This window comes from Psychrobacter sp. C 20.9 (assembly GCF_001921765.1).
Taxonomy (GTDB): domain Bacteria; phylum Pseudomonadota; class Gammaproteobacteria; order Pseudomonadales; family Moraxellaceae; genus Psychrobacter; species Psychrobacter piscatorii_B.
Genome location: NZ_MRYC01000006.1, coordinates 54,537 through 112,207, shown reverse-complemented (window position 1 = coordinate 112,207; position 57,671 = coordinate 54,537). Strand labels below are relative to the sequence as shown.

Sequence of the window (57,671 nt, the reverse complement as noted above, 5' to 3'; positions counted from 1 at the left end):
ATTGCTAAAGAAGTCGTTCAATCTTGGGCTGACGCAGAATGGTTCTTGAATCGCCCTGAAGTACCAAAGAAAACCACTTACACGACGTTTAAAGTCACTGGCGAAACCAACACGGATGACTTGTCACCTGCGCAAGATGCGTGGAGCCGTCCTGATATTCCACTGCATTCACTAGCCATGCACAAAAACTCTCGCGACGGCATCACTGCTGACGAAGAGGGTGTGCGTGGTCCAATGAAGCAAATCGAAGAATTAAAAGAAAAAGGCCATCCGCTAGCTTATGTTGGTGACGTGGTTGGTACGGGTTCTAGCCGTAAGTCTGCCACCAACTCAGTATTGTGGCTGATGGGTGAAGACATTCCTAACGTGCCAAACAAACGTGGTGGCGGTCTAGTACTAGGTAACAACATCGCTCCGATTTTCTTCAACACGATGGAAGATTCTGGCGCATTGCCAATCGAAAAAGTCGCGGTTGATAACCTAAATATGGGTGATGTATTTGACATCTACCCACATGACGGCAAAATCACCAAGCATGACTCTGATGAAGTGCTATCAACGTTTACGCTAAGCTCACCAACGCTACTTGACGAAGTGCGTGCTGGTGGCCGTATTCCATTGATCGTTGGTCGTGGTTTGACCAACCGTGCGCGTGAATACATGGGTCTTGGTCACTCAGACGTGTTTGCTAAGCCAGAAGAGCCAGCCGATACGGGTAAAGGCTTTACACTAGCGCAGAAAATGGTTGGTAAAGCGTGTGGCCTGACAGGCGTACGTCCAGGTATGTACTGTGAGCCTAAGATGACTACGGTCGGCTCTCAGGATACGACTGGCCCAATGACACGTGACGAGCTAAAAGACTTGGCATGTTTGGGTTTCCAAGCGGATCTCGTGATGCAGTCATTCTGTCATACTGCGGCTTATCCAAAACCAGTTGACGTTGAGACTCAGCACACACTACCTGACTTTATCATGAACCGTGGTGGCGTCAGCTTACGTCCAGGTGATGGTATCATCCACTCATGGTTGAACCGTATGCTACTGCCAGATACCGTTGGTACTGGTGGTGACTCACATACTCGTTTCCCAATGGGTATCTCGTTCCCAGCGGGTTCTGGTCTAGTTGCTTTCGCAGCGGCGACTGGTGTGATGCCACTTGATATGCCTGAATCTGTCCGTGTTCGTTTTGTTGGTGAGCGTCAGCCTGGTATCACCTTGCGTGACCTCGTACATGCGATTCCTTATCAAGCGATCAAAGAAGGCTACTTGACCGTTGATAAGAAAGGTAAAATCAACGAGTTCAACGGTCGTATCCTTGAGATCGAAGGTCTAGAAGATTTGACTGCTGAGCAAGCGTTTGAATTGTCTGATGCCTCAGCTGAGCGTAGTGCGGCTGGTTGTACTATCACCTTGTCTGAAGCATCAGTGACTGAGTACCTAAACTCAAACATCACGCTGCTTAAGTGGATGATCTCAGAAGGCTATGGCGATGCGCGTACGATCAGCCGCCGTGTTGAGCAAATGCAAGAGTGGTTGGCTAATCCAAGCCTCATGCGTGCTGATGACGACGCGGAATACGCCATTGACATCACCATCGATATGTCTGACATCAAAGAACCAATCCTTTGCTGCCCGAATGATCCAGATGATGCCAAAACCTTGGCTGATGTGGCTGGCGATACCATTGATGAAGTATTCATTGGCTCATGTATGACTAACATCGGTCATTTCCGTGCTGCTGGTAAATTGCTACAAGACGTACCAGCAGGTAGCCTGAAAACTCGTCTATGGATTGCACCACCGACTAAGATGGATGCACGTCAGTTGATGGAAGAAGGTTACTACAATATCTATGCACAAGCCGGCGCTCGTACTGAAATGCCAGGTTGTTCACTATGTATGGGTAACCAAGCACGTATCGCACCGAAGTCTACTGCCGTTTCGACGTCGACTCGTAACTTCCCGAACCGTTTGGGTCAAGGCGCTAACGTATACCTAGCATCTGCAGAGCTTGCAGCAGTCGCTGCCGTACTGGGCAAACTGCCAACCAATGATGAGTATCAGCAGTATGCTGGCATGCTAAACAGCATGGGTGATGAAGTCTATCAATACATGAACTTTGATCGTATGGAAGACTATACGGAAGAAGCAGATAAGATCAACGTTGCTCAGTTGAGCTAAACTTGGTTGACACTTAAGTTAAACGTTTTTGAATAAATAAAAACCCCGTATCGTCATGATGCGGGGTTTTTGCATGTTCATTACATGGGCTGATTTTTTATGCCATCTTATGTATAATATAGGGGCAGGCGGAAACCGTGGCTCTGCACTTAATTTATCTTTTCTAACTCGGGACGGACCGATACTTTGATACGCACTTTGCTGTTTAAGAACAGGTGCTTTGGAGTCTTGGTTGATGACCTTATCACCGCTTAAACGTCGCTTAATTTATGTGACCGCTTTCGAAATTATCGCGATTATCTTATCTACGCTTATATTGATGAAACTCAGTCACAGTGATGCATCAGAATCTTTACCAATCGCTGTAATGATGTCGGTAGCAGCCGTCGTTTGGAACTTTGTATACAACACCGCTTTTGAGACTTGGGAGGAGCGCAGGCAAATAGCAGAGCGCACGCTGCTTATTCGTAGTGTTCATGCCTTTATATTTGAAGTCGGTTTGGTTTTGATTTGCTTACCGCTATATATGATTTGGTATCACGTTGGCTTGCTCCAAGCGTTTATGATGGAAGCTGCCTTGCTAGTGTTTTTCTTAATTTATAATTTCGTATTCACCTTTATTTTTGACAAGATATTTACCTTACCGTATCACTATAAGTCAGTATCTGCTTCTTAACCGCAGACATAGACGAAAAGAGGGCTACCATATTGGCAGCCCTTTTTTTGATACTATAAATAGCGAGTTATTTGGTTATGAATAAATTTAGCCGTCAAATCAACCCGCCTACTACTCAATCATTTACCTTGATAAACTGGTGTACGCTTTTCAATAAAGGCGCTGACGCCTTCGATAAAGTCATCGGTTTTTGCCATCATGGTCTGCTGCTCCACTTCCATATCTAATGCCTCGTTCAAACCCATAAACGCGTGTACGTTGAACATATGTTTCATAGAGGCTAGGGCTTTACCTGGCAGCTGGCTCAATCTTAGAGCCAATGCTTGAACGGTGGCGTCTAGCTCTTCTGCACTAACCACTTGATTGACCAGATTTAAGCGTGCCATATCTTCCGCTTTCAGCTTATCACCCAGCATCACAAGCTCAGTGGCTTTTGCTGTACCAACCAATTGATTCAATAAATAAATACCGCCTGCATCTGGCACTAAACCAATATTGACAAAGGCTTGGACAAACTTTGCATTATCCGCTGCGATACGAAAATCACAGGTAAGCGCTAAGTTCATGCCAGCCCCTGCTACGGCACCTTCTAATTTGGCAATGATGGGTTTATGGACATTACGTAACTTTAAGCTGACTTCGCCTGCGCCTTCTACCATGCCTCTCAACTTGGTTGAGATAACATCCTTGTCCAATCCTTCAGATAACATCTCTTTGATATCACCGCCACTTGAAAAATTACCACCAGCGCCTTGCAAGATAATGACTCGTACTTGATCATCAGCCGCTGCTTTATCTAGCGCTATTAACACGTTGTTTTTTAGTGGCGTGCCAAACGCATTTAAGCTTTTTGGATCGTTAAACGTAATGGTGGCAATGTGATTATTCACTTGATAATCAACGATAGACTGTGACATTTGAGATTTCCTTATTTTCAGTGACTGTGTTAAGCAGCGATTTTTGGTACCCGTATAAAAGACAGCGGGACAAATTGATGGTAATAAATAACGCAATGCTGATTACTATAGCAGCTTGCGCGCATTATAAAAGCAGGTTTTGTGGGCGCTTAAGACACATCTACATGGCGGTTGGCTCTTTGAGTTGCTCGTATAAACTGCCATGCCTGTATGAACAAAAAGAGTGTATGAATAAGATACAGATAATACGCATGGTTCATAAAAAGGTGAGTTCCTGACTTATTAATAGATTATGCTACTATGCAGGTAGCGCGTTAGGTCATGCGCAGCCCAACTGATTAATCAAAGTTTTCACCAAACAAGGAAGTGATTATGCCAACAATAAAAGTCAACGATGTCGATATCTATTATGAAGACAGCGCGCCAAATGACACGCAAAAACCCGTTATCGTATTTGCCCATGGTCTGCTGTGGAGCTCGCAGATGTATGACAAGCAAGTGGCGTATTTTCAAACCGATTATCGCTGCATTGCGTTTGATTTTCGAGGGCAGGGTCAGTCACAGATTACCAAGTCTGGCTACGATATGGAGACCTTGACCGAGGATACGCTAGGGTTACTTGACGCACTCGCTATTGCTAAATGTCACTTTGTTGGGTTATCCATGGGCGGGTTTGTCGCTCAACGTATTGCGCTTAAGCGACCGGATTTGCTGTTATCACTCACGCTGCTTGAGACGTCAGCCGACCCTGAAGATCCAAAAAATATTCCTGAGTACCGCAAACTGGTCAAAGCCATTCGATGGCTTGGGATGAAGCGCGTGAGCAATAAAGTCATGCCGATTATGTTTGGCAGTACCTTTTTGGCCGATAAGCTGCGCAAATCTGATCGCAAACAGTGGCTCACGATGCTGCAAAGCAATCGCAAGGATGGTGTCGTTAAGGCAACAATGGGTGTCATCGATCGCACTGGCACTTATGAGCAACTGGGTGATATCACGACACCGACATTGATTGTGGTCGGTGATGAGGATGCAGCGACGCCTTACGCAAAGTCTGAGCGCATGCATTTTGCTATCGCTGGGTCGAAGCTTGCTATTATTAAAGGCGCTGGCCATACGTCGACAGTGGAAGAGCCTGATCAAGTGAACCGAGTGCTCAGTCAGTTTTTGGAAAACTGCGTTTAATGTTTAGCGGTTAAAGGAAGGTTTTGTATTGTTAGGTTGTTTAAGCAGTAGTCTATAAAGATGTACAAAAAAAAGCCGCTATTAATAAAAGGTAGCGGCTTTTTGCATCGTATTGAAGTATCACATAGTTAACGATTACATCCGTGAGCTATATTGGCTGTGGCCATCATCGATAGTGCCAAATGCTTCTGCACGATTGACGATTTCGGTTGCCCATGCCCGGTGGGTCGCAGGTTCTAGCATGGTATTGTTGTACTTAAATACGGCCTTGGCCTCACTATGTAGAATCGCTTGTGCTTCATCTAATGTACTGAGTGGCACGCAGTAGGCTTGCTGCACCAGTGCAATTTGGCTCGGATGAATGACCGTTTTACCGACCAGCCCCAAACTGACATCATGATTTAGCTCCTGCATAAAGAGGGTTGGCTGGTCCAAGTACTCAAATACTGGCGCTGTCAGATAAAAACCATGCGGTACGAAGCAGCCAAGCAGCTGATAGGCAAGGGTGCCGATAGGCGTGTCATAGACAATGCTATTCTTTGGACGACGCAGGCGCAATGCGGCAAATAAGTCATTACCCCCGATACGTAGCGCAAATACTGGCTGACTAAACGCTTCTTTAAAAGCAATCGCCAGCTCTTGATTATGATGCGGATTGAATAATGCAGCCGTTTCGAGCGTCGGCATCAGCAGATGGTCAACGCTAAGATTCTGACAAGTCATGCGCCAATTGGATAAGCTATACATATCGACTTTTGGCATGACAAAACCATCAATAAGATCAATATGCGCATAATCAGCTAATTGCTGTAGCATCATCGGGCTACGCGGACGTATAAAAACCAGTGGACGCGTTGGATGCTGTGCGTGAATAGCAGCGGCTCGCGATGGATCATTGATGCTATTGACATGTTCAGCCCACGTACCCAGTAGCGTGCGCAAACGCTCAAGTGCCAACTCCACATCCTCATGACTAACGGCATCTTCTAAACAGATAATAATACTATTGATCGTTGGTAGCTTGTCGCGCTTAATCACTTGCCAGATGTCTTGGCGAGTGGCAGGCATATAGAGGCTCGCCCCTAGTTGGTAGGGGTGATGCGTGTGCGGTCTGACCATCGCATGACGCTCAGTGATCAGATGCACATAAGACTGGGTATCATAGGACTGAGTGTCAAGGTAAGTCGCTGACTCGTTGTTTGTTATATCTGACATAGTTGGCATCATAAATAGAGGGATAAAGGGCAAGCGTTCAATCGCGCTAGAGGTATTCATGACAAAAACATTAACTGTCTTTGGCTCGTTGCTTGATAAGGGTGATGGCTTGATAAGGGTGTATTTTATCACCTAATACCTCAATAGTGATGCCTCGCTGCGCACATAAATGACGCAGTAGTACGGTGTCGGGATGCGCCGCGGTCGCGAGCAATATACGCTCTGGATCGCGGCGCAAGATAGCGCGCGTCGCCTCGGCGATAGTTGGCTTAATACGGTTATGATTGGTAATGTCATAGTCCGTGGCGAGCGCATCTATTAATGCTGCCGTCTGGTAGCGCGGCTGCTGATATGTTGGCAAACGCTTTGGAAGTGTGCTCAGTGAGCGTCTCGCTGCATCAACATGATCGATAAATGCCACGCTATGATCTGCTTCAATCAAATCCTCATAAAAGACACTGCGGTGTAGCCCTGATTGTGGCTCGGTGTATAAGCTGCGCGAAATCAGTCCTGATACGGTACTATTTAACAAACCCGATGGAATTAACCAATCTTCCGCGCTCGCGGCGAGCCAAGCAACGCCAGCCGGATCGGCAAGGGTCAGTAGCGGAATGACATCAGCACCTTGATGAAAAATATTGGCAAAGTTGGCATGAGCCGTGTCGCTAAATACGTCTAAGCTGCGAGCAAGCTCTTTATAAATCGCGCCTTTACCTGTCCAGCCATCGACAAATACAATCGGACTGTTTGGGTAAGCGTCCAGCAGCATTTGTAGCGCCACAGTATCTAGCCCGCGATCACGAATGATACTGATGCCATAATGTATACTTGGCAAATGGTAGCTGCTATCTGTGTCAGATAACGCACGCTGCAATAGCACACCAATCGGTAGACCTGCCCGTACCAAGCTAATCAAGACTAGCGGATGCTCGTCACTGATATCATGACAAAAGACATCACATAGGGTATGCGCTAAGCGTGCGATATCAGTTGCGGCTCTCTTACCACCTTGCGCTAGTGCCTGTTGGTATAGCTCTTCATGCATCGCGGTAGGCGCTTGCTCCAAGGTCAACATATCAGAGTAGTGACGCTGCCCACTTTGAATAAGTGCCTCTTTTTGACTGACGGGCACATCAGCAACAGCGTCTTTATCGACGATATCGAGCAGGACGGTCACATCGCTGGCAAGGTAGCTACCTGAGCCGTAATTGTTTAGATTGGCTCTGTTGGTCTGTATGTTAGGTAAAGTCATAGTATGAATAATAGCACTCGTGATGATAAAAGAGAGGTTCTGTGTCTGTTTTTTGGCTAATTATTTGGGCTGATGTTCTAGCCCAAATAATTAGACAGATGGCTGAGACGGATACTGCTCATGCATCTGACCGCGGCTTGGCATACCGTACCAGTCAAGCAGCTTCAAAAAAGGCAAGTCTGCCAAGCTATCACCAAAACCAAAACTGGGACGCTGATGGTCTAAATGATTGTCTAATAAAAACTGTACAGCATGGCGCTTGTGTACCGCGTGCGGTAATATCGCTAGATTATTGGCATTCACATGCACATAAAAATCTTGCTCAAAATCGCGTATTAACGTGGGCAGTTTTTTGGCCAGTTCAACTAATGCTTGATGGTCTTTTTGCGCGTGTTTGATCGCTAGATAAATCGTTAATTCTTCATTTACAGACCCATTATTAAAGCTATCGACATGCGGCGTAAATACCAAATGACTCTGCTCACTTTTGCTATGACTAGCAAACAGCTCGCTTAGTTGGTTTAATTTATCTTGCAACGGTGCAAGCTTGCTAGTCATATGCTGCTGCCACGCGCTTAGTAACTGCCCATCAGCCGTTAAAATAATGGCACCATGGGTCAATACTTGCCAACTGTCGAACGGTAATTTCACGCGTTTGATCTCACTGCGGTCACGTGCTGTTACTACGATTAATTCAGTGCTATTGAGTAGCCAATTAAAGAAGCTCGCTTGGCGCTGACTCATAAAGCTTAGTGGCTCGTTTTGCTTGTTGACCGTCGCACAAACCAAGTGTTCTGGCTCTGCAGTCGGGACTTGCCAAGCATCAATCTTGCGCTGGGTTTGAAAAAGTGTATCGTCCAAATCCATTAAGGCATAGGGTTTGATAATATCGGCGCTGGGCTTGAAAAATGGGATAGTCATTGCGTCGTCCATAAACAGTAAGTATGAAAGTTAAAGAATGGTTTAAATTGTCGGACTGACCACCAACACATTATTCAAACCGCGCCACATCGCATCGACGCTATCAGCTGATGTCTCCACACACAACACAATCAAGTCCCACTCGTCAGGGTCAACATTATAAGCAAAGTTGGTCATGCCCAGCCCATAATTATCATGAAAGCTCAGCATCGTAGTAATGGCGCCGCCAAGCGCAATTGGTGAGCGAGTTAATGCACTAAATTTAACGATAGCATTTGTGTCAGCTTTGAGGTTTTGAGATGTTGTCTCAAGCCATTCCGCCAACAAAAACGGCAACCAAACAAACTCATTGCTACCCAACACCAATATTTTTTTGGGCAATTGAGTGACATCAAAGCTGTCCTGATTATGGAAGCTTGCAAATGCAGCCTGAAAGCTCGAAAGATAGTTGTCAAACCCATCTGTGCTATTTAATGTGGGAAAACGTCCCCAGTTACCTGTAAATCCAAGCGCTTGACTACCAGCGGCAGTGGTATCAACCGATGGCATGGTGATAGGCTCTGGGTTGGGCGCGTCTGTCCATTGCCAAGCGCCAGACAGTAAGTGATGGCGATGAAACTCAATACCAGTTAAGCGATCTGCCATACGGACAGGCATAATGTCATCTGTCTGCTGGTTTGTATTTTCTTGATCCAATGACCAATCAACCAAAGTCGTTAGATGTACTTGCTCTAACTGAGTCAGCCCTGCATCACGTAAGGCCGTGACGACATTGACACAAGTATTGCCTGTTGATGCTTCATCATCGACCATAATCAGCGTTTTGCTAGCGAGTAGCTGCTCTTGCGTGATGCTATCTGTACTTTGATAAATTAAATGCTGGCTGGCATGACTGTGATCTTCATTAAACGTTGTTAGTAACGCTTCGGAGTTATTGTCACTATGCTGCGTGTGACGCGTAGAGTTTAGCAATAACGCACTTGGATAACGTGTTTGTAGCGCTTGATGCACGCCAGCGGATAAACCCACTGCTGTCTCTGCCATACCAATAACTAAAATTGGCTTGGGCAAATCGCTAGGAACTAAATTGGCCAAGTCAGTAAACGCATCTCGCATCGTGCTGGGTACCACGGGGATATGACGACCCAATACTTTGGATACAAACAAAAACGCCCGTTTTGGATTAATACGCTGAGCAAAACCAAGCAGATCTTCTAATTGATAACTGTCGTTTTGTTTCAGGCTATTTTTGTTAGCCATTGAGTTGGTCTGATAGGTCAGATCAAGGGTGCCGCGAGGTAGGGTGATGCTGCGTTTATAGGTTTTGTTAGAAGTTATATCTTGATTTGTATCATTCATTATTTCTTGTTGTCCTATGTATTATCAGATTTTGTTTGTTGCTAGTGTTTACTTAGCTTTATGACGTACATAGAGCGTAGAGTTTACCGTTTTGGTTTCAAATATTCCGATATTTCTAATCATGCTAGAGAGTCTGGCATAACCGTAATTTTTAGGATCGAAATTTGGGTAGTGTGTTTTTATGGCGTTGCCAATCAAACCGAAATTCACCCAGCGCTCATTATCGGCTTTCGGGTGATCGATAATGGAAGCACGCAGACTAGTTAATAATTTTGTATCACGTTTTAGGCGACCCTCATCCCATACTGATGTGGCCTTGTCGTTTGGCTCCACACTTGAAGTTGGCAATACATCGTTGTTGAGTTTAATAGAAATTACTTTGTTCACAGTACGGATGTCATATAACGCCATTGCTATAATTAATTCTGAAAACTTTGCATAGCCGTATCTATCTAACTTGATATTTGTATGGTGTTGTTTAATCTGGCTAGCAAGATAAGATAAATTTGACCAGCCTTTGGCAGAATTTGGGTCTTCTTTTATCAGCTTGTTTAATATGCTAATAAGATGTGTCTGCTTTTGAAGTGCTTTGGTTGTCCATTTTTCGGGTGATGTTTTGGATTCGGCGACAGGCAGCAATGGTTTTGTCTTAATATCAAAGCTAGGCGTGTCTTTGTGCTCGCTAATGGGCAGTGCTTTTGGTAAAGGTACTAGATCCTCCACGTAGTAAAAACTGTCACAGGCTTGTGTGAATGCTTTAACGGTCTGCTTTTTACCGAAACCAAAGACTTTGATACCATTTTTTCGTATGCGTAACGCCAAAGCAGTGAAGTCACTATCACTAGATACTAAGCAAAAGCCGTCATAATGACCACTATGTAATAAGTCCATAGCTTCAATAACTAGACCAATATCAGTCGTATTTTTACCTTTAGCATAGGCGAAATGTTGTATTGGGTCGATAGCATGTTTTAAGAGTGCTTCTTGCCAACCTTGAATATGTACATTGCCCCAGTCACCATAGACTTTTTTGCAAGTAACATTACCGATACTCTCTATCTTACGTAAAATATAATTAATGTTATTAGCTGAAGCATTATCGGCATCGATAAGAACGGCTATGTTGTTGAGTTTCATTGATATAACAGTCCTTGATTAATGCCGTTTTTCTTTTGATCTTATCATTGTAGTATGTCGTTAACCCTGACAGCCAACCAGCCATAATGCACTGCGACTTTGCTTGCTCAGTTGCGGTGTGGTCAGAGGCGTGGCGCTTGTCAAATCAGCCTTACTCTCCAAACTGATACCAGCGCTCGCAAGCAGCGCAGATAATAACTGAAATTTCACCGCATAGTTCATGTTTTGGGCGTGTTCATGAACGAGACTGGCAGTCACCATGCCGACGACCTCACCAGTTGGTAGCAATAAAGGACTACCACTAGAACCAGGCTGAATGGGCGCGGTAAACTGAAGGTAACGAATATCATCGTTTAAGCCCGTTAGCCCTGAGATACAGCCTTGTGTGACTTGTAGTTGACTGCTTAGCCCTGATAATGGAAATCCTAATGTAGTAATGGTCTCACCCAATATGTCACTGCATTGCTGTGCCAATGGTATATGGCTGGGCAGGGGGTCACTGACTCTGATAATAGCGGAGTCGCTACCGATATCACTGAGCACGACTTGTGCCTCGCGATCAGGCTGACCTTGCTGACGTATGCCAATCATTTGAGCTGACTCAATCACATGATAGCAGGTGAGCAAGTGGAGCGGATCAATGGCAAACGCCGTCCCTGTCCATGTCTCACCTGCCTGCACGTGACGAGGTGGCCTTATGTCATTCTGCGCATCATGAGAACCCGCTTGCTGTTGCTGTGCTGCTTGGATACGTGCATGTGAGTTGGGTGGACGAACATCAAGACTGACTTGTACTCGCTGTTCAAGACTCGTCAAACCTTGGGTCGAAGCTTCGCCAAGCGCCCGACATTTAAACTGTCCATTGCGCTGATATATCTCTAATATAATCGCAGCTTTGACGTGGCGTTCGCGCGCTGTAAAGTCGTAGCGAAGTTCACCATCATTCAGTGTTAAGCAAACATTGCTTAGCTCAACCGCAGGCAAGTTCAGGCTAGGCTCATCGTAAGCATAAGCAATCAGCTGTAAAAAATGCACACCTTGTTGCTCAAACAATTTGGGTAGATTAAGCTGCCATTTGCTTGGGTTATTGGTATCATCTATCGTTGCCCAGTCTTTGGGCTCATGTAAATAAGCAGAGCTACAAACAGCCTGACGATTGGCATCTAATGGCAACCAAAGTAGTCCAAGATCCTGTCCAAACTTAAGCGGAGAAGTGCTAGAAAATGCGACCGAGCAGCGCACGTCTGCGATAACAGCATTGGCGCCTAACACGAGTGTGGTCTGTGCTGTCATCGTCTACCTCTTATTGGATATATACTCGGTTGTCAGTCGTTCTTTATGTTGCCTGCTTATTTTTACTTATTCAGCAGTATCTTCAATTTTTACGCCTACCATAATGGAGCGTACTTGACAGGGTGTTATTTGTTGCATGAAATCAGCCAGTGTTGGTTTATCAGTTAGACCAAGCCAATAGCCAAAGCCGACCTGTGTCAAATCCACACCGCTATGTGTCGTATAGCCGATACCACCAGAGGGGCGACTATTGATCTCAAGCACACGGTGCTGACCGTCATCATCAGCTTTGGTCTGCACACTGACGATACCATCACAGCCAAAGGCTTTAATCAATGGAATCACCACATCCATGACGGATTGCTCATAGCCGATATGCTGGATTTTGCCTGTTTTATAACGCGTGACGGCTGCCAAGACCTCACCGTATTCGCAGACCACATCGATAGAGTATTCCTGCCCTGATAGATAAGGCATAAGCAGCATAGGAATAGGGCGCTCACGTACCATTAGACTGTTGGTATACGCATTGATAAACTGCGCGGTATTGATTTTTTTCTCTTCGGTAAAGTACAAATGCTCAAAACTATCGTAGTGTTCATCAGGTTCTTTACCTGAGTCCAAGCGCCAAAATCCTTGTGCAAAAATACCAACAACTGGTTTGACACATAGGGGCTGATGACCGTGTTCGGTAAGTAATGCTTCCAGCTCTGTCACATTATCAAAGCGCCAAGCATCAGCGACAGGGATATTGTGTTGGTGACACTGCTGCATAAAGGAAAATTTATCTTCGATCGACTCTAGTGCTGCTACGCTGGTTGCGCCTGTAAGTAAACGAATACCAGCGGCCTCAAACGCCGCACGATGCGCTTCATAATCGACCCCATTGCGGCCCGTTAATAATACTTTGACGTTATTCTCTTTGGCGTGTTCCAAGACGAATTGCCAGCGAGGTATAACAGGCTCAGTTGTCTCTTGTGCCTCATCCTCTATGGCTGCTTTTTCTGGATATGGTTCGCGATAGACCCTATCAGCAAATTCAAAAATCTCAGGTCGGTTATGACGGTGTGAGGCAATAATATTAAAGGGGTTGTTCGATTTGCTTTTTAAGTTCTGCAAACTCTCTAACATATCGCGCTGGCTGGATTGACCCTCAGCTAACCAAGCAGCTATTGATGTGGAGTGGATGCTATCGTTAGCAAGGTTAGTCATAATTCTCTCAGCGTTATTATCATATGTAGGGAGTTGGATGAGTGGATACGGTTATTGAAAACTGGCGGCAGTATAGTCAAAATTTGATCATTCAGCAGCATATATTATATACAAATGGCACAGGTTATAAATGCTCCTGATGAAATAGGCAAAAGGATTTGTAAGAGTGATCTTGTAGCTAGTAGCGCGATTGCTCGGTTTAAAATGTTCATAATATTCATGCTACTATATGACGATAGTGAGCATGCCAATGACAACAACGATAACATAATAAAGAATCTAAAGGACGTATGATGAATCAACCTCAACAACTGATCGCAGGTGCCAATGCGCCATTACCAACTGATAATATTAGTGTTCGCATCTTAAGCCAAAACGCCATTGATTGCGCCGCTTATCGTCTGACGACTGATGGCAAAGTACGCGGCGATGGTGACATGATATTTTATGGTCAGAAACGTAGCGATGACGGCAATGTTAGTTTTCGTGGTCATGACAGCGACGGATTTTTTGATATCAATTTGCCCGCGCAGCCTGCCAATATCGACAAGATTGCTTTGGCATTCTCTAGCGAGCAAACGCTGGCACAAGTCGGCGATGTCGATATTCAGGTACTACAAGGCAGTCAAGTGTTGATGACTTGTCAGCTGAGCAGTACTGGACGTAACGAAAAAGCCATTATTTTGGCTGAGTGCTATCGTCGGCAGGGAAGCTGGAAGTTCCGTTTTATCGCGCAAGGATTTAATGGCGGCCTAAAACCGTTGTCGGAGCACTTTGGCGTTGAGATTGCTGATGATGCGCCAGCACCTCAAAATACAACGCAAAATCAGGCTCAGCCGATTAATACACAGCGACCCATTAATACGCAAAAAGCAGGCAATACCTCTCAAGCGAGTACTCCGCCACCGATTCCTGCTACTCCTTCGATTAATCTAAACAAAATCACTTTAACCAAGAACCAATCAAGCATCAATCTGAAAAAGCGCGATGATTTTGGCAAAATCTCAGTGAACTTAGATTGGAACCAACGTTCAGATGGTAATAAGGCCGCTCCCAAAAAAGGCCTATTGGGTGATCTGTTCAAACAGCATCAATCAAGCGGTATCGATCTAGATGTTGGCGCGATGATTCATCTAAAAAACGGCGAAAAAACCTTGGTTCAAGCACTGGGTAATCGCTTCGGTAGCCTGCAATCAGCGCCTTATGTATGCTTGCGAGCCGATGATAGAACGGGGCAGGTGAGTGGCGGTGAGTGGCTCGATATCAATGGTAAGCAGTGGTCACAGATTGAAGAAGTATTTATCTTTGCCTTTATTTATGAGGGCGCGCCAAACTGGGAAAAAACCGATGGGGTCGTGACTATTCATGTACCCGATCAGTCACCGATTGAGACCCGTTTAACAGAAGGGGCGGGTAACTTGCCAATGTGTGCCATCGCGCGTTTGGTCAATCAGCAAGGCAGTATCAATGTCGAGCGTATCAATCAATATTTCAAAGGACATCAAGAGATGGATAAGGCCTTTAACTGGGGGTTTAGCTGGAAGCGTGGTCGTAAATAACAGCGTTAATAATAATCTTTTATAGTGAATTCAGTATAAAAACGATACAGCGGGACTGGGATAAATTTTTCGCAGCCTCTGTCTGCGTAGGCACAGCACGCAAGGAAAATTTAGACCAGTTCCACCTTGATATATAATGTATCTGTTTTATTTAGGATTGACTATAGTGTAAAAACCCATTGATAAAAAGAGCGGACCATCTATTGATAGATGGGCCGCTCTTTTTTGAAATAAATTAGGGCGTGTTGAACATTCGCAAATAGGCACTGCTGATCGCTAAAATTGTTCCAGACAAGGCACAAAGCGACGATAATGCAGATGCCTTAGCGAGATTTGTAACGCAGTATGGGGCAATTTTAGCATCAGCCCGCAGGGACAGGACTCTTTTTTGCCGCTTCATCGTTAAAAATAAGCGCTTAGAATGACTAAACTTATTATTTTTAACATCGAATCGCCTAAAAAATAGTCGCTGTCAGTGCCATGGTCGAATGTTCAACACGCCCTATTCAACTGGATTAGTAATACTCCAGTTAAAATCCCAATCAATTATGCGTGCGGCGTAATTGCAGGCATTAAGTCATGGAAGGTGCGACCAGACGCAGTCTCGCCAATAGCGTGCATTTTCCATTCATTGTTATGCCGATAAACTTTTGCCATCACCATAGCAGTATGTCCACCTTGTGCCGATAAGTTGTAGCGAGCTACTTCGCTGTTGTTATTGGCATTAACAATACGGCAAAACGCGTTTTCGACTGTCTCAAACGTCTGGCCGGTAAAGCTATTGACCGTAAATACTAGTGAAGTCACGTTGGCTGGGACTCTTGAGAGATCAACGTTGATGACTTCATCATCGCCATCACCGTCGCCAGTACGGTTGTCACCAGTATGCACGATACTGCCATCTTTTGATTTAAGCTGACTGAACCAGATAGCATCGACCGCTTGTTTGTTTGCGTCAAACATAATGCACGAAGCATCCAAATCGATAGAATCGCCGCCTGCACCACCACCGAATAATTTACCTAAAAAGCCACCTTTTTTGTCTTGTGGACCTTGAGCGACATCCCAACCTAGACCCAATTTAACTTGAGTCAGCTCGCCGCCTGCTTCTTTGCTTAGGGAGATTTTCTGCCCTTTTTGTAGACTAACTGCCATGTGAGTATCCTTATAATAATTGTGAGTAAAACTGCTTAAACATAGTTCTAAAAAACGCTATAAGATATTATCTAAAAAACCACCGTTGCCGCCGCGTCCACCTGAGCTCGTTCCTAAGACACTCTGCAGCCATCCTTGATAGCTATCACGATTGCGCGAGCAAATAATGACTTTGCCACTGCCCGAAAAGTTCAGAACCATACCCTCGCCACTGGTGACGGAATTGATGATATTGCTCATGATGCCTTTTTTCTTGCTGGTCGAGACGGACAGTTTATAATCGAGGTTCGAATCCCAGCAAACCACATGACCATTATCAATAATGACATCTTTGTCTGGGGTGACCTCAATCTCAAACAATGAGCCAAAACCAGATACCACAACCTGACCTTTTCCTTGAGTCTGCATGACCATAAAGCCACCAGTATCACCGAATACCGCACCGCCTAGATTACGCTGAATATTGGCTCTGATATCAACGCCAGTTTGCGCCGCGACAAAAGCACCATCACTCAAGGTATATTGCTGTGATCCCACCTCGATGATTTGCATATCGCCATCTAGTGTGGGAGCAAGCAAGCAATCACCTTCACCATTGACCGCTTCAATCTGCTGTTGAAACAACGATTCATCATTGGCAAAGCGGCGCATAAGCGATTGCATCAGTCCACCTTGTAGCTTACCTTTTAGCTCAAGGTTAGACTCCATCATTACCATTGCATTGGCTTCACAATAAATTGAATCACCTTTTTTGAGATTACAATGCAAAAAAGGCTCAATAGTACCGATTAAACTGAATGTTGCGGCCATGGGGTGTAAATCCTTATTCTAATATCTTTGATAAGTGCTCTTAATGTGGGGGAATAGACCTATGTGTTTTAGCGTTTTTATATTGATGAGCCTATTAAATTTAAAGCCATCAAATGCGTTAAAAGGGCACACTTGATGGCTCATAGGCGTTGCTATCAGAAAACTGATAGCAACGCTTGGCTCGCTAGATATTTACGTCAATTTAACGTTACACGTTTACGCCGTAAGACGCTGCTAATGGTCCAAGACCACCGCTGAAACCTTGACCGACGGCACGGAATTTCCAATCGCCGCTGTGGCGATATAGCTCACCAAAGATCATAGCCGTTTCAGTGCTGCCATCTTCTGATAGGTCGTAACGGGCAATTTCAGCTGCGCCATTATCGTTTACAACACGGATATAAGCATCGCCAACTTGACCGAAGTTTTGGTTACGTGCTTGGCCTTCATAGATAATCGCACAAATGGCAACTTTGCTGACGTCAGCTGGGATGCTCGCAAGATTGATTTTGATTTTTTCGTCATCGCCATCGCCTTCGCCAGTACGGTTATCACCAGTGTGCTCAACGGCGCCATTGTCTGACTTTAGGTTATTAAAAAAGATAAAATCTTGGTCGTTACGGACTTTGCCTGCTTCGTTGATTAAGAAGCCAATAGCGTCCAAGTCAAACTCTTGACCGTCAGTTGCGCGTGGATCCCAGCCTAGACCAACTGTGATGTTGGTTAAACCTGGTGCTTCTTTTGATAAGTTTACGTTGCCGCCTTTTGTTAAGCTAATAGCCATACAAATACCCTTTGGATTAATAATTAAGTGGATTGGGTCGAAAAAATAAATTAAAAGTTGTGCAGTGACTGATATGAAAGGACAACTGGTAAAGAACCTAGCTGTATACCACGTCCTGCATATCATTACGTTTTACTATACTAAGCGTTTGCTCACTAAGCAAGGCGTATTTTGTGCGCTTACTATATGCTTACTAAGCGACATAATAACCCTGCATTTTTGATACTTTTTAATCATCTTGGCAATAGTGGTTAACGTATTGTTATGCAAAGGTAAATTATTTAACGGCTGTTTCCTTTGGATTAAGCCATAGAATGAAGAGAAACCTACCCTAGGTTGCAAAGACATAACCAAAAAAAGCGGGTCGTACCAGATATATTGGTACGACCCGCTATAAGCTTGACAACTCAATAAAATTTAAACGTAATATTGTACTGAATAATCCATTAATAAAAGTATTTAGATAAAGGTTTTATTCGGCAAAAACCGACCAGCCTGTTTCTTGTACAAACAGCTCTAATGCTTTCAACCCAAGCTTGGAGTTTCCGATATGATCCAGCCCTGGCGACCAGACAGCGATAGAGCCTTTGCCAGGAGCTATGGTCAAAATACCGCCACCAACCCCACTTTTACCAGGCAAACCGACGCGATAGGCAAACTCACCAGACCCATCGTAATGACCGCACATCATCATTAGCGAGTTAATCCTTCTTGCTCGGTGCTCGTTAATTACACGTACCCCTGAGTGCTTATCAACCCCGTTGGAGACCAAGTACAGACCGGCACTGGCTAATTGCTGGCAATTCATCTCAATCGAGCATTGATGAAAGTAAGTACCCAACACCTTATCCACATCATGCTTGAGACGACCAAAGGATTTCATAAAGTACGCAAGCGAGGCGTTTCGGTCTTTGTGCTCCATCTCAGACGCTGCCACTTTGTGGTCAAAACGGATGGACTCATCGTCCGTAATAAAGTGCACAAACTGTAGAATCTCAGCCAATATTTCTCTAGGTTCGTGACCCATCATGATCGCATCGACCACCGCAATGGCACCAGCATTGATGAATGGATTGCGTGGTCGACCAGTTTCATGTTCTAGCATGAAGATTGAGTTGAAAGGGTCACCTGAGGGTTCACGACCAACGTGTGTCCAAAGCCCATCGCCCAATTTGCCAAGGGCGATGGTTAGAGTAAATATCTTGGAGATACTTTGGATCGAAAACAGAGTGCTCGCATTGCCTGCTGTATACATCTTTCCGTCAGGTGTCGCTACTGCAATACCAAACTGGTTTGGATCTACATGGGCCAGTTGCGGGATATAGTCCGCTACTTTTCCACGATCGGTTTCAAGTGCCATCTGTGCGGCAATATCATCAAGAATCTGTTGCATAATGGTTGAAGGGTCTCATTTTTGGTGAGCGATTAAAGGACGAAGATTCTAACCGAATAACGTATAGTAGTGATGAAAAAATTGTATGTGAAGCAAAATACGCATGTATTTTAGTGATAGATAAGGATTCGCTGTGTGACTAATGCCTGCCATTATAACGCAAAAAAGCAGGCCATATCTGATGATACGACCTGCTCAAAGCTATACAGCATCATGCGAACAACAGGTGCTAATTAAGCCTTGCTGCTTCCGCTTTACGATGTTTCAGCGACGCCCATAATGCAAAACCAATAAAGGCAATACCGATAAGACCAGTAATGATTTCTGGTACATGGAACTTCACTGACAACAGCATAATGATGGCTAAGGCACCGATGGCGTAATGTGCGCCATGCTCAAGATAAATAAACTCATCAAGCGTGCCTTTGTCTACCAAGAAGATAGTCATCGAACGTACGAACATCGCACCAATGGCAAGACCAAGCATGATAACGATGACATCATTGGTAATGGCAAATGCGCCAATCACACCATCGAAACTGAATGAAGCATCGAGGACTTCTAAGTATAAGAAACCAATGATACCGCCTTTCATGATAGCGCTGGTTGCGGCTGCGCCACTTCCTTCGTTTTCTAAGTCTTCTTCGAGATCACCTTCTAGCATACCAGAGACAACCTGTACACCAAGGTATACTAGAATGCCCCAAACGCCAGCAATGAGCACAGCACTTGACTGCTCTGCACTGGCCCATGATACCGCAATCATTAAGACGATAAGCGCAACAAATACGCTCATCGCATCGACTTTGCCTAGCTTGACCAAACGGCTCTCAAGCCAGTCAAACCAATGGACATCTTTGTCATCAAAAATAAAGTTCAAGAAAACCAATAGTAAGAAAATACCACCAAATGCTGAAATTTCAGCATGATGTGCCATCAATCTGGCTGAGTATTCTTGAGGATTGTTCAATGCCAAATCGATCACTTGCATCATACCAAGGTCAGCGGTAACCGCAACGATGACAATAGGGAAGACCAAGCGCATACCGAATACCGCAATTAAAATACCCACGGTTAAAAATATCTTTTTCCAAAATTCGTCCCAGCCCTTAAGGACTGAAGCGTTGACCACCGCGTTATCAAAAGATAACGAAATCTCCATGACGGCCAAAATAGCGGTAATCGATAGCGTGGTTATCATCCCACCCATACCGCCATGTGAATATCCCCACCATGCCGCTATTGCTAAGGCAATGATTGTGAAGATAATATCTAAATAAAAATGTCTCATGACACATCCTGTCTGGTTGCGTAAAGCTGGTCTATTATAGACACAAGCTGCAAAAAAGTGGTTATTGCTAACCACTTTTTATGCATAATTTTAAACGAAACGTAAAGCATTACTAGTCATTGGGGCATTAAAAATTGTGACTATTTGCAACGATGGTCGCTTGATATCTTGGACGTGATAATCGGAATGGCTGATAGCCCAAATGCCAATAAAAATAAGGCTCTAGATGTCAACGCCGTACTGATGACACATCGCCTGTAAGCCACCTGAATAACCTTGACCTACCGCGCGGAACTTCCATTCACCGTTATGGCGATATACTTCACCGAATACCATGGCGGTCTCAACAGAGTAATCTTCTGCTAGATCAAAACGTACCACTTCAGTACCGGTTTCTTCGTTAACAACGCGGATAAAGGCATTGGCTACCTGACCGAAGTTTTGGTTGCGAGTAGCAGCGTCATGGATAGTCACCGTCACGACTACTTTATCAACGTCAGCAGGTACTTGGGTTAAGTTTACTTTGATAACTTCATCATCACCATCGCCTTCGCCAGTACGGTTGTCACCCGTGTGCTCGACCGCGCCATTATCAGATTTCAGCTGATTATAGAAGATAAAATCATGGTCGCCGCGCACTTTACCTGCACCATTTAGCAAAAATACACTGGCATCAAGATCGAACTCAGCACCAGAGGTGGCGCGCTCATCCCAGCCTAGACCGATTAGTAGCTTGGTCAAATTTGGATCAGTTTTCGTTAGCGATAAGTTACCGCCTTTGTTAAGTGATAGAGCCATGGTGTTATCCTTGTTATTAGACGTTAGAGATTTAATGACATAAAAGGCGATGCTTACGCTATAACTGCGCAAATCCATCGCCTAGTAATGCTCTATCATAACAACAAAAAATGACCCAATCAAAGCCGATTAGGTCATGGTTATATTTCATATACATTGGGCAAAAAACCTAAGTTTCAGGCAGTTACGTTACTCATTATAGCTACCTTGTTCATGACATTTGCCAGTATAGCAGCAGTGCTCACTCATAAATGCTTATCTATAGAATCTGACGATGACGAATCTCAAAGCTTTGATGAATAGGCTTTTTGATATTAAAATCAAAACCAATCGTTTTTTGGGTGATATTAACAATATCGTAGCGCTCGACTAACTGCTCATCTAGCTCAAAGCGCGTGAAGTTATTAGAAAAATATAACACGCCATCGGATGTTAAGCGGTTCATCGCACGATTGATGAGGGCAGCATGGTCACGCTGCACATCAAAGGTGCCTTGGAACTTCTTCGAGTTTGAGAACGTCGGTGGATCAATAAAGATAATATCAAACTGCTCGGTGTTGTCTTTGATCCACTCAAAAATATCGGCGGCAACGAATTGATATTTATTGCGGCTGACGTCTAGACCGTTCAAGACAAAGTTTTGTTTGCCCCAATCTAGGTAGTTCTGTGACAAATCAACGCTCGTGACTTTTTTGGCACCAGCAAGCGCTGCATGCACACTGGCGGTACAAGTATAAGCAAACAGGTTAAGTACAGATTTGCCGCGGCTGTTGTCTTTGATACGAGCACGCATATTACGGTGATCGATGAACAGACCCGTATCGAGATAATCCGTAAAGTTAACATAAAAATAAGCACCATCTTCGCGGGCGACATGAAACTTGCCGCGTTTTTCTGTGGTGTTCTGTTTACTGTACTGATCGTTACCAGACTGACGGGCACGCGTTTTGATAAAGATTTGCTCACGATTAATATCAAACACTTCACGGATACCCATCAGCGCGAGATTAAAGCGTTTTTTGGCTGTTTCAGGTGGAATGGTTTTAGGCGGTGCATACTCTTGCACGTGGGCATAATCGCCGTATAAATCGATAGCAACCTTGAAGTCAGGCAAGTCGGCATCGTAGACGCGAATGTTACTGACATTGTCTTTTTTCGCCAGTTTCTTAAGCTTGGTCAGGTTTTTTTGTAGACGATTGATAAAGTCCTGTCCGTCTTCTACGTCGATCTCACGCTTCTCAAAACGGCTGACAAGATTGCCTGTCTGTCCAGCGATAAGCGTTCCGTAGCGGAAATAGACGGTGATCGCGCCATTATGACAGCGTAACGTTTTTGGTTCTTTAATCGGTAGGATATCTACTTGCTCGACACGAGCAGCCAATATGCCAAGCATTGGATCGATACCGCTGCCAGCAAAGCTGTCTTGCACAATCAGGCCAATGGCTTGATACAGTGGCTTAATCATTTCTTCATCACCCAAACGCTCACCATAAGGCGGGTTGGTAATGATTAAAGGATTACTCAATCGACCGTCATCCACGAGCGGTTTTAGGGCGCTACCAAGTTGATCAAGCGCACGCTGTTCGATGTCTAGTAGCGGAAGCAAATCTTGAAGTCCTGCCGCGATGAGGTTTTTTTCGGTTGCGATAATCGCGCCATTATCAGCATCAAAACCCAACACAAGCGGCAGCGTATCTGGTTGCTCATTGGCAATCTCTAATGCTTCGCGAAAACGTGTCTGTGCATCCTCAATCATCTCCTGCCATAGCGTCTCGTCATGATGCTGCCACTCATAGAAGCCAAATTGATTGGCAGCTTTGTCGATACCTACAGCATAATCACAGTGCATAAGTAGCGCTTCGATAAGGAAGGTACCAGAGCCACACATTGGGTCTATTAACGCATTGTAGTAAGGTGCGTCGCCTGCGTCGTTTTTCTTGTGCCAACCAGCGCTATAGAGTAGGGCAGCTGCCAAGTTTTCTTTTAATGGGGCTTCTGTCATAGCCACGCGATAACCACGGCGATGCAAACTGGTACCTGATAAATCTAAATACAGCTCGGCCTGTTTGTCATTGACGGTCGCAAAGATAGAAAAATCTGGGTTTTTGCTATCGACATTCGGACGGCTGTCGTACACTTCGTTGAAGGTGTCCGCAATGGCGTCTTTGACACGTAGCATGGCAAACTGCTGGCTGACGGCAACGCGCTTATCAACAGATAGACGGATGGCAAAGGTCTGCTCTAAGCTAAACTGCTCAGTCCAATTGACGGATTTTGCCAAACCATATAGCTGCTCTGCAACATCGTATTCTGCATTGATGTTTTTGCGTTTGATGAGCGTCAATACCCGCGAAGCCACACGTGACCAAAGGCAGATGGTATACAAGTCGCGTAAATCACCCGTGACGGCAAGACGACCAGTACTCTTGATTTCGCTATCAATACCGAAACTTGTCAGCTCAGTCTGCAGCGGTGCCTCAAGCCCATCGGCACAAGTAATGATAAGATCAAGCGACAATGTGGAAGAGGGTGCAGCTGCGGTTTGTTCGGTCATACGGGTACCTGTGGGCTAAATTGACAAAAGAGGCAAATAATAAAATAGATGTTTTAACCAGTAATTTTACCATAATTCACGGTAGGATGGTTCAAAGTGGCTATGTTTAAGGTACGATAGGTTTAAGGTGCGATAACTAAATACATGAAAATAAGTTAGCTACTCACCCTTTGCTAATGATGACTTTCCTGATACAACTTGAGTGGTGGTTGCAAAAGGTTTAGTCGCGATAGGGTAGTCGACGTCTTTTGGCATGAGCAGGCGCATATGCGGATAGGGCGTCGAGATATTGGCCGCATCAAAGGCAATTTTTATCTCTTCTTGTAGCACTTCTTTGATTTTGGGTATACGTGCCACGGCTGCTGGCTTGACCCAAAAACGCACGATAAAAAATACGCCATACTCCCCGATTTCGGCCACGGTCGCTGAGGTCTCAGGACGATTGAGTACTGCATCGGTATTGCTGAGTACTTGCAAAATCTCTTGGCGTGCAAGCTCAATATCATCTTCGAAGGCAATACGCACGCGTATATCAAAACGAATAAAGTTTTTGGAGGTTAGGTTAATGACTTCAGAGGAGGCGACATTGGAGTTTGGAATGATGACAGTGATGTTGTCTCGAGTTAGGATATGGGTAGTGCGCAAGGCAATAAGCACCACGCGCCCCTCAGTATCATTGATATGAATCCAGTCACCGACTTGAAAGGACTGCTCTAGTAAAATAGTAATACCGGCAATGAAGTTGGCAAGCGTCGATTGAGCCGCAAAGCCCACTGCCAAACCGACAATACCCAAACCTGCAACGAGCGATACGATGTCAAAACCAAATTGAGCCATCACGCTGGCGAGGCCAAGTACCAATAAGAGGACGGACAAGATATTTTTGAGCAGCTGCTCTATCGAGGCATTGAGTCCATAATGCTGTAGGACTTTATGAATAATCTGACCAGACGACGCCCACAGTACGTAGTAGATACCAGCCCACGTACTTGCTTTTGCTGTCGCCTTGATGGTTTCTGGTTCAAAATTTATCTGACTCATGATCGCTATCAGACTGGCGACAATCCAAACGTAACGTAGCGTTGAGCGGGCAATCTTGGTACGGCGATCGTTTAAACGAATTTTGGCTCTGCTTTGCTTGAGAATATAATTGGCCAACCAATAAAAAAATCCCAATACCGCAAGCAGTATTAGGATCTTTATGCCAGTGCTAGCAAGCTCTACTGCTTGAGAAGACCAGTTGAGTGTCTCTTCATCGATAGAGCCGCCAAGCGCAAGGTAGAGACTAGTATGTAGGTCACGAATGATTTCTTTAAAAAAGTCGGTAACACTAGCGATTGACATTGCTTCGTCCATGCAGGGTGTGTGTATACAAGGTTTGATAAATGAGGTGTCCGGTCACACGTCACCTCAAGTTGTCTAGTCAATCAAATATAGCATGAGTGATGACTAAGCCTAACTCTATTTTTTAGAGCAAGGCCTAACTGTAAATTAAAAATTGTCTTCTTGCGCGTCTTGAGATTGATAGGGTATCTCCATTTTGTCCTGCACATCACGTAATGCCGTACGCAGTCCTTCTAATATCGTAGGGTGATAAAAAGGCGTATCGAGCATGTCTTTAATACTCAAGTCATTGGTAATCGCTGTGGCTAATATATGACCGATATACTCGGCATCAGGGCCCACCATGCTCGCGCCTAATATTCTGTCGGTTTTTTTGCAGCCATAGATATGTAGCAGACCACAGTTAACGCCCATCACACGGCTGCGCCCTTGGTTGTCAAAACTGACGCTACCAATCACAAACTCTAACTCAGGGTCTTCTTGAATCTCGGGTAGAGACATTCCGACATTAACGATTTGCGGTGAACAAAATACGATAGAAAATGGGGTAGCGGGCGGGCGAATATAAGCATCTTCTGTATTTTCACAGACCATGTTACCAGCACTATAGCCCTCATCACTCGCTACATGCAGTAGAGGAATGTGAGCATTGGCGTCTCCAACGATATAGATATCTGAATCACCAATTTGCCCTGTTTTTTTACTCAAGTTTTTCGGGCGGTTTTTGTCATCAAGCTCAACGCCTAAGTGTTCGACACCCAACTGCTTGATGTTGTTGCGGCGACCAGTCGCGACCAAGACACAGTCGCCTTGCCATTGTCTTGACTCACCAGCACTGTCTTCATATTCAATAAACGCAGTTTGAGTGTCTTTATTTACTTTTTGACCCACATCAGTAATCTTGCTTCCCAAGTGCATGGTAAGCTCATGACTTAAGCACTCGATGGCTTTTTGGTTGATGTCATTATCCTTGAGACCAGCAACCTGTTTGACTCGGTTGAGTAGCGTAACCTCTACGCCCAAGCGCGTAAATGCTTGTGCAAGTTCTAGACCAATGGCGCCAGCACCGACGACGGCCATAGATTTGGGTAAGTCTGTAAGCTCAAACACGCTATCAGAGGTGAGCATCGTGTCACCCAGTTTGTCAACCCAACCGTCAGGTATAAAAGGTGAGCTGCCAGTTGCCACAATGATTTGCTCTGCGGCAATGAGCTCATCATTGACCTCGATTAACCCTTGCTCGTTAATATGAGCACGCCCATCGATTTTTTTGTGATCAGGCCAGCTATCTACTTGCTTTTTTATGTAGCTAGCAAAATGACTGCGCTCATCACGCACGCGCTGCATCACTTGCTTGCCATCTATTTTTACCGTGGCATGAACCCCAAAGTCGCCAGAATGGTTGGCATCATGTGCACGGTCAGCGGCTGCAATCAGCAGTTTGCTAGGCATACAGCCGACAGCGACACAGGTAGTGGTCCAAAACCCTTCATTGATAATGACGACATCATCTTTAATTTTGCTCGCTTGGCGAAAGGAATTTTGACCAGCCGTGCCTGCACCGATAACGGCAACAGAAACGTTGCGCGTGATTTTTTGCGGTGCCTTATCAGTAGTAGTACCAGACTGTTTATTCATATGATTCTCTAGTAAGAAGGGATTATAAGCGTATGTGTTGACCGGTGACTCAGAGCCTTATATTCGCGCGTTTTATCATTTTTGCGGCAAAAATGGACTCTGTTATAACGATCAGGTTATGGTGCCAATATGCTGAGTAGACGACTGGTGTAATCTTTGGCACGTAAGTTACGCTGTGCGTGGGTCAGCTTGCCTTCTTTATCAAATACAAATGCTGATCTCACCAGTCCCAAAGTAATATTGCCATACATGTTTTTTTCTTTAATCACTTCAAAATACTGGCATAGCTTCTCATCAGCATCACTGATAAGTGGGATCTGCAAGTCATATTTATCGATGAATTTTTCGTGGGATTCAACGCTATCACGAGAGACGCCAATAATGTCATAACCTAAGTCATCAAAATCATGAAGATGTGAGGTAAACTCCGTCGCTTGTGTGGTGCAGCCTGGTGTATTGTCTTTAGGATAAAAATAGAGAATAAGACCTTTGTCGGTATTGGCAACCATCTCTTTGAGACTGATCTCATCATGAATAAAGTTGCCAGCAAGTTTGCGTACGATGGTCACTGGAAAGTCGGGTAGGTTGATCGTTTCTGTTGTTGGTTTTGCCATGGTAAAATCCTTATTCGTTTTGATTTATATCGGTTCTATTTATAATTTGGTTGGTTGTGATTTGATTGTTTACGTTGATTTTAGGATGAATCTTCTTATTATAGGCAGATTAAGAGAAATAAATAATCAGTTTTACACTTTGCTCATCCATTGGTAACAAAAAAGACTGGCAATGGCCAGTCTTTTGTATATTGAATGCATGCTTGTTAAGCAGGCTTTTGCGGCTGCTTCAAGTCTAAGCCGACTGTGCACTGCTGCAGGTCTTTTTGCATCGTCTTGACGTATGGCAAGCTTGAAGGGTCTTTTTTGTCTTTTGCGTAGCTCTCGATCTCCCACATCTGACCGATGGTCATGTTGCTACGCACACCGATAGTGCACTTACATAACTTTGTCGCATCACTTTTACTAGCAACTTTATATTTGACTGCGCCATTGACACATGAGTTGATATTACTTTGCTTAATATCAGTAGCATTCGCTTGTGGCATTGCAAATACGGCCGCTAAGGCTAGGGGTAATAATGGCAATAACTTCATAAATATCCTCTTACAGGTAGTGTCAATTTTTGACTCTGGTATTCAATGTGATTTTATAATCAACAGACAGCTGGATCACTGATATATGAGTGACTGACTCATTTGTGATATCTCTCATGTAACCTATATCACATGTAATCTATTCAATTGACAAAAATGATTGTCCATACCATAGCAAGTATATTGATAAAAATACAATGTCGACGTGCTGTGTTAATGCAAGCGAATGTTTCGCTAATGTTGATTGATGCCGCTGTTTGATAAAAAGTCAGTATCTCTATCCAGCTTGGTAATGAGTAGGGTCAGTGACGCCAGCTTGAGCAAAGCCTTGGCGACGTAGCGCACAGCTGTCACAAACGCCGCAAGCAAGTCCGTTCACATCGGCACGATAACAAGAAATCGTTTGTCCATAATCAACGCCCAATGATAGACCAAGCTCAATAGTCTGTGCTTTAGACAGCTGTTGCAATGGTGTTTGGATTGATAGGCGGTGACCAGTAACGCCTGCTTTTGTGGCAAGGTTGGCCATGTGCTCAAATGCTGCTATGTACTCTGGACGGCAATCAGGATAGCCCGAGTAGTCAACTGAGCTGACCCCAATGACGATATGATTGGCATCGGCCACTTCAGCGACGGCTAGAGCATAAGACAAAAAAATCGTATTGCGCGCAGGCACATAAGTATTCGGAATGGCATCGTTATCGATCTCATCACGCTTCTTGCTAGGGAATTTGTCGGTATCGCCGTCTGGTACGATCATGCTGTGATCGGTGAGTGATGAGCCACCAAGCTGGGCGATATCAATATCAATGATTCTATGATTGACGCCTGCTGTCTCAGCGATAGTCTTTGCTGCAACAAGCTCACTATTGTGACGCTGACCATAGTCAAAGCTGACCGCTGTCACAGAGGCATAGCGTGCCTTTGCCCAATACAAACACGTCACCGAATCGAGGCCACCTGATAAAAGTACAACGGCATTTTGATTTTTATTGAGAGTATCTAATTCAGCATCGGACGCTTGGTTGGCCGAGTTATTCTGCAAAGTAACGTTAGTCATAGTGTTATCTATTATTGGTTTACGAAAACGGCTATTTTAGCAAAAATACGGCTATTACAGAACCACGAAGCGACCAATCACGCGTCACTAAAGTGACAAAGCCATGCTAAGCAGTATTGCAATAAAAATAAAGTGCGTATTACTGTCATCTTTTCAATCTGTTAGCAATATTTGTTATAATTGCCGCTTTTAAAGCATCGATAACCCTACCTCATTGATCTTGCTTTATCGCAAACTACTTTATAGTAAAATCATCCTTATAAAGATATTGAGTAACTTATGACCGCAGCAACCTTATTTACGCCAAACATTCCTCCTAAGTTTGATGAGATGTCTGATCATATGTCTGATGAATCAGGCTTTAATCGTTATAGTGTAGAGGCCGACGCTGAAGAGGGTAGCAATGAAGATATTGTTGATGAACAATCTACTGACTCACAATCGCCTACTGAATCTGCGGCTTTTCGTAAGCTACAAAAGAAGCTTCGTCGTCAAGTCTCTTGGGCCATTCGTGATTTTAATATGATTGAAGACGGCGATGTGGTGATGGTCTGTGTCTCGGGCGGCAAAGACAGCTACACCTTGCTGGATATTTTGCTCCTACTAAAACGTATCGCCCCCATTCATTTCGATATCGTCGCAGTCAATCTCGACCAAAAGCAGCCTGGCTATCCTGAAGATATTCTGCCTGCTTATCTAAACGAGCAGGGCATTGCGCATTATATCTTGGAAAAAGACACGTATAGTATTGTCAAAAGTGTGGTGCCAGAAGGCAAGACCTATTGCTCAGCGTGTTCACGTCTGCGCCGTGGTTCGTTGTATGGTTTTGCTAAGCAGATTGGTGCGACCAAAATCGCCTTGGGTCATCATCGCGATGACATGCTGGCGACTTTCTTCTTGAATTTATTTCATGGCGGCGCGCTCAAATCAATGCCGCCTAAACTGCTGAGTGATGACAAGCAAAACCTGCTGATTCGTCCATTGGCGTATGTCGAAGAAAAAGACATCATCGAGTATGCCAAATTAAAAGAATTCCCGATTATTCCTTGTAATCTGTGTGGCAGCCAGACCAATCTACAACGTGCCATTATCAATGACATGCTACGCGAATGGGATGACGCTCATCCGCAGCGTTTGGCGTCTATCTTTAAGGCAATGCAAAACGTAGCACCATCACAGTTAGCGGATCGTGAGTTGTTTGATTTTGAGACACTCAGTCTTGATCGTGATAACGACGAGCGTTTATTTGAAGGGGACAATATTCAATCAGGGCAGACCGACAGTCTGGCTGAGATTGGTTTGCCGGTATCACCAAAGACGCAAACGTTCAATCCTAAGTTTGCTAGCGATAAGCCGTATGCAACAGAATCAGACAATGCTGTAACAAGTAGAACTACACCTCAGAAAATTCCAACAATTAACCCATTTATTTAGCATCTCATGAGCGAATACTGATGGAGTGACCCATAAAAAACCAGCCATTCATAAAGAAAAGGCTGGTTTTTTTAAATGTAGATATTAGGGCATAGCTTAATAATATTAACTTTTAGCAAAGACAGGTAAAGGTTTAAAGCTAACCTCTGAGCGCGGAAGCTTGGCGACATCTTGCATACGCCAATCGTCCTTGCCATCGTTATTCACTTGCAGGTAATATTTGGCTTTTACCGAATCAAGATTTACTTGGGCGCTGTATTTATTGCCCTCAACATGCTTTAGCACGACGTCACGGTCTTTTTTGATATCGGTGGCATGCGAGATTGAAAGATCAAGCGTATCGGGATAAGTAAGTGGCTGGCCGTTCAATAGCTTGCCTGACTGCACACTTTGCTCAGGATAATTGAGATAAAACACAACATCGCCATTATCCGCAAATTGCATTTTGCCATGCAAGTCCAAGTCATAAGCAAGCTTGTCACGTGATACGTCGTGATAGAGCGTCTTGCCATCCATATACCAGTCGTCACGTACCACGCTGTCGCGGATCTGGTAAGAGTAGTAGACAAACCAAATACAAGCGATCACGACCGCAGCTGGCATGCCAATCACAAAGATCATAACCATGTAATTCTTGTACCATGGCTGAGTATCTTGATGTTTAAAATTCGGTGCTGGATTAGACATAAAATACCTATTCATCAGATACTTATTTATCAAAGATCTGCTTATCAGATATCGACAAATGGTATCAACGGACAATTTGACGGCTACCTGCTGCCAGTTTAATCATAAATCATTCACCCGATAGCCTTTGACTCTCAAAGTCGCTGACTACCGGATGACATAAAGGAAACTAAATAATCAGTTCAGTGATGAATTACTGACCTTGAGTCGTAAAGACGTTTTGCTTACTGACTTTGTACTTACCGTCTTCACTGGTCACATTTAACGTCACTGGCGTTTGACCAAACTCAATCACATCAGGATCACCATAAATACTGACAGGCATATCGAAGCTTTCGCCTGCTTCTAAAGGTACATCGTTGAAGCGTAGCTCTAAACTCAAACCCTCTTGCGGTGCGAGCGTTATTTTATAATTGTGAGGCTCTTGGGTTTTGTTGGTCAGCTTGACGATATAGCTGTTTTCGATCATGCCTTGATTATTGATAGACGACAACTGATTACGGTCACGGCGGATATCAATCTCTAAGGGCACGCGATCGGTCAGCGCATATATAACACCGCCACATAGCACAGCTAATAACGTCAAATAAGCAAATAATCGTGGGCGTAGTACGCGGCTTGGCTCTTTTTCTGCTAACTGACGTTCGGTCGTATAACGAATCAGTCCACGCGGATAGCCGACCTTGTCCATCACTTCGTTACAGGCATCAATACAAGCTGCACACTGGATACAGCCAACTTGCAAACCATCACGAATATCGATACCAGTAGGGCAGACCTGCACACACATGGTACATTCAATGCAGTCGCCCAGGTGCTCTGGATTTGTGCCTTTTTTACGGGCACCGCGTGGCTCACCGCGTTCATAATCATAAGATACGATCAATGTGTCTTTATCAAACATCACACTCTGAAAGCGGCCATAAGGACAAATCTGTACACACATTTGCTCGCGCATGTAACCTGCATTGGCATAGGTGGCAAAAGTAAAGATAAACATCGATACCCATACCCATGTTGGCCAATCAGGGATAGGAATAAGACCCACTGTCTGCCAGCTATGATATAGCGAGTCCGTACCTGCCACGTAGCTGACAAAAGTCGCCGCTGTAATCACTGAAAGCAAAAACCAAATCGCATAGACAACCGTACGTTTGAAGACTTTGCTCGCACTCATCGGCGATTTATCAAACTTCATACGCTTATTGCGATCACCAATGACCCATTTTTCAACGTACTGGTAGAGATGCGTCCAGATGGTTTGTGGACAAGCATAACCACACCAAACGCGGCCAGCATATACAGTCACCATAAACAAAGTAAACGCTGCAATAATGGCAAACGCGGCAATAAAATAAAAATCTTGAGTCAAAAAAGTCAAACCAAAAATATAGTAATGCTGTGAGGGAACATCAAACCATATTGCTTGTCTGCCATTATAGCGCAGCCACGGCAAAATTAAAAAAGCGACCAAAAGGGCATACATCGTGATGACACGAATATTTTGATAAAACCCTGTCACAAACCTTGGATGTACCCGATGCTTGGTGGCATCAAGATCGACCTGCTGTACGGGGATTTTATTAGATTGTTGTTGTGCTGACATAAACGTGCCTCTTTAAAAAAAGAATCAGTCTGCTGGCATGATGAACAAACACCTCTCGTATTGAGGTATATGAGTGTACGATGTTATCAATGTCAGTAAATAATGGATAGTGACTTGAATAAAAGTCCTCTAGTACACTTACTAAATAATTGATTATAAGTGGGTTATTAGATCGAGCTAAGACATCATCAGTCTGGCTCGTTAGCTATTTTGAAAACAGCTATTCTAACATTCTCCCTACTAACAATGGGGTAATAATCGTAAAAAGCAAGCACTATAGATCATAATAATGTCTACTGAGAAGTATCTGTGATAGCGACTATTAGGTAAATTCTGCAAAATAAACGAAAAAAGGAGAACTGTACTAACAGTCCTCCCTTTATTAAATCTCATCCATGTACAGTACGGCAATAGTGTCTTAGTTAGCAGTAGCTTCTTTGGTCGCTACTGGCTGAGTCGCTGCAGTATTTGCCATCGCAGTTTCAGGTGCTTTGCCAGTTTTGTCCGATAGTGAGTAGACGTAAGCGGCAAGTAGCATGATACGCTCATTACCTAGCTTCGTTTCCCACTGAGGCATTACACCTGCGCGGCCATAACGTAGCGTTTCACGAATGGTCTCGCGATCACCACCATATAACCAGATATTATCCGTCAAATTCGGTGCGCCAGCTGAAATCATACCTTTACCATCTGGTCCATGACAAAGAACGCAGTTGGTCGGCTCATGAAAAATCACTTTACCTTGAGCAACTTTCGTTTGATCAAGATCATAGTCATTCTGGTTGCCTGATAGTGATAAGACATATTCAGCGACCGCACGTATGCCGTCTTCACCAAGCTGATCACGCCATGCTGCCATACCACCAACACGACCATTGTGTAGCGTGGTCAAGATGTTACCGGCTTTACCACCATACAACCAATCATTGTCAGTCAGATTAGGATAGCCTGGGGCACCCTTAGCATTCGAGCCATGACATACTGCACAGTTCTGTAAGAACAAACGGCTACCAACTTTTAAAGCATTTGGATTTTCAGACAGTTTTTCGACATAAGGCGCAAGTTCTGTGACCTTCTCATCGATTTGTGCCTGTAGATCCGCTGGTGGATTGTCACTGCGACGCATGGTCGCTTGTAGCTCGTTTAGCGTCGCTAGTGTCGCGGTTGCGCCTGCTGCATCTGCTTTAACCAAAATATTCTTTTCAAAGTTATCTGTAAATACTTTGTTGTTGCTCTCAAGCTCACTGAACAGCTCGTTTTTAGAAGTCCATGGTACATCTTCACCATCGACTTTTACGGTTGCAAGACCGTTCCAGTTTCCCGGAAGCATGGCTGGGAAAAACACCCAGTAAACCACGCCCCAGACGATTGAGCCAAAAAATATCACTAACCACCATTTAGGGAGTGGTTTATCGTATTCTCGGATACCATCGTATTCATGACCAGTGGTACCGTCTTCTTCAACCTCTGGCTTGTATTTTAATACAAACAGCAGAACGCCAAGAATGAACGCCCAACAACCAAAACTGATTAGCGTAATCCAAGAACTCCAAAAAAATGTCATCATTTATCCTTATTGCGCTGCTCTTCAGACAGAGATCTAATGTCCTCGTCATCAAGCGCAAGTTGTGCATCTTCTTCGAAGCGTTTTTTGTTTTTTGGCGAATACGCCCACCATGCAACGCCTACGAAGGCAATAAAGGCAGAAACGGTCGCAATTGTTTGTAATTCACCAATACCCATTAGCGCTGTCCTTCCATTGCGGTACCTAACTGCTGTAGATAGGCAACCAAAGCATCAAGCTCAGTGGCGCCAAGTACGGCATCTGGAGCACCTTCGATATCTTCTTCAGTATAAGGCACACCGAAGCGATCACGGAATAGACGCATTTTAGCTTGAATGTTCTCACCATCGACTTCGTTCTCGGCCAACCACGGGAAACCTGGCATGACTGACTCAGGCACTAGCGAACGTGGATTGATTAGATGCTGCTTTTGCCAATCTTCAGAATAACGGCCACCAACACGTGCTAAGTCTGGTCCAGTACGTTTCGATCCCCATAAAAACGGGTGATCCCACGTAGACTCAGCGGCACGTGAATATGGTCCATAACGTTCAACTTCTGCACGTAGTGGGCGAACCATTTGCGTATGACAAACGTGACATCCTTCACGGATATAAATATCACGACCTTCAAATTCAAGCGCAGTCCAAGGCTCCATAGCGGGAAGGGGCTTGTTCAAACCGCCTTCTTCAGGACTGTCGTTGTTATAAATCAAAGGCACGATTTCAACTAGCGTTGCAAAACTGATAGCAATAACGATACCAATGACTAACAAGCCTGTATTTTTTTCAATAATTTCATGCGGTGTACCAGCCATGATCGCTCCTTATACGTTAGCTGTCGAAGGTTTTTCGACACTAGGTTCATGATCCGTTGGATCAGCGACATCTACAGGCTTACCTTCTGGCATTTTGAGTGTTTTATAGCAGTTATAAGCCATAACAAACATACCCGATACATATAAGAAGCCACCAAACGCACGACCGATATATGGGAAATGCGAGAATTCAACAGTATCAACGAAGCTATATACCAAAGTACCGTCTGGGTTAGTAGCAAGCCACATCATGCCTTGGCCGATACCTGAGATCCACATAGACACGATATAGAAAATCGTTCCTGCAGTCGCCAGCCAAAAATGCGTGGTGATTAAGCTGATAGAGTACATTTTGGGTTTGTTATACACACGTGGTAACAGCACATATAGCGAACCAATCGTAATCATACCAACCCAGCCAAGTGCGCCTGAGTGTACGTGACCAACTGTCCAGTCAGTGTTATGCGATAAAGCATTTACTGTCTTGATTGACATCATTGGGCCTTCGAACGTCGACATCGCGTAGAACGACAACGCCACAATCATAAAGCGAATGATCGGATCGGTACGTAGCTTATCCCAACTACCTGATAGCGTGAGTACACCGTTAATCATACCACCCCAAGAGGGTGCAAATAGAATGATGGAGAATACCATTGCCAATGACTGCGTCCAATCAGGAAGCGCTGAATAATGCAAATGGTGACCACCAGCCCACATATAGGAAGCAATCAATGCCCAAAAGTGAACGATAGACAAGCGATAAGAGTAGATAGGACGACCAATCTGTACTGGAACGAAGTAATACATCATGCCAAGGAAAGCTGCCGTTAAGTAAAAACCTACCGCGTTATGCCCGTACCACCACTGTACCATGGCATCAGTTGCACCGCCAAATAGCGAGTAAGATTTGAACGCACTAACAGGGATAGCCATGCTGTTTACGATGTGTAGTAGTGCAATCGTAATAATGAAGGCGGCAAAGAACCAGTTAGCCACATAAATATGTGAGGTTTTGCGTTTGATGAGTGTACCAAAAAATACGATGGCATAAGAGATCCATACCAAAGCAATTAAGATATCGATAGGCCACTCAAGCTCAGCGTACTCTTTGGTTGACGTCAAACCTAGAGGAAGGGTAATAACGGCAGAAACAATCACTGCTTGCCAACCCCAAAAGGTAAACCAAGCCAAATATGGCGCAAATAAGCGCGTCTTGCAGGTACGCTGAACGATATAGTAAGACGTTGCGAACAAGGCACAGCCACCGAACGCAAAAATCACCGCATTGGTGTGCAGTGGTCTTAAATGACTAAAGGTCAGCCATGGAATGTCAAAGTTTAGTGATGGCCATGCTAACTGTGAAGCAATGAACACACCAAGACTCATGCCGACGATGCCCCAAACGACAGCCATGATCGTAAAAAATCTTACGATAGTAATTTCGTACTCACGGTCAACTGGGGCGACTGCTGTGTTTTGTAAACTCATTGGATGATTCCTTTACAGCCCGAATTATCAACAGAATTAACCAACAGTCCGCATTATAGATATTATAAAAACTTATAAACCTACAATAGCTACGGTACATAATGTTTTTTGACCTTTTATCACCATAATCTTATTAACTATCAATTTAGGCTTTGATTTTATGTCAGTTGATACTGATGGATAAAATGAGGCGCTTCGTGCACCTTGTTTACAGCCAATCGAAAGTAGGATTGTTAATACATCATCAAGATAAATAAAAAGACGCGCCGTTTTTGAGCATCAAACATCTTATGAGGCTAAATATATATCTTAATTATTACGAAAAAATCTGTACTAATGAAGATAGATACCCATATCTATAGGGCTATAAAAACGCACTGACCATAGATGTATGCTAGCGGCGGCTGACAAAAAACATGTTTATGTAATGTTTGGTTAAAACTCCCGACTCTGTTTAAGGGTATTGTAACGCAATCCTAATTAAATATCATCAGAACTATGCGGCAAAATACAAACTCTTTGGTATAAATGTTAGCGAGCAACTTATTATTGCGCTACTTGCTTATTTTATACACAATTTTGTCACTATTCTAGATGCGTGTTTGCATCAAACTAAGACAAACGTTGCTAAATATAATTGTGATATTCGAAAGGAATTTTGTAACAATCGTACTACTAGCGGCACAAATAGGTTTTACTTCTCATCAAGTCGCCCCTTATAATGAGCCTGAACATATTTAATGCCCGCATACTTGTGGGCTATTAATAACAAGCATTTTAATAATTTGCTAGTCAGGTTAATGCGTAAAATAGCAGCGTTAACCCAACAAAACACCCATTAAGGATAATAATATGGCAGTTTTTTTGACAGATGAATGGTTTGAGCAAGTGGAGAAAATGGGCAGTGAGGCGGGTGAGTTAAACTTGCCACCAGCACTTGCTAACATGATCGTTAACCTAAAAGTATCTGATACTGACAAAGACATCGAAGCCAACTTTGCCGATGGTTTATTACATCGTGGTCTAAATAGTAACGGCACGACGACTTTATTATTAGATCGTAGCATTCTACAGTCTATCATCACTGATTTTGACACCAATCAAATTATGGGTGCTTTCATGAGCGGTAAAATTCGCGTTGAAGGGGATATGTCACAATTGATGGCAGTACAGACTGCTCGTCCAAGCGCTGAGCAAAAAGAGTTGTATAAGCGTATCAAATCAATGACGACGATGGCGTAGATCTTATATTGGGTGGTTTGTACTCAAGCCATTGATGTACAATTCACTCAGATATACAAAAGCCCCTATTTATTTAGGAGCTTTTTATTGTGTAAAAAACTAGGCATAACACGTAATACAATAGACTGTTATATTCAGTAACTAGCTGGCTTTAGACTGCGCCGACGCTTGCTGATTCTCTTTATATATCGCTGCCTGCAACCAGACATTGGCTTGTACATAGTCATGCACTTTAATGCTGGCGGTCTCTGGCGTATTAAGCGCACCAATACGTACGACAAAGGGATCTGCATCCTGCTCACGTAGGGTCACTACATCAAACAAAATGACAGATTTATCGTTAAATATCGTTTCTTGTTTGCCAAGCACTTGACCTTGACACCAAGCCTCATCTTCTTGCCCTAAAGTATCGCCAAATAAATAAGCACACATGTGTCCTAAGTTGATTTCGACCGGTGCCATTTGTTCTTCGGTTTCAGGTTTCCATTCACTGATTTGCGCTTGCAGATCGTCTGGAATTTTTCCGTCATTAGCCGCGACGATATCGTTAAACGCACGGTGATAGCGGATAGATTCTTGGTCTTCTACCATGATGACTTCGTTTTGCTCACTGAGCTTAATCTCGTGCGCCCATGCGCTAAAGTTAACGAAATAAGACGTATCGCGCTGATACAAATGACGATTGGTCGTATAGAGCTGATCAAAAGCATAAATAATGCTGCCATCGGCGGTACGCAAGCGTAGCACTGCATCATGAGAGTTGTCATTGGCGATGACGCGCTCGATTTTACAGTCAAGCCCATAAGGACTATCAACACAAGGATAAGCATTGATGAAGCGCTCAGGCTTACCGTCTTTCATTGCGAGTACTTGATTGATATGGCATGGCTTGTCTTCTGATAACAACAAACAGCTGTCTTTTGAACTAACGTTGTTGTTCAGGCCTTTAGGCATTGCCGCCACTTCGATCATTTTTTGTAGCCACTCTGGCACATCATTGCTCATATCATCGGTCAAAATACGCCAATGATCGCCATGACCTGCAGACTGCTCATCGGTCAGTGTGATCTTGGTAGGAGTTTGAATGTTTTTATATTGATAATTTATGGTCATGAAAATACTCAAAATTAAGTCAGCGTGGGGTTTGTGTCTAATACTGTAGTGCGACGGTTACTTACGTACCATTCAGTATTTCAAATAACTGGTTTATGATGTCAGCGACATTACCAGCAGAGAGTGAACAAACCACAATGAGGGTTAATGACAATTGTCTTTAGCATATAATATATAGGTATTGACATATCTAATAGCAAGGCCTCTATAAAAAATAATAACAAAACCCAGTTTTTTGGTAAAAAATACTCTTAGTATCGGCTAATGACTGGCACATATTGGCTAAATTGTGTCAAACTAGCTCCCTTTTGACGGCTGTCCTCGGCTCGTCTGAAACCCTGTTTTTGTGTTCGATTTATATGTGAGTATGGCAAATGTCAGTTTATGATGCATTTGCCACTGCTCGTTTTGTAGCCTATATAAAGTCGCACGTAGATAAGATAAAGAGTTTGAATATGTTTCGTCCTTTAGCGTTATTTATCGGCTTACGATACACCCGAGCAGAGCGCAGTAATGGCTTTATCTCCTTTATATCACTCATCTCAATGATTGGTCTGACGCTTGGGGTTGCCGTATTGATTACGGTGCTATCGGTCATGAATGGTTTTGATCGAGAATTAAAAACCCGTATTTTGGGCATGGTGCCGCAAGCCACCGTGGTCTCAACTGAGATTATTGGTGATTGGGAGCAGCTCGCTGATAAGATTAAGGAAGATCCAGAAGTATCAGCTGTCGCCCCCTTTATCCAATTGCAAGGGATGCTGACATCAAACGGTCAGGTCGCCGGGATTATGGTGACTGGCGTCGAGCCTGAATACGAAAAAAACGTCTCTATCATTAATGATCATATGGTTGAGGGCAGTATTGATACCTTGCAAAGTGGTGACTTTAGCATTGTATTGGGTGAGGAGATGGTTCAGTCTCTGGGCTTGCAGATAGGGGACAAAGTAACTTTGGTGCTACCAGAAGCATCGCCATCGCCAGCCGGTGTGATACCACGATTTAAGCGCTTTACTTTGACAGGTATTTTCACCATCAGCCCAGAGGTAGACAGTCTGATGGCGTTCATTCCGATGGGTGATGCAGCAAAACTGTTGCGTCTACCAGAGGGCGCGCAAGGCGTGCGTATGAAGCTCAATGATATCTTTACTGCGCCAATAGCAGCAGAGAAAGCCGCAGCCATCGCACCTGAACAATTATATCCTAATGATTGGACGCAGACGCACGGCAATCTATTTGGTGCAATTCAGATGGAAAAAGCCATGGTTGGTTTGCTACTATTTTTAATCATCTTAGTTGCCGCTTTCAACATTGTCTCAAGTCTTGTGATGCTCGTCACTGACAAAAAAGCAGATATTGCCATTCTAAAAACCTTTGGTGCGTCTCCTCGTTTGATTACCCAAGTCTTTATGGTACAAGGCGTGGTCATCGGTGTGATCGGTACCGTTGCTGGTACGATATTGGGTGTGATATTCGCACTCACCGTCAGTGATATTTTAGGCTTTATTAATCAAGTCTTTAATTTGAATCTGTTTGATGCTTATTTTGTGAATTATTTGCCGTCAGAGTTGCGTTTGCTCGACGTGGTACTCATTACAGGTGCCTCATTTATATTGAGCTTTTTGGCAACGATTTATCCAGCACGCCGAGCGGCTAAAATTCAGCCTGCCCAGACACTACGTTATGAGTAATTCAATCGCATAAATATCGACATAAATAAAATAAAGGAAGCGCTATGTCTGCCATTTTAAAGGCGACCAATATCAATAAAATATATGATGAGGGAGCCGTTAGTACGCAAGTATTGACGGGCCTCGATCTGACAGTTCATGCTGGTGAGCGCATTGCTATTGTCGGGACCAGTGGTTCAGGAAAAAGTACCTTGCTACATTTGCTTGGTGGTCTAGACACGCCCACGAGTGGTGAAGTCTGGTTACATGGTCAGTTATTAAATAGCATGAATGAGACCGAACGCGGCGCGATGCGCAACAAGCATTTGGGTTTTATTTATCAGTTTCACCATTTGCTAGCAGAGTTTACCGCAGTCGAGAATGTTGCGATGCCTTTACTGATGCGTCCAGAAGTATCAACGACTGACGCTCGCAAGCAAGCGATTGAGATTCTCGAAAACGTCGGTCTAGATCATCGGTTGATGCACAGACCAGGTGAGCTATCAGGTGGTGAGCGTCAGCGTGTGGCGATTGCGCGCGCACTAGTTACCAAGCCTTCGCTTATCTTGGCGGATGAGCCAACTGGTAACTTGGATTATGACAATGCGCAAAGTGTCTTTGGATTGCTATCAGAGCTACAAAGCACTATGCAAACAGCACTTTTGATGGTGACACATGATCGCAACTTGGCGGCTCTTGCTGATCGTCAATTATTGCTACGTAATGGTCATTGGGAACAGTATTAACGTCTATATATGTTGAGATTTTCAGATGAATATAAGTGTCATGAATTGGCACTTATAAGGGTTGTCCTAACGAAATATATTGTTGTATTATCAAGTAAATATCTCATAGCAAAAGATATAAAAGCTTGATTAACTAGCTGCTATATCTATTTTATAGGACTCCGAATAATGAACAAAGATGACAATCCAATCGCCGCTTTTGGCAGTGCCGAAGAAGGCGATGAGCCGTTAAAGCCTTATATCGATCCAACCTTGTTTGACACCATCGATAGACAAGAACAAAAGGATCTTATCACACCCGTGTTTGATGCGATCACTTTGGCTGGGGTTGACTATGATTTAAAGGTTCAAGACAGCGCGACAGGTAAGCGTTATACGCTCTGTAAAAACGACGAGGTTATTGAGATCGTCTCTATGGATAAAGATTTTACAGACAAGCTTATAGATGCCATAGAAAGAACCAAAGAAGAGTAATAGCTATTGTTTAAGACGCTGACGTTGATACTGTTTAATATTAATACCGTTTAATGATGTTAAACGGTATTAATATTTAGGCGATTTATCATCAGGTTTTTGCTGACGTTTTTGCCAACTCACGACCGTCTTGTAACGCCAAATCGCTTTAAAAGCAAGTCCACAAATGATGCTGGTTATAACCGCTAAAATCGTTAGCCCTATACAAAATGCTGTAAGCGATACAGTGCCCTTATAAGTAATAAAAGGGTTGGCGCCATCTGATAATGCCCATAAGCTAAAATCAGCAATCATTCTGCCGATAAAGCGCAAACTGATCACTGGTGCATCAATGATTTTTGCACCGATATAATACCCAGCATAAAAGATAGGCAAGCTGGTGACTGGATTGGTAATCCACGTTAGACCGAGAGCCATAGGTACATTGGCTCGAAAAATAAGTGAGCCAATCAAAGCCAGCAACATCTGTCCTGGCAGTGGAAAAAATGCGCTAAGCACGCCAATATAGACTGCTTTATTTAAGCTATGGCGGTTGAAGTGCCATAACCGAGGATCTGCCAAATGCGGGGCGAACAGTTTTAGGGTGCGACTTTCTAGGATTTTTTCCGGTGTAGGAAGCAGGTCTTTTAGACGTTTGTGGGGCACAGTATCGCCTTTAATCGTTAACGACAGTCCGCTCAATTGTATTGATGGGCTGGTATAAAGTAATATTATGGATAAAAAATACCGATGAGAATACATAGAGTGGTGATGGTAGAAAGCCATCATTTTAATATGCCTCATCAGTATAGGGTAATATAAATATAAATGCTATTGCCTCACAGATATGATGCTTCAGTCGCTTCTAAAATGTCGATAAAAATGGCTGCTCTGGCGCCTTATTATCATCAATAACTGGCGTTAGCTGCATTATAATATTTTGCTCATCAAGCAAGGAGTGCGGGTGTATTGGTTAGTTGGTAGCCTAGTAATTATTGCTATGATGGGTGTGTTGGCAGTTGCAGATAATGTGGCGATGCCGATCGACATGCCTTTATTAAATGTGGTCAGCGCCACAGGTTTGCTTTGGTTGCTTGTCATATTTGCTATTATTCTGCTTAGTGCTACTCAACTTAATAGCCCTTCAGTAAATACTCAAAGTACCAATAAAACGCGTTCTGTCAGCTCACCTAATGATGTTAAATTGTCACTTTTTAGCAAATACTTCTTATTTGGTCTATTAGCCATTGGGTTGGTCGTGGGTAGCGCGCTACAAGCGCTAGTTGCACATCAGCAAGCCGAAACGACCAAAATCACTGACTCTATACGTGTACAAGCGCTCGTTCGTATCGAAGGGATAAGTGACAGCGTATATGACGCCAGTACAGATAGCGGCTATCGACAAGTAGCAGTGGTCACACATTTAATGCCATTAGTCGCTGAGTTGACTCCCCAAGATTTGGCAAATAGTACAAGTGATTATTCGAAGGAAGAAAATAATAGCCTAAGTAAAAGCTATAATGAAAGCTCTGACAAAAACCTCAATAATAGTATTGAATACCGAGTATTGCTCAATGCCTATCCAAAGAACACATCAAATGATGATTCGTTCTCAAATTTAAATGATTTGCAACCAGGCGATGAGCTATTTATGAGCTTGGCACTGGTACCATTGTCTACCTCCAAGCAAGCTATAAGCAACCCGTCTGGTTTTGATAGTTATCGTTGGTTGCGAGGTCGACACATTGATGGTGTGGCAAATATACTGGCGGTTAGTCCGTTGACTGTCAGCAAAAGCAATAACGATGAAGCTTTACAACAAGCATCGACGTCTGACTCTTATTTCAAGCGATTTCGTACTCGTATTGATATAGGACGTTGGCAATTAAGAGATCATTTCTATAGAGATTGGCCTGCACAAACCATAGCAGAGCAGCAGGCCAGAGCTGTCACATTGAGTTTGCTCACAGGTGACCGTAGCTTGATCAATCGCGACACCAAGGATCTATATCAACTGGCGGGTATCTCGCATTTGCTTGCAATATCAGGGACACATGTACTGTTTTTAGCCATTGTATTGGGCGGCGCCGTTGTGTTGCTATTCAATCGACTGTGCCCAGTGGTTTATCGCGATATGCCACGCTGGCAAGTGCGTTGGTGGGTAATGATTGGTGCTGCTTTTATCTATGCACTATTTACAGGTTTTGATGTGCCTGCTGCACGTACGGCGTGGATGCTACTGGCTATAGGCTTGGTAAGATTGACATTGCTACCTATCAGTACTATGCGCGTGTTGTTAGCATTAGCTGTCTTGATGGCATGGCAAGATCCGTATGTATTGTGGCAGGCAGGGTATTGGCTATCTTTTATCGCAGTAGCGCTACTACTCAAGTATGAAGGCACCTTATATCAGCGCAATACAGCCGCTCCGCCGCTACCATACAATGATGATAACGGGCGTGCTTATATAAGCAATGTTTTATTTCGCCGTGCATTGCAAATTGCTCAGCGTATATTCAAGTTACAATTCTGGCTATTTTTGACTTTATTGCCTATCACGCTGCTCTTATTTGGAAAGGCATCGTTATGGGGACTTATTGTCAATTTATTTGCCATTGGGCTGTTTGGGTGGGTGATTGTACCGCTCAATCTGTTAGCAGGGCTTTTTTACCTATTATCACCCACGATAGCTGACAGCATTTGGTCTTTAGTCAGTGCCATCGTCGGCAATCTACATGAGTTGATTGGTTGGCTGACATCATTACCAGCATTAACAGACGCATGGCTTTATACACCAGTGAATATGGCGATATTGCTCATGGTGTTGTTAAGTGTAGTACCTTGGCTTTTGCCAAGAGGGTTGCTCAGTCGCTGGTTGGCACTGCCTCCACTGACGCTGTTAATGATGACGGTGTATGCCAATCAGCAGTCAATGATAACAATGCCGACGTTATATATTTTGCCAACGGGTGATCCATATATCAGTGCAGCCTTGCTAAAATTCCCTTTACATAATCAAAGCGTTAGTAACAGTAAGGATGGATCCTCACTTGCGAAAGACAATACCAGCTGGCTGTTTTTGGCTGATCATAGACCAACCGCAACACGGACCATGCCAAGCAATCTCACAGCGGATAAACTATCTGTATCTTTAGAGCAGCAATTGGGCAGTTTGTCAGTCGATAAACTAGAAGGCATCATAGTGCAGAGCAGTAGCACCGTACTGACTGACACTTTGAATGCCAGTGAGCAAAATATGGTCGTTAGCGCCAAAAATTCTGAGTTATTACCGCTGGCAGTTGCGCAGTTAAATCAGCAGCTACCTGTCAGTCAATATTGGCAAGCGGGACGCTCCGAGCGTTGGTCTGCATTCCAGCAAGCCTCTAAAATAGCAGCTCAGTCTAAAGGTAAGACGAATATCAGTGCGCAAGGATGCGAGCAAGGCAAAACATGGCAGGTGGCTAGTGGTGATTTATCCATCCAAGCAATGACAGGCTGGAGCGAGATAGGTGATACTAGCGTGTGGGACTGTACAATTGCGATTGATAGCAGTGTACCTATACAAGTTCTAAGATACAACGCAGCCGATCCGCTAAAGTCATTATCTGTAAACTCTCAAACGAAAATAGCAGATAACCAGTTAGATACGGATCACAAAAAATATTCTCTATCACGGCTTGTTTTAGATACTGACACCCATCCACGCGTTTGGCAGATGTGGTCATTATTATGTTCAGCTGATTCGAATAACGACAGCATGAGGTTTAAAAATATCACATGGCTTGGTCATAGTGCATCACAGATGACAACTGATGTCATAAGTCGTCAAAGCATCAATGATATTATCACCTACGATGACAAACCTTTAGAAGCGTCTTTATCGCTGAATATAATAAACAACGGTGTTGACGCAGAAGCGATGAGTCCTTAAAAATATTGCTTATACTCGCAGTGTTACAATATGGTGATATTTCACAGTTATACTATTGAACCATTATCGAAATACCACCATACTTAGCAGCCTATTAATACCGATGATTGACACGGCGAGGAGATATTTATTTTTAGCCGTATCTACCAATATCATCTTTTTATTGTTTTAGATTGTTTCTGACTTAGGAAGTTATATGCCCAACTGGCCACCAGACCCAAACAAACGTCCTGATAATTCGGCAAATCAGCCAACGCCAATGCAGCAACCAAACGCGCCGAGCGGACAAGAGTGGAAAGTACTGGAAAACACCTTATTAGCTAGTGTGGTTGAGCAGCGCCGTGCTCGTCGCTGGAGTATTTTCTTTAAACTGTTGACCTTTGGTTATATATTATTGATATTTTTGACCATAGGTCGCGGATGTAGTGGTTCGCCAACAGGTATGGATGCCGTTGATACTAGCTCGCCGCATTTGGCAGTGGTTGAGCTCCAAGGTGTGATCAGTAATGATGACGTGGCCAACGCTTACGACGTCAATGAGGCATTGAGAGACGCTTTTGCAAATAGTAACTCTAAAGCGGTGGCGTTAGACATTAACTCACCTGGTGGCTCACCGGTACAGTCTGATGAAATTTGGCAGACTATGATGGATCTGCGTAAAGAATATCCAGATAAAAAGCTTTATGCTGTTATCGGTGATATTGGTGCTTCAGGTGCTTATTATATCGCCTCTGCCGCTGATGAGATCTATGTCAATCCATCGAGCTTGGTTGGTTCTATCGGTGTCATTATGCCAAGTTACAATGTCAAGGGCCTAATGGACAAGGTCGGCGTAGAAGATCGTACTATCACTGCGGGTGAGTACAAAGACATCTTGAGTTTGTCGCGTCCATTGACTGACTACGAAGAAAAACATGTCGAAGGTGTGCTTGCTAATACGCACAAGCATTTCATCAATGCCGTCAAAGAAGGCCGCGGTGATCGCTTGAAAAATCCTGAACAAAACAAACTGTTTTCAGGACTGTTTTGGACCGGTGAGCAATCTATCGAGTTAGGTTTGGCAGACAAAACGGGCAGTATCACAAGCCTCAGTAAACAATTGGATCTTGATACGATCATCAGCTATAGCCCAACCGATCCGTTCCAAATGTTTATGGATCGCTTTGCGGTACAATTGGGTGCAGGCATTGGCTCTAGCATGAGTCTTGATGGGTTTTTGCCCCAAGAAGAAGGTAATGCAGAAATGCGTTAAGCGTTTAATATTTTAGATATACTGTGTATGATTGTTGAGGCTGAGCATATAATTATGCTCAGCCTTAATTGTATATAGTGCTAAAAACTACCTTAATATGAAATACAGTTGAATTATTAAAAATAATATATAAACCATCCCACGAGAGCCTATTATGAGTGATGAAATCAATTTGCAGACCTTTGCTGCGCTACCTGTCTCCAAGATAACAAAAAAGCCTGTATTACATTTTGCCCATGCCAATGGCATGCCAAGTGCTGTCTATGAGCCGTTTTTTGCAGGATTGTCCACATTTTTTACGATTGAATATATTGCCATGTTGGGTGATACGCCCGATTATCCAGTAGATAATCATTGGCGCAGTCTGACGCAGCAGGTGATCGATAGCGTAAAAACCGCCTGCGAAAAGCATAGCGTCACTCAGGTGGTGGGCGTGGGTCATTCACTTGGCGCCATGTGTACCTTGCAAGCAGTGTACCGTGAGCCTAAGCTGTTTGCTCAAGTAGTGCTTATGGATCCGCCTTGGATCTATGGCAAAGTTAGCTTGTTATGGCATTTGGCAAAGACAGTAGATAAATTGCCTCTAACGAGTAAGCGTTTGATGGACAAATTGTCACCAGCGGGTATCTCTAAGCATCGCCGTGATGTGTGGGAGAGTCGAGCAGATGCGTATGAAAAAATGCGGCACAAAGGATTTTTCAAAAACTTTGATGAGCGCAGCTTCCAAGGATATATCGATCATGGCTTGCATGAGCGCGCGGATGGTAAAGTGACACTGGCCATTCCTAAAGCTAATGAAGTAGAAGTGTTCCGTACCAATCCTTCTTGGTATTGGCTGACGCCCAATCGCGGCCCCAAAGTGCCTGTTACCTTGATTATCGGTCAAGACAGTATCTTTTTAAAACGTCGGTTTCCCCAACAGATAAAGTCGCGCTTGGGCATCCCTTATGAGACTCATGAGGGTGGGCATATGTTCCCACTTGAGCACCCAGAGTCTGTATCGCAGCAGGTACTAGAACTGATTAAGCGGCAACTATAGTCAATCCTAAATAAAACAGATACATTATATATCAAGGTGGAACTGGTCTAAATTTTCCTTGCGTGCTGTGCTTACGCAGACAGAGGCTGCGAAAAATTTATCCCAGTCCCACTGTATCGTTTTTATACTGAACTCACTATATCAAAATAAAAGCAACGTATCGTTATGTAGGCTTGTGTCTAATACAAGCTGACAGCGTATTTTTTAAGTGACATATATATGCCAAAAAACGTGACAGCTTTACCAGATATCGCAACCTCGCCTGAGCGTCCGCCGTTATTTTCACGCGTTGGTACATTTATGCTGACGGTAGGGATGGTGCTTGCGTTTTTTATCAGTCAATTGGTAGGCGTCTATAGCGCTGGCAAGCTGGTATTACCTGCGACCAAAAATGCTTCGATGGGCGATATATTCTTTTTTGGCAGTAACGATGGAACAGTCGTGAGCTTATCAATACTCATAGGCTGCGTGCTGCTGATGACAACGAGTGTTCTCATTATTCGTATAAAAGGCGGGGAATGGCGACAGTATTTAGCATTAAAGCCGTTTTCATTTACGGTAGGTATGGGCATGCTAGGATTGCTGTTGATATTTATGATAGTCAGTCAGGCGCTGACCTATATGCTGGACATGACGCCGCTGGTATTTGTAGATCCATTGTACCAGTCTGTTAGTTCAGTGTGGCTGCTGGTCTTTGCAATGGTCGTGGTTGCACCTATTTACGAAGAAGTGGTTTTTCGTGGCATATTATGGTCAGCCATCGCAGAGCAGTTCACCGCACCGTCATACTCTGTGCATCACGGTGCGATAGTAGCAAGTATCGTGACCAGTTTGATATTTGCCATCATTCATGTGCAGTATGGCATTTATGAAATCAGTACTATTGTGGTTTTGGCATTCATATTTTGTTATGCACGTATCAAGTCAGGGTCACTATTACTGCCCATCGCACTACATATCATCAATAATGGCGCAGCGATGTGGCAGTATCTTGCGCAAGCGGCGTAGATAACATGCTAGCCACGACAATGGCCAGCATGTGAATTCTATCAAGCCAGTTATATCAGCATTTAGCTATGCCTATGCGTCAGGATTTAACGATAACACTTCATCGGCTGCTCGTTTAACCTCGTCAAGCGTTAGCTGAGGTTTGCCGCTCAATGCTTGCCGCCATTTGCGTGCACCCATCAATCCTTGAAACAATCCTAGATAATGCCGTGTCATCGTGGGTAGTGCTTCGCCTTTGGCGATTTGTTCTTGTAGATAAGGGTAGAGCTGCTCTAAAATCTCTGAGCGCTTAGGTATCGCGTCGGGTGCTGCCTCGTTCCATAAGCTATTGGCCTCTGCTAATAGATACGGGTTGTGATAAAACGCCCGACCAATCATCACGCCATCGATATGTTGCAAATGCATTTTTATGTCTTCAATGGTATCAATACCACCATTGATCTCAATATCAAGCTCAGGAAAGTCTTGTTTTAGACGATAGACATCCTCGTAGCGTAGCGGTGGTATCTCGCGGTTTTGCTTAGGACTCAGCCCTTGTAGCCACGCGGTACGTGCATGAACGATAAAACGCGTACAGCCAGCAGCCGCAACGGTCTGCACAAAATCCACCATAAACTCGTAACTGTCAAAATCATCGATACCGATACGGTGTTTGACCGTCACGGGGATATCGACTGCAGCTTGCATGTGCTTGACCAAGTCAGCCACCGTTTTTGGCTCTGCCATTAGACAGGCACCTATCTTGTTGTGTTGCACACGATCAGAAGGGCAACCAACATTGATATTGACTTCATCATAGCCGTATTGCTGAGCAAATTCGGCGCATTGTGTCATCTCACTGATATCTGCTCCGCCAAGCTGCAATACCAGTGGATGCTCAAGTGTGTCAAAGCGTAGGTGCCGTGCGCGGTTACCGTGTATCAATGCACCGGTGCTAATCATTTCGGTATACAGGTACGTGTGCGGGTTAAATAGTCGCGCAAAGTAACGATAGTCTGTCGTTGTCCAATCAATCATAGGAGCTACTGATAGTCGCTTATCTTTCATTAAATCAATCATTTAGCGTTAAAGCCTTACTGTATATAGTATAGAGTATTGTTGTCTTACGTGTTGCTGCGTGTTCGTGCGTGTTTTTACGTGCGTTTACTTGTTATTGTGTTGTACCATATTCGTACCACAAAACTAAAAACAAGGCATGGTACAAAATGGGCAGCATAGTAAAGCGCAAAAATGCCGACGGCACAGCTCGGTATAGGGGATTAATACGCATCGAGCGTGACGGCTATCCGTCGTTTACTCAGTCAAAGACATTTAGCAAAAAAGCGTTAGCTGAGGCATGGGTAAAAAAGCGTGAAGCTGAGATTGAAGCCAATCCTGAAATAATGCTAAAACGTGAAGCTAAGTCGATGCGCTTACGTGACGTTATTATAAAGTATCTTGACGAGCTTGGCGATCAGTTCGGACGCACTCACAATATGAGCTTGATACTCATTAGCAAATTACCGATAGGTGCAAAGCAGATTAACACACTAAGACGTGAGGATTACACCGCATTTGCTGACGCAAGGCTTAATGGTAAGTATGAGGGCTTAACGGCAATCACACCTGCCACGCTCAATGGTGACATCGTGGGCATACGCTCAGTGCTCAAGCAAGCCAAACTTGCATGGGGGCTTGATGTTAATCTCAATGAGTTTGAGGACGCTGTGCTAGGATTAAGGCACAGCCGTAAAGTATCATCTAGTATTAAACGCACTCGGACACCAAACAGTGACGAGCTGCAAGAGCTGACGACCTACTTTTATGCAAAATGGATGACCGGCAAAACAACTTATCCGATGCACCTTATTATTTGGCTAGCAATCTACACGGCAAGACGACAAGAGGAATTGACACGTTTACGCATTGATGATTTTAATGATGGTTGGTGGCTCGTTAGAAACGCAAAAAACCCACGCGGAAGCATGGGCAATCATATCAATACTAAAGTTAGAGACAATGCGCTACCGATCATCGATGCGCTAAAAGCTGATAAAGTACGTGCTACTATGCGTCGTGGCAACAAACATTGGGATAACGAGCTACTGCTACCGTTATCACCTAAGAATATATCAGCGATGTTTACGAGGGCGTGTAAGCTCAAGGGTATTGACGACTTACGTTATCATGATTTACGTCATGAAGCAGCGACACGGCTTGCTGAGCAGCGTTTAACTGTGCCTGAAATGCAGCAGGTGACTGGTCATGACTCGTGGTCTAGTTTACAGCGTTATGTGAATGTTACGCCCCGCAAATCTGTGTTAGAGTTTGACAGGGCAATGCAGGTCGCTATGCTTGCATGGCAAGATGGTCGCTATTAGCTTCGTCTATCTCGTGGTCAATCCATGCCACTAATGACGCCAGTGGCACGTAGTAAGCAGGCTTACCATCAGATCCGTTATTAACTACTGAGAAGCCTAGCTGACCATGTTTAGCTTTTCGGTGTAGCTCGGTCTTTGTCAATGGTGGCAGGTAGTCGCTTGCCACCTTATCAAGCGGTATAAGCGGTGTAAAACCGTACCGCATGATGAGCATTTGCTCTGTGTTGAAGTTAGTCATTTTGACAATTCCCCTTTATGAAACATTTGGACTATCTTGTTTAGCGTTATAGGTGTAGCAGGTCTAGTTGTTCCAGTTATTCCATTACCGTTACTACCATTCAACGCCGGCTGATAAGCAAGTATGTATAGAGACTCTAATATATCTAGCTCGTCTTTATGACAAGCCACATAACTCACACTGTCAAAATCCTTATCTCTATGCTGTGTTATACGACTTGCTATGTTTATGCTTTGGCCTATATAGACGATCTCATTGTTCTTAACTAGAAAATAAACGCCGCATGCATCGCCATAGGTTTTTGATTTCTTAATAAGTGCTGATTTTGGAACCAATGAAAACTTAGTTTGATTTAAAACTGGTGCGATATCAGATAAGTTTCCAGTAAGTAGGTTGACTTCACTTAAGAGCTGTCTGCGCTGTTGCTTTAGGTTTTCTATGCTCTTTTTGAGCTTTCTATTTTGCTCAGATAGCTCTTGATGACTTGCTTTCTCTATTTGGGTTAGTGGCTCCTCTATCTTTAGACCTTTATCGATAGCTGAGTTGATAATATCTCTGATCAAATATAGATGCTTATATCCTCGCGGTCCATTGTGCGAAACAACCTCACGAGGAATCGGTGTGCCTTGCTCGTTCATTTTTCTAATATGATTAGTAACACCATAACCATCTACACGAAACAGCTTTGATATCTGAGTGAGCGTCTGCTTTTCATCTAGTAGACTACGATCAATAAACTCTGGCAATCGCTCGATACCTTCGTTTTGTTCAATCATCATTCACCTCGTCTAATTTATCCGAATTCCTTTGTATCACACCAAGGCAGCCGCTTATCGACACAGGGTGATAGCCTTCAATCTCCTTAGATAGCATTCGATTTTGATGCCGTAGCAGCGCCCTTGCAAACTCATAAACATACGGATTTAAATCCGTTTCACCATTTGGCTGCTCTTTGAGCTTAAAGCCGTTAGCCAGTGCGATTTCTTTGATTTGGTCGTTAGTCATTGATACCGTCTCCATTTGGTAGTTTTGGCAACTCCATCCAATGAGTAAACCACAAGTCGTCGTAGTCCTCATCAAAGCAACCACGTCCGCCGTTGTAGTAACCAATCTCAGGCTCTAAGTCGTCCTCATTACCCATCTCGTAAGTAAAGCCTTTTCGCAAGGTAAGGTACTTGCCGTCACGAGTTGGACGTCTATCTTTTAAATTAATCCATTCACTCACATCACTCTCCTTGTTTTATAAATGGCGCTAAATCAGGCTCGCTATAACTATCAGGCTTTTGTATCTTGCCGTTCTTGTCATACTCAAACTTACCTTTGACCATCTTGCTATTGTTTGAGCGTATGACCTCTTTTAATGCGGCCTCGATATCAAAGCCCATCATATAAGCCACACCAGTTGCAGTTACGATTTGGTCGCATAGGGCGTCTAGTAGCTCGATTTTGTCCATGCGCTGCATGACATTAACAACGCTAATGTTATCGCCCTTATACCAATCTGCAATCTCTCCGTTGTGGCTTGGCTCGTGTCCATATAACGCTACATCCATCTCGTAAACTTCTTCGTAATGACAACCGATCTGAGTACAGACATCCTTATTCGTCGGCTCAGGCTTCGCAGTTTTAAACCAGTTTGCAATATCGGTGATAGAGTCGGGCACAACATACGGCTGCATCTTCTCGTTGTAGTGATTCCAGCACCATGTTTTAGCATCGTCGATAGTTGCAAAGCCGGTGGCAACATCATAGCTTTGCTGTGTGTTCAGCCGTCCGTAAACGACCTCATATTGCGACTTACTATTTTTTCTAGCCTCACCATCTTTTCTAATCAGATACTCATGGAACGCGCTTCTTGCATGATTCTGACTGTCCCACGGCAACGCCTTCAACGGTAAATTACTCATCGTCTTTGTACTCCAGTTTTTCTATTTGAGCGCATAACTCATCACGACTATCTAAATGCGCTGCATAGACTAAGTTTCGTTCAGTCCACATTTCACCGCCCATAACAATCTTGGTAATGGCCTTGTATCGCGGGTCGTCAATATCGTCAAAATGGACTGCAAATATGCAATTAACTTGCTGTTTGTTACTCATCGTTTTGCTCCTTATCCAGCTTGTTAATTGCCATGCTGTAAACCTCGTTACATACATTCTCTATCAGCACATGCTGCTCGTCCGCACTCATATTAACCACGACCTCCGATAGTGTATGAGCTAAGCTGTTAGCCATCGTCAGCAACACACTACCGGCATCGCCATCATTAAACGTGGTTATGTTGTCGTTATCGGTATAAGTGATAATGATAGCTTGGCGCTCTAAGCCTTTGCTTGACTTGTTAAAATCTTGAATAACACTCAATGCTTTTTTCTCAATATTCTTATTCATAGTCTCAATCCTCATTAGTAAATAGGGTGCCCTTATCGCGGGCTTTCGGCCTTGCCTCGACTGCTTTTTCAGAGCTCATGCAATAGCTGCAACCATCACACGTAAGGAATTGTCAATCTTGGCTGCTAGCGTTATGCGTCACTACTAGCGAGGTAACGGCATCTATTAGCCCCGATGCAGGGTGTAACTGGTTATGACGCTTTCAATTCGCTGCAATAAACTGGTTCATTGTCTCTGTGCCATTGTTTGTGGCATGGATCACAAAGCCACATAACGTCCAATGGTTTGTTATAGTCGCAATGATGACCGTGTAAGGGTGTCTCATCACTGCATGACTCACATTGACTAGGTTTATGCAATCGACCATCACGGACAGCATTGTTTACTGCGTTACGAGCTGCTGAGCGATGAGGGTAGCGTCGGTAATGAGCTATTTTCGCCTTAGCTGTTGCCTTTTTACCCTGGTCGGTTTTAGCGTAATCTTTGCGAGCTTCCACGCGATGCGGTAGGTTGGCTCTATTGCGGTCAAATTCTCGGTAGTGTTCAATGTTAGCGGCTCTGTTGGCTCTGACTCTAGCGCGTATGCACTCTTTGCAATTACCTGATTTGCCGTCCTTGCGAATAGATGACTGGTAAAAATCATCTATAGGCTTATCGGTTTTGCAGTATTTACAATTAATCATGACTAGCTCCTTAGAATGGAATTTGTTCATCTACTACGGCATTGGCCATTGTTTGAGGTGCCTGGTTACTAATCTGATTGTTAAATTGCTGTGGTGCTTGGTTCTGCTGTGGACTTAACCCTGTTTCAGAACGTGGCTGCTGATAGTTGCCGCCTTGTTGATTGTTCTGATAGCCGTTACTTTGTTGGTTGTCGTTTCTGCCACCTTGCAACTTAATACTGTTGACGCGGATTTCTTTGTATTGCTTACCGTCATACTCGCGCTCGCTCATTTCACCAATCACGGTTACTGGGTTGCCTTTTTTAAGGTATTGAGCGACTGCTGCACCTTGATTGCCCCATAGTGAGCAACTAAAGAACATCGTTTGCTTTTTATCGCCAAAACCTGTGTCCGCTGCCACTGAAAAACCACATACTTGAGAATTACCTGCTGGGCGTAACTCCGCGTCTTTTGTTAAATTTCCTGCTACGATAACTTCGATCATAATATTTCTCTCTTATTTACTGTAATCGCGCTTGCAAGGTTTACCCTCTGAACGCCACTTATTGATTAGGTTGTTTAGGTCGGTCAAGATGGACTTAACCTCGTCTTGCATACCCTCATAGGCATACATATCAAGCGTGTGGTAGTCTTTAATCTCAACCGTCTGACCGTACTCACGTACTGGCTTACACTCGAAAACCTGATAAGTAAACTGGTTTTTATTTCGCATGGTCAGGTACGCTCGCCATTGCCAAGCATCAAAGTAACGTTCAGGTTTATAGCTACCAGTCAGCTTGTGGTCATAGACCGTGTAGGGTGTTTCAACGTCAATCATGCCTACCAAGTCCACGCCATCTATGAGCTGTACAACGTGCTTATTCTCACGCTCGTAGGGCAAGCCAAGGCAGATAACATGCGTGTCATCTGAGTTGAATAGGGCGTCTAAGTTAAACGTAAAGCCGTCCATTTCAACGATGTTATGCGTGTTATTCGTCTGCTCTAAATGCTTATGCCAAGCTGTCCCTGCTGCCATAGCAGGGTTTTGAGTAAAAGCGCCGTAAAAGCGCTCATACAACTCATCTTCCGACATTTCGCTATCTAAAAAGTATTGATAACTATCAAGCCATGTGACCGATATACGATTATTCGGCATTGGCCACCTCTGCTTCCTGCTCGTTAGCAGGTTCAAATTCAGCATCTTCTACCACTGGCTCAGGCTCAACAAAGCTATTAGACGGTTTGTCATAGATAAAGCCTAGCGCCTTGCTTCGGCTCATAATGCTTTTTGCCATTTCTAGGTACAGTGGATGCTCAATCTTAAGATCAGCTTTTAACTCGTCAAGGTCGCTCGTTGTCTCAGCATCTAGCAAGTCGTTACGCAGGTCATCAAGCTCTTTTTGCGCTTTGGCAGCTTCCGCTGACAGACTATTGATGTGGTCTTTTGTGGCCTGAATGATGTTTGCTAGCTGGTTGGGTGCTTCCGTCATCGGTACAATCTGAACATTACCAATGCGTCCGCTATCCTTAGCCAAGTAAGTAGAGCTAGGCATAAAGTTAAGCACTTTAATATCACCGTTTTGGCTTTGCTGAGTGGTCATATAAGCCATCATGTCAGCTATCTTGTACGCTTCTTTTTTACTACCGCCTACCATGTCGGGGCGCTTGATTACGTTGTCACCGTCTTTGTCCTCTGACGCATGGGCTAGCAGCACGATGTCTTTACCCATACCACGTAGCATCTTGAGCCAATCGGTAAAGATACCGCCTAACTTGCCGTAACCCTGCATAGATAGCTGACCATCACGACGAGTATTACGACTATCACCCTTTAGGTTGTCGGTTATCATGTCTAGTGCGCGACCTGCTGTGTCTATGATGATAGTGTCGTAACTGGCTAGGTCTTGCGCTGTGAACGTTGCTACTTCCTGCCAACTACCGATCTGCACCGTGTCTTTACGGTTAGACGCACGATAAGCGCCCTTGTCAAAGTCGAACAAGATAGGGTTTTTAGCGGTGAACGCTAACGATGTTTTCCAGATGCCAGGGTCGCCATAGATAAACGTGATGATGTTCTCTACGTTAAGCGGCTGCATTGATGTAACGATATTAAGTCCCATGATTAAATTCCTTGTCTTACGTTCTGTGTTTGTTGAGCTTCGATAATCACATCATCAAAGCTACCTGATTGCTGCCACGACTTTATTAACTCGCGTTCCTCATCATCGGTCAGCTTGAACGCTAACGTGTCGTGGTGGCTAAACTGTTGCCATTGGTGGTTCATAGTCCGACCTCACCATATCTTGTTTGAGCTATTCGCACCGATAACCGATTCAGCATCTAGTTGCGGATAGGGCAGGTCGCCAAGCTCTCTTAAAACTCGGACTGGTTGCTTCCTGCAGAACTTAAATAATGCAGTCTGACTTTTGCTAAAGTCGATTTGCTGACCTGCATTGCCTGTTATTCTTAGGTTTCCTTGAGCAAGATGGTCGCGTATTTTTACAACCGCAGTATCTTCGTCATTCTTGACTACGCCTGAGTAAATCATTTCCGCAAAGCTAGTCAGTCTATCTTTGTTTTCTCCGCATAAATGAGCCAGCAGCACAGCGGTTCTTAGCGGTAGCGTTATACCTTTTGCGGTGCTTCTAAATAAATTACTAGTAAAAATCAGACTGTCTTTTATAGGTTCTGCTAATAAAATAACCTCACTAGCAGAAACTCTTTTTACACCGTAAGCCAGTTTAACCATCTGTATCATCTTGGCAGTTAGCCAGTCAGCTTGACCTGACAGCTTAACAACATCACCTGTGCTTCTAGCTCTACCTGTATCGACAAACATTGATGATTCGCGCTTAGTGCCATAAGTAACCAAGAACTCAACCGAACATCCGGACGCAACTACTGCTGACAATCTGTGCTGACCATCTGCAAGCGTGCCGTCATCGTAAAAGGCGATGCCTTGATGTGTTAAGCCCCATCTACCTTCTTTCATTTCTCTAGCTAGTAGGTTTACCGCAGCCATGCTTATATTGCGGTTATTCTCATTCTGATTTCTTAGTATCGACGCTGCTTTTGTTGGCGT

56 protein-coding genes (2 of these 56 cut by a window edge) are annotated in these 57,671 nt (G+C 44.0%); 14 read left to right on the top strand and 42 right to left on the bottom strand.

Features of this window, described 5'->3' with window-relative positions; genetic code table 11:
* Both acnB and BTW00_RS05805 read left to right on the top strand, forming a co-directional pair.
* Window positions 1-2,181, top strand: partial view of a bifunctional aconitate hydratase 2/2-methylisocitrate dehydratase gene (gene acnB / locus BTW00_RS05810; protein WP_075106638.1) — the 3' portion only. The gene continues 423 nt to the left of window position 1, outside the view; 2,181 of the gene's 2,604 nt are visible here — the last part of the coding sequence; its start codon lies off the left edge, out of view; the stop codon is at window positions 2,179-2,181.
* Window positions 2,182-2,416: 235 nt separating this feature from the next.
* Entirely contained in the window at window positions 2,417-2,857 is a 441-nt protein-coding gene (locus BTW00_RS05805) for a PACE efflux transporter (protein ID WP_075106637.1), read from the top strand.
* 119 nt (window positions 2,858-2,976) lie between these two features.
* Here BTW00_RS05805 and BTW00_RS05800 read toward each other — a convergent pair whose 3' ends face one another.
* Entirely contained in the window at window positions 2,977-3,774 is a 798-nt protein-coding gene (locus BTW00_RS05800; RefSeq protein ID WP_075106636.1) for an enoyl-CoA hydratase/isomerase family protein, read from the bottom strand.
* A 372-nt stretch (window positions 3,775-4,146) separates the two neighbouring features.
* Between BTW00_RS05800 and BTW00_RS05795 the strand changes: the two genes are divergently transcribed.
* Entirely contained in the window at window positions 4,147-4,959 is an 813-nt protein-coding gene (locus BTW00_RS05795) for an alpha/beta fold hydrolase (RefSeq protein ID WP_075106635.1), read from the top strand.
* Between the two features lie 135 nt (window positions 4,960-5,094).
* On the opposite strand, the gene BTW00_RS05790 is transcribed toward BTW00_RS05795, so the two are convergent.
* The 7 genes from BTW00_RS05790 to BTW00_RS05760 form a co-directional block, all read right to left on the bottom strand.
* Complete coding sequence (locus BTW00_RS05790; RefSeq protein ID WP_305956137.1) at window positions 5,095-6,234, bottom strand: HpcH/HpaI aldolase/citrate lyase family protein; 1,140 nt, start codon at window positions 6,232-6,234, stop codon at window positions 5,095-5,097.
* A 10-nt stretch (window positions 6,235-6,244) separates the two neighbouring features.
* Window positions 6,245-7,426 carry a cysteine protease StiP domain-containing protein gene (locus BTW00_RS05785; protein ID WP_075106634.1) on the bottom strand — a complete coding sequence of 394 codons (1,182 nt, stop codon included), beginning with the start codon at window positions 7,424-7,426 and terminating at the stop codon, window positions 6,245-6,247.
* A gap of 90 nt (window positions 7,427-7,516) precedes the next feature.
* The gene (locus tag BTW00_RS05780) at window positions 7,517-8,347 is read right to left on the bottom strand and encodes an HAD hydrolase family protein (protein WP_075106633.1); all 831 of its coding nucleotides are present in this window, start codon (window positions 8,345-8,347) and stop codon (window positions 7,517-7,519) included.
* Window positions 8,348-8,389: 42 nt separating this feature from the next.
* Window positions 8,390-9,706: a phosphoribosyltransferase domain-containing protein gene (locus tag BTW00_RS05775; RefSeq protein ID WP_075106632.1), complete on the bottom strand. Its 1,317-nt coding sequence runs from the start codon at window positions 9,704-9,706 to the stop codon at window positions 8,390-8,392.
* Window positions 9,707-9,754: 48 nt separating this feature from the next.
* Complete coding sequence (locus BTW00_RS05770; RefSeq protein WP_075106631.1) at window positions 9,755-10,843, bottom strand: NYN domain-containing protein; 1,089 nt, start codon at window positions 10,841-10,843, stop codon at window positions 9,755-9,757.
* A 60-nt stretch (window positions 10,844-10,903) separates the two neighbouring features.
* Window positions 10,904-12,136 (bottom strand): serine protease, encoded by a 1,233-nt coding sequence (locus BTW00_RS05765; RefSeq protein ID WP_075106630.1) that lies wholly within the window; start codon window positions 12,134-12,136, stop codon window positions 10,904-10,906.
* A gap of 66 nt (window positions 12,137-12,202) precedes the next feature.
* Window positions 12,203-13,348, bottom strand: coding sequence for an ATP-grasp domain-containing protein (locus BTW00_RS05760; protein WP_075106629.1), 1,146 nt, complete (start codon window positions 13,346-13,348; stop codon window positions 12,203-12,205).
* Window positions 13,349-13,641: 293 nt separating this feature from the next.
* On the opposite strand from BTW00_RS05760, the gene BTW00_RS05750 reads away from it, so the two are divergent.
* A complete protein-coding gene (locus tag BTW00_RS05750; protein WP_075106628.1) occupies window positions 13,642-14,907 on the top strand; it encodes a TerD family protein in 1,266 nt (421 codons plus the stop codon).
* A gap of 546 nt (window positions 14,908-15,453) precedes the next feature.
* Here the strand turns inward: BTW00_RS05750 and BTW00_RS05745 are convergent.
* The 12 genes from BTW00_RS05745 to queC form a co-directional block, all read right to left on the bottom strand.
* On the bottom strand, window positions 15,454-16,062 hold the full coding sequence (locus BTW00_RS05745) for a TerD family protein (protein WP_075106627.1): 609 nt from the start codon (window positions 16,060-16,062) through the stop codon (window positions 15,454-15,456).
* Window positions 16,063-16,119: 57 nt separating this feature from the next.
* Window positions 16,120-16,872, bottom strand: coding sequence for a TIGR00266 family protein (locus BTW00_RS05740; RefSeq protein WP_058024750.1), 753 nt, complete (start codon window positions 16,870-16,872; stop codon window positions 16,120-16,122).
* 208 nt (window positions 16,873-17,080) lie between these two features.
* Window positions 17,081-17,656, bottom strand: a complete 576-nt coding sequence (locus tag BTW00_RS05735) for a TerD family protein (protein ID WP_075106626.1) — start codon at window positions 17,654-17,656, stop codon at window positions 17,081-17,083.
* A 472-nt stretch (window positions 17,657-18,128) separates the two neighbouring features.
* Window positions 18,129-19,049, bottom strand: a complete 921-nt coding sequence (locus tag BTW00_RS05730; protein ID WP_075106625.1) for a glutaminase — start codon at window positions 19,047-19,049, stop codon at window positions 18,129-18,131.
* A 229-nt stretch (window positions 19,050-19,278) separates the two neighbouring features.
* Window positions 19,279-20,340 (bottom strand): DUF475 domain-containing protein, encoded by a 1,062-nt coding sequence (locus BTW00_RS05725; RefSeq protein ID WP_075106624.1) that lies wholly within the window; start codon window positions 20,338-20,340, stop codon window positions 19,279-19,281.
* A gap of 222 nt (window positions 20,341-20,562) precedes the next feature.
* Complete coding sequence (locus BTW00_RS05720; RefSeq protein WP_058024753.1) at window positions 20,563-21,138, bottom strand: TerD family protein; 576 nt, start codon at window positions 21,136-21,138, stop codon at window positions 20,563-20,565.
* 259 nt (window positions 21,139-21,397) lie between these two features.
* Window positions 21,398-23,692: a bifunctional 23S rRNA (guanine(2069)-N(7))-methyltransferase RlmK/23S rRNA (guanine(2445)-N(2))-methyltransferase RlmL gene (gene rlmKL / locus BTW00_RS05715; protein WP_075106623.1), complete on the bottom strand. Its 2,295-nt coding sequence runs from the start codon at window positions 23,690-23,692 to the stop codon at window positions 21,398-21,400.
* Window positions 23,693-23,851: 159 nt separating this feature from the next.
* On the bottom strand, window positions 23,852-25,036 hold the full coding sequence (locus BTW00_RS05710) for a mechanosensitive ion channel family protein (protein ID WP_178379261.1): 1,185 nt from the start codon (window positions 25,034-25,036) through the stop codon (window positions 23,852-23,854).
* Window positions 25,037-25,183: 147 nt separating this feature from the next.
* A complete protein-coding gene (locus BTW00_RS05705) occupies window positions 25,184-26,674 on the bottom strand; it encodes a dihydrolipoyl dehydrogenase (RefSeq protein ID WP_075106621.1) in 1,491 nt (496 codons plus the stop codon).
* Between the two features lie 116 nt (window positions 26,675-26,790).
* Window positions 26,791-27,288: a peroxiredoxin gene (locus tag BTW00_RS05700; RefSeq protein WP_075106620.1), complete on the bottom strand. Its 498-nt coding sequence runs from the start codon at window positions 27,286-27,288 to the stop codon at window positions 26,791-26,793.
* Between the two features lie 206 nt (window positions 27,289-27,494).
* Window positions 27,495-27,824, bottom strand: coding sequence for a hypothetical protein (locus BTW00_RS05695; RefSeq protein WP_058024758.1), 330 nt, complete (start codon window positions 27,822-27,824; stop codon window positions 27,495-27,497).
* 277 nt (window positions 27,825-28,101) lie between these two features.
* Entirely contained in the window at window positions 28,102-28,884 is a 783-nt protein-coding gene (queC, locus tag BTW00_RS05690) for a 7-cyano-7-deazaguanine synthase QueC (protein WP_075106619.1), read from the bottom strand.
* 279 nt (window positions 28,885-29,163) lie between these two features.
* On the opposite strand from queC, the gene ttcA reads away from it, so the two are divergent.
* Complete coding sequence (gene ttcA / locus BTW00_RS05685) at window positions 29,164-30,318, top strand: tRNA 2-thiocytidine(32) synthetase TtcA (protein WP_075106618.1); 1,155 nt, start codon at window positions 29,164-29,166, stop codon at window positions 30,316-30,318.
* Between the two features lie 105 nt (window positions 30,319-30,423).
* Here the strand turns inward: ttcA and BTW00_RS05680 are convergent, their stop codons facing one another.
* The 6 genes from BTW00_RS05680 to ccoN all read right to left on the bottom strand — a co-directional run bounded on the left by BTW00_RS05680 (window position 30,424) and on the right by ccoN (window position 36,483).
* Window positions 30,424-31,005 carry a FixH family protein gene (locus BTW00_RS05680; RefSeq protein WP_075106617.1) on the bottom strand — a complete coding sequence of 194 codons (582 nt, stop codon included), beginning with the start codon at window positions 31,003-31,005 and terminating at the stop codon, window positions 30,424-30,426.
* A gap of 193 nt (window positions 31,006-31,198) precedes the next feature.
* The gene (ccoG, locus tag BTW00_RS05675) at window positions 31,199-32,611 is read right to left on the bottom strand and encodes a cytochrome c oxidase accessory protein CcoG (protein WP_075106616.1); all 1,413 of its coding nucleotides are present in this window, start codon (window positions 32,609-32,611) and stop codon (window positions 31,199-31,201) included.
* 418 nt (window positions 32,612-33,029) lie between these two features.
* Window positions 33,030-34,175, bottom strand: coding sequence for a cytochrome-c oxidase, cbb3-type subunit III (ccoP, locus tag BTW00_RS05670; protein ID WP_058024763.1), 1,146 nt, complete (start codon window positions 34,173-34,175; stop codon window positions 33,030-33,032).
* The gene (locus BTW00_RS05665; protein ID WP_058024764.1) at window positions 34,175-34,354 is read right to left on the bottom strand and encodes a CcoQ/FixQ family Cbb3-type cytochrome c oxidase assembly chaperone; all 180 of its coding nucleotides are present in this window, start codon (window positions 34,352-34,354) and stop codon (window positions 34,175-34,177) included. The genes ccoP and BTW00_RS05665 overlap by 1 nt, the downstream gene beginning before the upstream one ends.
* Window positions 34,354-34,992 (bottom strand): cytochrome-c oxidase, cbb3-type subunit II, encoded by a 639-nt coding sequence (gene ccoO / locus BTW00_RS05660; RefSeq protein WP_071001898.1) that lies wholly within the window; start codon window positions 34,990-34,992, stop codon window positions 34,354-34,356. Before ccoO ends, BTW00_RS05665 begins: the two co-directional genes overlap by 1 nt.
* A gap of 9 nt (window positions 34,993-35,001) precedes the next feature.
* Window positions 35,002-36,483: a cytochrome-c oxidase, cbb3-type subunit I gene (ccoN, locus tag BTW00_RS05655; RefSeq protein WP_075106615.1), complete on the bottom strand. Its 1,482-nt coding sequence runs from the start codon at window positions 36,481-36,483 to the stop codon at window positions 35,002-35,004.
* 852 nt (window positions 36,484-37,335) lie between these two features.
* Between ccoN and BTW00_RS05650 the strand changes: the two genes are divergently transcribed.
* Entirely contained in the window at window positions 37,336-37,725 is a 390-nt protein-coding gene (locus BTW00_RS05650; protein WP_071001896.1) for an SCP-2 sterol transfer family protein, read from the top strand.
* 141 nt (window positions 37,726-37,866) lie between these two features.
* On the opposite strand, the gene BTW00_RS05645 is transcribed toward BTW00_RS05650, so the two are convergent.
* Window positions 37,867-38,838 carry a hypothetical protein gene (locus BTW00_RS05645; protein WP_075106614.1) on the bottom strand — a complete coding sequence of 324 codons (972 nt, stop codon included), beginning with the start codon at window positions 38,836-38,838 and terminating at the stop codon, window positions 37,867-37,869.
* A gap of 455 nt (window positions 38,839-39,293) precedes the next feature.
* Here BTW00_RS05645 and BTW00_RS05640 point away from each other — a divergent pair, with 455 nt between their 5' ends.
* From BTW00_RS05640 to BTW00_RS05630, 3 genes are all read left to right on the top strand, one after another.
* On the top strand, window positions 39,294-40,529 hold the full coding sequence (locus BTW00_RS05640; RefSeq protein WP_075106613.1) for a lipoprotein-releasing ABC transporter permease subunit: 1,236 nt from the start codon (window positions 39,294-39,296) through the stop codon (window positions 40,527-40,529).
* A 44-nt stretch (window positions 40,530-40,573) separates the two neighbouring features.
* Entirely contained in the window at window positions 40,574-41,254 is a 681-nt protein-coding gene (gene lolD / locus BTW00_RS05635) for a lipoprotein-releasing ABC transporter ATP-binding protein LolD (RefSeq protein ID WP_058024770.1), read from the top strand.
* Between the two features lie 168 nt (window positions 41,255-41,422).
* Window positions 41,423-41,728 carry a hypothetical protein gene (locus BTW00_RS05630; protein ID WP_058024771.1) on the top strand — a complete coding sequence of 102 codons (306 nt, stop codon included), beginning with the start codon at window positions 41,423-41,425 and terminating at the stop codon, window positions 41,726-41,728.
* Between the two features lie 69 nt (window positions 41,729-41,797).
* Here the strand turns inward: BTW00_RS05630 and BTW00_RS05625 are convergent, their stop codons facing one another.
* A complete protein-coding gene (locus BTW00_RS05625; RefSeq protein ID WP_227517179.1) occupies window positions 41,798-42,373 on the bottom strand; it encodes a DUF2062 domain-containing protein in 576 nt (191 codons plus the stop codon).
* A 298-nt stretch (window positions 42,374-42,671) separates the two neighbouring features.
* Here BTW00_RS05625 and BTW00_RS05620 point away from each other — a divergent pair, with 298 nt between their 5' ends.
* The 4 genes from BTW00_RS05620 to BTW00_RS05605 all read left to right on the top strand — a co-directional run bounded on the left by BTW00_RS05620 (window position 42,672) and on the right by BTW00_RS05605 (window position 48,937).
* Window positions 42,672-45,638, top strand: a complete 2,967-nt coding sequence (locus tag BTW00_RS05620) for a ComEC/Rec2 family competence protein (protein ID WP_075106612.1) — start codon at window positions 42,672-42,674, stop codon at window positions 45,636-45,638.
* Between the two features lie 196 nt (window positions 45,639-45,834).
* Window positions 45,835-46,890 carry a signal peptide peptidase SppA gene (sppA, locus tag BTW00_RS05615; RefSeq protein ID WP_075106611.1) on the top strand — a complete coding sequence of 352 codons (1,056 nt, stop codon included), beginning with the start codon at window positions 45,835-45,837 and terminating at the stop codon, window positions 46,888-46,890.
* 154 nt (window positions 46,891-47,044) lie between these two features.
* The gene (locus BTW00_RS05610) at window positions 47,045-47,929 is read left to right on the top strand and encodes an alpha/beta fold hydrolase (protein WP_075106610.1); all 885 of its coding nucleotides are present in this window, start codon (window positions 47,045-47,047) and stop codon (window positions 47,927-47,929) included.
* Window positions 47,930-48,148: 219 nt separating this feature from the next.
* Complete coding sequence (locus BTW00_RS05605) at window positions 48,149-48,937, top strand: CPBP family intramembrane glutamic endopeptidase (RefSeq protein ID WP_075106609.1); 789 nt, start codon at window positions 48,149-48,151, stop codon at window positions 48,935-48,937.
* A gap of 72 nt (window positions 48,938-49,009) precedes the next feature.
* On the opposite strand, the gene dusA is transcribed toward BTW00_RS05605, so the two are convergent.
* Entirely contained in the window at window positions 49,010-49,996 is a 987-nt protein-coding gene (dusA, locus tag BTW00_RS05600; protein WP_075106608.1) for a tRNA dihydrouridine(20/20a) synthase DusA, read from the bottom strand.
* 146 nt (window positions 49,997-50,142) lie between these two features.
* Between dusA and BTW00_RS05595 the strand changes: the two genes are divergently transcribed.
* Window positions 50,143-51,297, top strand: a complete 1,155-nt coding sequence (locus tag BTW00_RS05595; RefSeq protein ID WP_075106607.1) for a tyrosine-type recombinase/integrase — start codon at window positions 50,143-50,145, stop codon at window positions 51,295-51,297.
* On the opposite strand, the gene BTW00_RS05590 is transcribed toward BTW00_RS05595, so the two are convergent.
* From BTW00_RS05590 to BTW00_RS05535, 13 genes are all read right to left on the bottom strand, one after another.
* The gene (locus BTW00_RS05590) at window positions 51,266-51,535 is read right to left on the bottom strand and encodes a pyocin activator PrtN family protein (protein WP_075106606.1); all 270 of its coding nucleotides are present in this window, start codon (window positions 51,533-51,535) and stop codon (window positions 51,266-51,268) included. The two genes, BTW00_RS05595 and BTW00_RS05590, sit on opposite strands and share 32 nt — an antisense overlap.
* Window positions 51,532-52,314: a GIY-YIG nuclease family protein gene (locus BTW00_RS05585; RefSeq protein ID WP_075106605.1), complete on the bottom strand. Its 783-nt coding sequence runs from the start codon at window positions 52,312-52,314 to the stop codon at window positions 51,532-51,534. The genes BTW00_RS05590 and BTW00_RS05585 overlap by 4 nt, the downstream gene beginning before the upstream one ends.
* Entirely contained in the window at window positions 52,304-52,540 is a 237-nt protein-coding gene (locus BTW00_RS05580) for a hypothetical protein (RefSeq protein ID WP_075106604.1), read from the bottom strand. The genes BTW00_RS05585 and BTW00_RS05580 overlap by 11 nt, the downstream gene beginning before the upstream one ends.
* Complete coding sequence (locus BTW00_RS05575; RefSeq protein ID WP_075106603.1) at window positions 52,533-52,760, bottom strand: DUF551 domain-containing protein; 228 nt, start codon at window positions 52,758-52,760, stop codon at window positions 52,533-52,535. Before BTW00_RS05575 ends, BTW00_RS05580 begins: the two co-directional genes overlap by 8 nt.
* Window position 52,761: 1 nt before the next feature.
* Window positions 52,762-53,442: a nucleoside triphosphate pyrophosphohydrolase family protein gene (locus BTW00_RS05570; protein WP_218609006.1), complete on the bottom strand. Its 681-nt coding sequence runs from the start codon at window positions 53,440-53,442 to the stop codon at window positions 52,762-52,764.
* A complete protein-coding gene (locus BTW00_RS05565) occupies window positions 53,435-53,635 on the bottom strand; it encodes a hypothetical protein (protein ID WP_075106602.1) in 201 nt (66 codons plus the stop codon). The genes BTW00_RS05570 and BTW00_RS05565 overlap by 8 nt, the downstream gene beginning before the upstream one ends.
* Entirely contained in the window at window positions 53,628-53,927 is a 300-nt protein-coding gene (locus BTW00_RS05560; protein WP_075106601.1) for a hypothetical protein, read from the bottom strand. Before BTW00_RS05560 ends, BTW00_RS05565 begins: the two co-directional genes overlap by 8 nt.
* A gap of 191 nt (window positions 53,928-54,118) precedes the next feature.
* On the bottom strand, window positions 54,119-54,610 hold the full coding sequence (locus tag BTW00_RS05555; protein ID WP_075106600.1) for a hypothetical protein: 492 nt from the start codon (window positions 54,608-54,610) through the stop codon (window positions 54,119-54,121).
* Between the two features lie 10 nt (window positions 54,611-54,620).
* Window positions 54,621-55,094, bottom strand: coding sequence for a single-stranded DNA-binding protein (locus BTW00_RS05550; RefSeq protein WP_075106599.1), 474 nt, complete (start codon window positions 55,092-55,094; stop codon window positions 54,621-54,623).
* Between the two features lie 12 nt (window positions 55,095-55,106).
* Window positions 55,107-55,745 carry a hypothetical protein gene (locus tag BTW00_RS05545; protein ID WP_075106598.1) on the bottom strand — a complete coding sequence of 213 codons (639 nt, stop codon included), beginning with the start codon at window positions 55,743-55,745 and terminating at the stop codon, window positions 55,107-55,109.
* Entirely contained in the window at window positions 55,735-56,709 is a 975-nt protein-coding gene (locus BTW00_RS05540; protein WP_075106597.1) for an ATP-binding protein, read from the bottom strand. Before BTW00_RS05540 ends, BTW00_RS05545 begins: the two co-directional genes overlap by 11 nt.
* A gap of 2 nt (window positions 56,710-56,711) precedes the next feature.
* Complete coding sequence (locus BTW00_RS14070; protein WP_178379260.1) at window positions 56,712-56,873, bottom strand: hypothetical protein; 162 nt, start codon at window positions 56,871-56,873, stop codon at window positions 56,712-56,714.
* Window positions 56,874-56,882: 9 nt separating this feature from the next.
* Window positions 56,883-57,671, bottom strand: the 3' portion of a protein-coding gene (locus tag BTW00_RS05535; protein ID WP_075106596.1) for a hypothetical protein. Its footprint extends 24 nt past the window's final position; 789 of the gene's 813 nt are visible here — the last part of the coding sequence; the start codon falls outside the window, past its right edge; its stop codon occupies window positions 56,883-56,885.

Excerpts from the sequence above, each read along its gene's own strand:
- BTW00_RS05805 (WP_075106637.1), top strand. The coding sequence starts at position 2,417 with ATGACCTTATCACCGCTTAAACGTCGCTTAATTTATGTGACCGCTTTC.
- BTW00_RS05800 (WP_075106636.1), bottom strand. The coding sequence starts at position 3,774 with ATGTCACAGTCTATCGTTGATTATCAAGTGAATAATCACATTGCCACC.
- BTW00_RS05795 (WP_075106635.1), top strand. The coding sequence starts at position 4,147 with ATGCCAACAATAAAAGTCAACGATGTCGATATCTATTATGAAGACAGC.
- BTW00_RS05790 (WP_305956137.1), bottom strand. The coding sequence starts at position 6,234 with ATGAATACCTCTAGCGCGATTGAACGCTTGCCCTTTATCCCTCTATTT.
- BTW00_RS05785 (WP_075106634.1), bottom strand. The coding sequence starts at position 7,426 with ATGACTTTACCTAACATACAGACCAACAGAGCCAATCTAAACAATTAC.
- BTW00_RS05780 (WP_075106633.1), bottom strand. The coding sequence starts at position 8,347 with ATGACTATCCCATTTTTCAAGCCCAGCGCCGATATTATCAAACCCTAT.
- BTW00_RS05775 (WP_075106632.1), bottom strand. The coding sequence starts at position 9,706 with ATGAATGATACAAATCAAGATATAACTTCTAACAAAACCTATAAACGC.
- BTW00_RS05770 (WP_075106631.1), bottom strand. The coding sequence starts at position 10,843 with ATGAAACTCAACAACATAGCCGTTCTTATCGATGCCGATAATGCTTCA.
- BTW00_RS05765 (WP_075106630.1), bottom strand. The coding sequence starts at position 12,136 with ATGACAGCACAGACCACACTCGTGTTAGGCGCCAATGCTGTTATCGCA.
- BTW00_RS05760 (WP_075106629.1), bottom strand. The coding sequence starts at position 13,348 with ATGACTAACCTTGCTAACGATAGCATCCACTCCACATCAATAGCTGCT.
- BTW00_RS05750 (WP_075106628.1), top strand. The coding sequence starts at position 13,642 with ATGAATCAACCTCAACAACTGATCGCAGGTGCCAATGCGCCATTACCA.
- BTW00_RS05745 (WP_075106627.1), bottom strand. The coding sequence starts at position 16,062 with ATGGCAGTTAGTCTACAAAAAGGGCAGAAAATCTCCCTAAGCAAAGAA.
- BTW00_RS05740 (WP_058024750.1), bottom strand. The coding sequence starts at position 16,872 with ATGGCCGCAACATTCAGTTTAATCGGTACTATTGAGCCTTTTTTGCAT.
- BTW00_RS05735 (WP_075106626.1), bottom strand. The coding sequence starts at position 17,656 with ATGGCTATTAGCTTAACAAAAGGCGGCAACGTAAACTTATCAAAAGAA.
- BTW00_RS05730 (WP_075106625.1), bottom strand. The coding sequence starts at position 19,049 with ATGCAACAGATTCTTGATGATATTGCCGCACAGATGGCACTTGAAACC.
- BTW00_RS05725 (WP_075106624.1), bottom strand. The coding sequence starts at position 20,340 with ATGAGACATTTTTATTTAGATATTATCTTCACAATCATTGCCTTAGCA.
- BTW00_RS05720 (WP_058024753.1), bottom strand. The coding sequence starts at position 21,138 with ATGGCTCTATCACTTAACAAAGGCGGTAACTTATCGCTAACGAAAACT.
- rlmKL (WP_075106623.1), bottom strand. The coding sequence starts at position 23,692 with ATGACCGAACAAACCGCAGCTGCACCCTCTTCCACATTGTCGCTTGAT.
- BTW00_RS05710 (WP_178379261.1), bottom strand. The coding sequence starts at position 25,036 with ATGTCAATCGCTAGTGTTACCGACTTTTTTAAAGAAATCATTCGTGAC.
- BTW00_RS05705 (WP_075106621.1), bottom strand. The coding sequence starts at position 26,674 with ATGAATAAACAGTCTGGTACTACTACTGATAAGGCACCGCAAAAAATC.
- BTW00_RS05700 (WP_075106620.1), bottom strand. The coding sequence starts at position 27,288 with ATGGCAAAACCAACAACAGAAACGATCAACCTACCCGACTTTCCAGTG.
- BTW00_RS05695 (WP_058024758.1), bottom strand. The coding sequence starts at position 27,824 with ATGAAGTTATTGCCATTATTACCCCTAGCCTTAGCGGCCGTATTTGCA.
- queC (WP_075106619.1), bottom strand. The coding sequence starts at position 28,884 with ATGACTAACGTTACTTTGCAGAATAACTCGGCCAACCAAGCGTCCGAT.
- ttcA (WP_075106618.1), top strand. The coding sequence starts at position 29,164 with ATGACCGCAGCAACCTTATTTACGCCAAACATTCCTCCTAAGTTTGAT.
- BTW00_RS05680 (WP_075106617.1), bottom strand. The coding sequence starts at position 31,005 with ATGTCTAATCCAGCACCGAATTTTAAACATCAAGATACTCAGCCATGG.
- ccoG (WP_075106616.1), bottom strand. The coding sequence starts at position 32,611 with ATGTCAGCACAACAACAATCTAATAAAATCCCCGTACAGCAGGTCGAT.
- ccoP (WP_058024763.1), bottom strand. The coding sequence starts at position 34,175 with ATGACATTTTTTTGGAGTTCTTGGATTACGCTAATCAGTTTTGGTTGT.
- BTW00_RS05665 (WP_058024764.1), bottom strand. The coding sequence starts at position 34,354 with ATGGGTATTGGTGAATTACAAACAATTGCGACCGTTTCTGCCTTTATT.
- ccoO (WP_071001898.1), bottom strand. The coding sequence starts at position 34,992 with ATGGCTGGTACACCGCATGAAATTATTGAAAAAAATACAGGCTTGTTA.
- ccoN (WP_075106615.1), bottom strand. The coding sequence starts at position 36,483 with ATGAGTTTACAAAACACAGCAGTCGCCCCAGTTGACCGTGAGTACGAA.
- BTW00_RS05650 (WP_071001896.1), top strand. The coding sequence starts at position 37,336 with ATGGCAGTTTTTTTGACAGATGAATGGTTTGAGCAAGTGGAGAAAATG.
- BTW00_RS05645 (WP_075106614.1), bottom strand. The coding sequence starts at position 38,838 with ATGACCATAAATTATCAATATAAAAACATTCAAACTCCTACCAAGATC.
- BTW00_RS05640 (WP_075106613.1), top strand. The coding sequence starts at position 39,294 with ATGTTTCGTCCTTTAGCGTTATTTATCGGCTTACGATACACCCGAGCA.
- lolD (WP_058024770.1), top strand. The coding sequence starts at position 40,574 with ATGTCTGCCATTTTAAAGGCGACCAATATCAATAAAATATATGATGAG.
- BTW00_RS05630 (WP_058024771.1), top strand. The coding sequence starts at position 41,423 with ATGAACAAAGATGACAATCCAATCGCCGCTTTTGGCAGTGCCGAAGAA.
- sppA (WP_075106611.1), top strand. The coding sequence starts at position 45,835 with ATGCCCAACTGGCCACCAGACCCAAACAAACGTCCTGATAATTCGGCA.
- BTW00_RS05610 (WP_075106610.1), top strand. The coding sequence starts at position 47,045 with ATGAGTGATGAAATCAATTTGCAGACCTTTGCTGCGCTACCTGTCTCC.
- BTW00_RS05605 (WP_075106609.1), top strand. The coding sequence starts at position 48,149 with ATGCCAAAAAACGTGACAGCTTTACCAGATATCGCAACCTCGCCTGAG.
- dusA (WP_075106608.1), bottom strand. The coding sequence starts at position 49,996 with ATGATTGATTTAATGAAAGATAAGCGACTATCAGTAGCTCCTATGATT.
- BTW00_RS05595 (WP_075106607.1), top strand. The coding sequence starts at position 50,143 with ATGGGCAGCATAGTAAAGCGCAAAAATGCCGACGGCACAGCTCGGTAT.
- BTW00_RS05590 (WP_075106606.1), bottom strand. The coding sequence starts at position 51,535 with ATGACTAACTTCAACACAGAGCAAATGCTCATCATGCGGTACGGTTTT.
- BTW00_RS05585 (WP_075106605.1), bottom strand. The coding sequence starts at position 52,314 with ATGATGATTGAACAAAACGAAGGTATCGAGCGATTGCCAGAGTTTATT.
- BTW00_RS05580 (WP_075106604.1), bottom strand. The coding sequence starts at position 52,540 with ATGACTAACGACCAAATCAAAGAAATCGCACTGGCTAACGGCTTTAAG.
- BTW00_RS05570 (WP_218609006.1), bottom strand. The coding sequence starts at position 53,442 with ATGAGTAATTTACCGTTGAAGGCGTTGCCGTGGGACAGTCAGAATCAT.
- BTW00_RS05565 (WP_075106602.1), bottom strand. The coding sequence starts at position 53,635 with ATGAGTAACAAACAGCAAGTTAATTGCATATTTGCAGTCCATTTTGAC.
- BTW00_RS05560 (WP_075106601.1), bottom strand. The coding sequence starts at position 53,927 with ATGAATAAGAATATTGAGAAAAAAGCATTGAGTGTTATTCAAGATTTT.
- BTW00_RS05555 (WP_075106600.1), bottom strand. The coding sequence starts at position 54,610 with ATGATTAATTGTAAATACTGCAAAACCGATAAGCCTATAGATGATTTT.
- BTW00_RS05550 (WP_075106599.1), bottom strand. The coding sequence starts at position 55,094 with ATGATCGAAGTTATCGTAGCAGGAAATTTAACAAAAGACGCGGAGTTA.
- BTW00_RS05545 (WP_075106598.1), bottom strand. The coding sequence starts at position 55,745 with ATGCCGAATAATCGTATATCGGTCACATGGCTTGATAGTTATCAATAC.
- BTW00_RS05540 (WP_075106597.1), bottom strand. The coding sequence starts at position 56,709 with ATGGGACTTAATATCGTTACATCAATGCAGCCGCTTAACGTAGAGAAC.
- BTW00_RS14070 (WP_178379260.1), bottom strand. The coding sequence starts at position 56,873 with ATGAACCACCAATGGCAACAGTTTAGCCACCACGACACGTTAGCGTTC.